57 protein-coding genes (2 of these 57 running past the window's edge) are annotated in these 55,355 nt (G+C 68.4%); 29 read left to right on the forward strand and 28 right to left on the reverse strand.

What is annotated here, in order from left to right; all coding sequences use genetic code 11:
- On the forward strand, positions 1-1,982 hold the 3' portion of the coding sequence (locus ACQ4LY_RS03290) for an APC family permease (protein WP_431075742.1). It extends 106 nt beyond the left edge of the window; only the last 1,982 of its 2,088 coding nucleotides appear in the window; the start codon falls outside the window, past its left edge; its stop codon occupies positions 1,980-1,982.
- A gap of 175 nt (positions 1,983-2,157) precedes the next feature.
- Positions 2,158-2,745 carry a GNAT family N-acetyltransferase gene (locus ACQ4LY_RS03295; protein ID WP_431074555.1) on the forward strand — a complete coding sequence of 196 codons (588 nt, stop codon included), beginning with the start codon at positions 2,158-2,160 and terminating at the stop codon, positions 2,743-2,745.
- Positions 2,746-2,764: 19 nt separating this feature from the next.
- Here ACQ4LY_RS03295 and ACQ4LY_RS03300 read toward each other — a convergent pair whose 3' ends face one another.
- From ACQ4LY_RS03300 to ACQ4LY_RS03315, 4 genes are all read right to left on the reverse strand, one after another.
- A complete protein-coding gene (locus ACQ4LY_RS03300; RefSeq protein ID WP_431074556.1) occupies positions 2,765-3,943 on the reverse strand; it encodes an SLC13 family permease in 1,179 nt (392 codons plus the stop codon).
- 32 nt (positions 3,944-3,975) lie between these two features.
- A complete protein-coding gene (locus ACQ4LY_RS03305; protein WP_431074557.1) occupies positions 3,976-4,332 on the reverse strand; it encodes a YciI family protein in 357 nt (118 codons plus the stop codon).
- The gene (locus ACQ4LY_RS03310; RefSeq protein WP_431074558.1) at positions 4,329-5,603 is read right to left on the reverse strand and encodes an RNA polymerase sigma factor; all 1,275 of its coding nucleotides are present in this window, start codon (positions 5,601-5,603) and stop codon (positions 4,329-4,331) included. The genes ACQ4LY_RS03305 and ACQ4LY_RS03310 overlap by 4 nt, the downstream gene beginning before the upstream one ends.
- Positions 5,604-5,698: 95 nt before the next feature.
- The gene (locus tag ACQ4LY_RS03315) at positions 5,699-5,890 is read right to left on the reverse strand and encodes a hypothetical protein (protein WP_431074559.1); all 192 of its coding nucleotides are present in this window, start codon (positions 5,888-5,890) and stop codon (positions 5,699-5,701) included.
- 286 nt (positions 5,891-6,176) lie between these two features.
- Between ACQ4LY_RS03315 and ACQ4LY_RS03320 the strand changes: the two genes are divergently transcribed.
- From ACQ4LY_RS03320 to ACQ4LY_RS03345, 6 genes are read left to right on the forward strand one after another with little or no spacing between them, the layout of a single operon-like run.
- The gene (locus ACQ4LY_RS03320) at positions 6,177-6,266 is read left to right on the forward strand and encodes a potassium-transporting ATPase subunit F (RefSeq protein WP_056276367.1); all 90 of its coding nucleotides are present in this window, start codon (positions 6,177-6,179) and stop codon (positions 6,264-6,266) included.
- Positions 6,266-7,951 (forward strand): potassium-transporting ATPase subunit KdpA, encoded by a 1,686-nt coding sequence (gene kdpA / locus ACQ4LY_RS03325; RefSeq protein WP_431074560.1) that lies wholly within the window; start codon positions 6,266-6,268, stop codon positions 7,949-7,951. Before ACQ4LY_RS03320 ends, kdpA begins: the two co-directional genes overlap by 1 nt.
- Position 7,952: 1 nt before the next feature.
- Positions 7,953-10,103, forward strand: coding sequence for a potassium-transporting ATPase subunit KdpB (gene kdpB, locus ACQ4LY_RS03330; RefSeq protein ID WP_431074561.1), 2,151 nt, complete (start codon positions 7,953-7,955; stop codon positions 10,101-10,103).
- 53 nt (positions 10,104-10,156) lie between these two features.
- A complete protein-coding gene (gene kdpC, locus ACQ4LY_RS03335) occupies positions 10,157-10,756 on the forward strand; it encodes a potassium-transporting ATPase subunit KdpC (protein WP_431074562.1) in 600 nt (199 codons plus the stop codon).
- A 14-nt stretch (positions 10,757-10,770) separates the two neighbouring features.
- On the forward strand, positions 10,771-13,290 hold the full coding sequence (locus ACQ4LY_RS03340; RefSeq protein WP_431075743.1) for an ATP-binding protein: 2,520 nt from the start codon (positions 10,771-10,773) through the stop codon (positions 13,288-13,290).
- Positions 13,287-13,958: a response regulator gene (locus ACQ4LY_RS03345; RefSeq protein ID WP_120494959.1), complete on the forward strand. Its 672-nt coding sequence runs from the start codon at positions 13,287-13,289 to the stop codon at positions 13,956-13,958. The genes ACQ4LY_RS03340 and ACQ4LY_RS03345 overlap by 4 nt, the downstream gene beginning before the upstream one ends.
- A 137-nt stretch (positions 13,959-14,095) precedes the next feature.
- Here ACQ4LY_RS03345 and ACQ4LY_RS03350 read toward each other — a convergent pair whose 3' ends face one another.
- Entirely contained in the window at positions 14,096-14,890 is a 795-nt protein-coding gene (locus ACQ4LY_RS03350) for a TspO/MBR family protein (RefSeq protein WP_431074563.1), read from the reverse strand.
- Positions 14,891-14,990: 100 nt separating this feature from the next.
- Positions 14,991-15,554 (reverse strand): TetR/AcrR family transcriptional regulator, encoded by a 564-nt coding sequence (locus ACQ4LY_RS03355; RefSeq protein WP_431074564.1) that lies wholly within the window; start codon positions 15,552-15,554, stop codon positions 14,991-14,993.
- A gap of 95 nt (positions 15,555-15,649) precedes the next feature.
- Here ACQ4LY_RS03355 and ACQ4LY_RS03360 point away from each other — a divergent pair, with 95 nt between their 5' ends.
- Complete coding sequence (locus ACQ4LY_RS03360) at positions 15,650-16,492, forward strand: alpha/beta fold hydrolase (protein WP_431074565.1); 843 nt, start codon at positions 15,650-15,652, stop codon at positions 16,490-16,492.
- Positions 16,493-16,810: 318 nt separating this feature from the next.
- Here the strand turns inward: ACQ4LY_RS03360 and ACQ4LY_RS03365 are convergent, their stop codons facing one another.
- From ACQ4LY_RS03365 to ACQ4LY_RS03395, 7 genes are all read right to left on the reverse strand, one after another.
- Positions 16,811-17,677 carry an alpha/beta fold hydrolase gene (locus ACQ4LY_RS03365; RefSeq protein WP_431074566.1) on the reverse strand — a complete coding sequence of 289 codons (867 nt, stop codon included), beginning with the start codon at positions 17,675-17,677 and terminating at the stop codon, positions 16,811-16,813.
- A 91-nt stretch (positions 17,678-17,768) separates the two neighbouring features.
- The gene (locus ACQ4LY_RS03370) at positions 17,769-18,458 is read right to left on the reverse strand and encodes a hypothetical protein (RefSeq protein WP_431074567.1); all 690 of its coding nucleotides are present in this window, start codon (positions 18,456-18,458) and stop codon (positions 17,769-17,771) included.
- A 69-nt stretch (positions 18,459-18,527) separates the two neighbouring features.
- Positions 18,528-19,484, reverse strand: a complete 957-nt coding sequence (locus ACQ4LY_RS03375; RefSeq protein ID WP_431074568.1) for a siderophore-interacting protein — start codon at positions 19,482-19,484, stop codon at positions 18,528-18,530.
- Positions 19,474-20,274, reverse strand: a complete 801-nt coding sequence (locus tag ACQ4LY_RS03380; RefSeq protein WP_431074569.1) for an ABC transporter ATP-binding protein — start codon at positions 20,272-20,274, stop codon at positions 19,474-19,476. Before ACQ4LY_RS03380 ends, ACQ4LY_RS03375 begins: the two co-directional genes overlap by 11 nt.
- Entirely contained in the window at positions 20,271-21,356 is a 1,086-nt protein-coding gene (locus ACQ4LY_RS03385; protein ID WP_431074570.1) for a FecCD family ABC transporter permease, read from the reverse strand. Before ACQ4LY_RS03385 ends, ACQ4LY_RS03380 begins: the two co-directional genes overlap by 4 nt.
- Positions 21,353-22,396 (reverse strand): FecCD family ABC transporter permease, encoded by a 1,044-nt coding sequence (locus ACQ4LY_RS03390; protein ID WP_431074571.1) that lies wholly within the window; start codon positions 22,394-22,396, stop codon positions 21,353-21,355. Before ACQ4LY_RS03390 ends, ACQ4LY_RS03385 begins: the two co-directional genes overlap by 4 nt.
- Positions 22,397-22,428: 32 nt before the next feature.
- A complete protein-coding gene (locus ACQ4LY_RS03395) occupies positions 22,429-23,463 on the reverse strand; it encodes an iron-siderophore ABC transporter substrate-binding protein (protein ID WP_431074572.1) in 1,035 nt (344 codons plus the stop codon).
- 309 nt (positions 23,464-23,772) lie between these two features.
- On the opposite strand from ACQ4LY_RS03395, the gene ACQ4LY_RS03400 reads away from it, so the two are divergent.
- From ACQ4LY_RS03400 to ACQ4LY_RS03415, 4 genes are all read left to right on the forward strand, one after another.
- Positions 23,773-24,006, forward strand: coding sequence for a hypothetical protein (locus ACQ4LY_RS03400; protein WP_431074573.1), 234 nt, complete (start codon positions 23,773-23,775; stop codon positions 24,004-24,006).
- Positions 24,003-24,380, forward strand: a complete 378-nt coding sequence (locus ACQ4LY_RS03405) for a hypothetical protein (protein ID WP_431074574.1) — start codon at positions 24,003-24,005, stop codon at positions 24,378-24,380. The genes ACQ4LY_RS03400 and ACQ4LY_RS03405 overlap by 4 nt, the downstream gene beginning before the upstream one ends.
- A gap of 73 nt (positions 24,381-24,453) precedes the next feature.
- Positions 24,454-25,149: a hypothetical protein gene (locus tag ACQ4LY_RS03410; protein WP_431074575.1), complete on the forward strand. Its 696-nt coding sequence runs from the start codon at positions 24,454-24,456 to the stop codon at positions 25,147-25,149.
- Between the two features lie 7 nt (positions 25,150-25,156).
- Positions 25,157-25,909, forward strand: coding sequence for a hypothetical protein (locus ACQ4LY_RS03415; protein ID WP_431074576.1), 753 nt, complete (start codon positions 25,157-25,159; stop codon positions 25,907-25,909).
- A gap of 445 nt (positions 25,910-26,354) precedes the next feature.
- Here ACQ4LY_RS03415 and ACQ4LY_RS03420 read toward each other — a convergent pair whose 3' ends face one another.
- The 4 genes from ACQ4LY_RS03420 to ACQ4LY_RS03435 form a co-directional block, all read right to left on the reverse strand.
- Complete coding sequence (locus ACQ4LY_RS03420) at positions 26,355-26,558, reverse strand: cold-shock protein (RefSeq protein WP_056310329.1); 204 nt, start codon at positions 26,556-26,558, stop codon at positions 26,355-26,357.
- A 77-nt stretch (positions 26,559-26,635) separates the two neighbouring features.
- The gene (locus ACQ4LY_RS03425) at positions 26,636-29,521 is read right to left on the reverse strand and encodes a helix-turn-helix transcriptional regulator (protein ID WP_431074577.1); all 2,886 of its coding nucleotides are present in this window, start codon (positions 29,519-29,521) and stop codon (positions 26,636-26,638) included.
- A 68-nt stretch (positions 29,522-29,589) separates the two neighbouring features.
- Positions 29,590-29,841 carry a hypothetical protein gene (locus ACQ4LY_RS03430; RefSeq protein WP_431074578.1) on the reverse strand — a complete coding sequence of 84 codons (252 nt, stop codon included), beginning with the start codon at positions 29,839-29,841 and terminating at the stop codon, positions 29,590-29,592.
- Positions 29,842-30,000: 159 nt separating this feature from the next.
- Complete coding sequence (locus ACQ4LY_RS03435; protein WP_431074579.1) at positions 30,001-30,456, reverse strand: SRPBCC family protein; 456 nt, start codon at positions 30,454-30,456, stop codon at positions 30,001-30,003.
- Between the two features lie 117 nt (positions 30,457-30,573).
- Here ACQ4LY_RS03435 and ACQ4LY_RS03440 point away from each other — a divergent pair, with 117 nt between their 5' ends.
- Positions 30,574-31,608 carry an FUSC family protein gene (locus ACQ4LY_RS03440; protein ID WP_431074580.1) on the forward strand — a complete coding sequence of 345 codons (1,035 nt, stop codon included), beginning with the start codon at positions 30,574-30,576 and terminating at the stop codon, positions 31,606-31,608.
- 16 nt (positions 31,609-31,624) lie between these two features.
- Here the strand turns inward: ACQ4LY_RS03440 and ACQ4LY_RS03445 are convergent, their stop codons facing one another.
- Positions 31,625-31,822 carry a hypothetical protein gene (locus ACQ4LY_RS03445; RefSeq protein WP_431074581.1) on the reverse strand — a complete coding sequence of 66 codons (198 nt, stop codon included), beginning with the start codon at positions 31,820-31,822 and terminating at the stop codon, positions 31,625-31,627.
- A gap of 100 nt (positions 31,823-31,922) precedes the next feature.
- On the opposite strand from ACQ4LY_RS03445, the gene ACQ4LY_RS03450 reads away from it, so the two are divergent.
- From ACQ4LY_RS03450 to ACQ4LY_RS03460, 3 genes are read left to right on the forward strand one after another with little or no spacing between them, the layout of a single operon-like run.
- Positions 31,923-32,591: a DNA alkylation repair protein gene (locus tag ACQ4LY_RS03450; RefSeq protein ID WP_431074582.1), complete on the forward strand. Its 669-nt coding sequence runs from the start codon at positions 31,923-31,925 to the stop codon at positions 32,589-32,591.
- 45 nt (positions 32,592-32,636) lie between these two features.
- Complete coding sequence (deoD, locus tag ACQ4LY_RS03455) at positions 32,637-33,350, forward strand: purine-nucleoside phosphorylase (RefSeq protein ID WP_431074583.1); 714 nt, start codon at positions 32,637-32,639, stop codon at positions 33,348-33,350.
- 55 nt (positions 33,351-33,405) lie between these two features.
- On the forward strand, positions 33,406-35,955 hold the full coding sequence (locus tag ACQ4LY_RS03460) for a DEAD/DEAH box helicase (protein WP_431074584.1): 2,550 nt from the start codon (positions 33,406-33,408) through the stop codon (positions 35,953-35,955).
- Between the two features lie 43 nt (positions 35,956-35,998).
- On the opposite strand, the gene ACQ4LY_RS03465 is transcribed toward ACQ4LY_RS03460, so the two are convergent.
- Genes ACQ4LY_RS03465 through ACQ4LY_RS03480 form a run of 4 tightly spaced genes read right to left on the reverse strand, consistent with a single transcriptional unit; the run spans position 35,999 to position 39,730 of the window.
- Entirely contained in the window at positions 35,999-37,039 is a 1,041-nt protein-coding gene (locus ACQ4LY_RS03465) for an acyltransferase family protein (RefSeq protein ID WP_431074585.1), read from the reverse strand.
- Entirely contained in the window at positions 37,036-37,992 is a 957-nt protein-coding gene (locus ACQ4LY_RS03470) for a D-alanine--D-alanine ligase family protein (protein WP_431074586.1), read from the reverse strand. The genes ACQ4LY_RS03465 and ACQ4LY_RS03470 overlap by 4 nt, the downstream gene beginning before the upstream one ends.
- Positions 37,989-39,125 carry an alanine racemase gene (gene alr, locus ACQ4LY_RS03475; protein ID WP_431074587.1) on the reverse strand — a complete coding sequence of 379 codons (1,137 nt, stop codon included), beginning with the start codon at positions 39,123-39,125 and terminating at the stop codon, positions 37,989-37,991. Before alr ends, ACQ4LY_RS03470 begins: the two co-directional genes overlap by 4 nt.
- Entirely contained in the window at positions 39,122-39,730 is a 609-nt protein-coding gene (locus ACQ4LY_RS03480; protein WP_431074588.1) for a M15 family metallopeptidase, read from the reverse strand. The genes alr and ACQ4LY_RS03480 overlap by 4 nt, the downstream gene beginning before the upstream one ends.
- Positions 39,731-39,832: 102 nt before the next feature.
- Between ACQ4LY_RS03480 and ACQ4LY_RS03485 the strand changes: the two genes are divergently transcribed.
- Positions 39,833-40,504, forward strand: a complete 672-nt coding sequence (locus ACQ4LY_RS03485) for a response regulator transcription factor (protein WP_431074589.1) — start codon at positions 39,833-39,835, stop codon at positions 40,502-40,504.
- Between the two features lie 28 nt (positions 40,505-40,532).
- Positions 40,533-41,609: a sensor histidine kinase gene (locus tag ACQ4LY_RS03490; protein ID WP_431075744.1), complete on the forward strand. Its 1,077-nt coding sequence runs from the start codon at positions 40,533-40,535 to the stop codon at positions 41,607-41,609.
- A gap of 165 nt (positions 41,610-41,774) precedes the next feature.
- Here the strand turns inward: ACQ4LY_RS03490 and ACQ4LY_RS03495 are convergent, their stop codons facing one another.
- Complete coding sequence (locus ACQ4LY_RS03495; RefSeq protein ID WP_431074590.1) at positions 41,775-42,431, reverse strand: FMN-dependent NADH-azoreductase; 657 nt, start codon at positions 42,429-42,431, stop codon at positions 41,775-41,777.
- Positions 42,432-42,509: 78 nt separating this feature from the next.
- Here ACQ4LY_RS03495 and ACQ4LY_RS03500 point away from each other — a divergent pair, with 78 nt between their 5' ends.
- Positions 42,510-42,848 (forward strand): winged helix-turn-helix transcriptional regulator, encoded by a 339-nt coding sequence (locus ACQ4LY_RS03500; RefSeq protein WP_056310357.1) that lies wholly within the window; start codon positions 42,510-42,512, stop codon positions 42,846-42,848.
- The gene (locus ACQ4LY_RS03505) at positions 42,845-43,342 is read left to right on the forward strand and encodes a hypothetical protein (protein ID WP_431074591.1); all 498 of its coding nucleotides are present in this window, start codon (positions 42,845-42,847) and stop codon (positions 43,340-43,342) included. The genes ACQ4LY_RS03500 and ACQ4LY_RS03505 overlap by 4 nt, the downstream gene beginning before the upstream one ends.
- A 112-nt stretch (positions 43,343-43,454) precedes the next feature.
- On the opposite strand, the gene ACQ4LY_RS03510 is transcribed toward ACQ4LY_RS03505, so the two are convergent.
- A complete protein-coding gene (locus ACQ4LY_RS03510; protein ID WP_056310362.1) occupies positions 43,455-44,972 on the reverse strand; it encodes an SDR family NAD(P)-dependent oxidoreductase in 1,518 nt (505 codons plus the stop codon).
- Between the two features lie 247 nt (positions 44,973-45,219).
- Between ACQ4LY_RS03510 and ACQ4LY_RS03515 the strand changes: the two genes are divergently transcribed.
- The 4 genes from ACQ4LY_RS03515 (at position 45,220) to ACQ4LY_RS03530 (ending at position 47,297) form a co-directional block, all read left to right on the forward strand.
- Positions 45,220-46,284 (forward strand): M4 family metallopeptidase, encoded by a 1,065-nt coding sequence (locus ACQ4LY_RS03515; protein WP_431074592.1) that lies wholly within the window; start codon positions 45,220-45,222, stop codon positions 46,282-46,284.
- Entirely contained in the window at positions 46,259-46,564 is a 306-nt protein-coding gene (locus ACQ4LY_RS03520; RefSeq protein ID WP_431074594.1) for a protealysin inhibitor emfourin, read from the forward strand. The genes ACQ4LY_RS03515 and ACQ4LY_RS03520 overlap by 26 nt, the downstream gene beginning before the upstream one ends.
- Positions 46,565-46,643: 79 nt before the next feature.
- On the forward strand, positions 46,644-46,982 hold the full coding sequence (locus tag ACQ4LY_RS03525; RefSeq protein ID WP_431074595.1) for a hypothetical protein: 339 nt from the start codon (positions 46,644-46,646) through the stop codon (positions 46,980-46,982).
- Positions 46,983-47,042: 60 nt separating this feature from the next.
- Complete coding sequence (locus ACQ4LY_RS03530; RefSeq protein ID WP_431074596.1) at positions 47,043-47,297, forward strand: hypothetical protein; 255 nt, start codon at positions 47,043-47,045, stop codon at positions 47,295-47,297.
- 29 nt (positions 47,298-47,326) lie between these two features.
- Here the strand turns inward: ACQ4LY_RS03530 and ACQ4LY_RS03535 are convergent, their stop codons facing one another.
- On the reverse strand, positions 47,327-48,370 hold the full coding sequence (locus ACQ4LY_RS03535) for a mechanosensitive ion channel family protein (protein WP_431074597.1): 1,044 nt from the start codon (positions 48,368-48,370) through the stop codon (positions 47,327-47,329).
- Between the two features lie 81 nt (positions 48,371-48,451).
- On the opposite strand from ACQ4LY_RS03535, the gene ACQ4LY_RS03540 reads away from it, so the two are divergent.
- Positions 48,452-49,189 (forward strand): ribonuclease H family protein, encoded by a 738-nt coding sequence (locus tag ACQ4LY_RS03540; protein ID WP_431074598.1) that lies wholly within the window; start codon positions 48,452-48,454, stop codon positions 49,187-49,189.
- Between the two features lie 34 nt (positions 49,190-49,223).
- The gene (locus ACQ4LY_RS03545; RefSeq protein ID WP_431074599.1) at positions 49,224-49,643 is read left to right on the forward strand and encodes a DoxX family protein; all 420 of its coding nucleotides are present in this window, start codon (positions 49,224-49,226) and stop codon (positions 49,641-49,643) included.
- Positions 49,644-49,801: 158 nt separating this feature from the next.
- Here ACQ4LY_RS03545 and ACQ4LY_RS03550 read toward each other — a convergent pair whose 3' ends face one another.
- Both ACQ4LY_RS03550 and ACQ4LY_RS03555 read right to left on the reverse strand, forming a co-directional pair.
- Positions 49,802-50,779: an SRPBCC family protein gene (locus tag ACQ4LY_RS03550; RefSeq protein WP_431074600.1), complete on the reverse strand. Its 978-nt coding sequence runs from the start codon at positions 50,777-50,779 to the stop codon at positions 49,802-49,804.
- A gap of 1 nt (position 50,780) precedes the next feature.
- The gene (locus tag ACQ4LY_RS03555) at positions 50,781-51,185 is read right to left on the reverse strand and encodes an ArsR/SmtB family transcription factor (RefSeq protein ID WP_431074601.1); all 405 of its coding nucleotides are present in this window, start codon (positions 51,183-51,185) and stop codon (positions 50,781-50,783) included.
- Between the two features lie 577 nt (positions 51,186-51,762).
- Here ACQ4LY_RS03555 and ACQ4LY_RS03560 point away from each other — a divergent pair.
- Positions 51,763-52,119 (forward strand): hypothetical protein, encoded by a 357-nt coding sequence (locus ACQ4LY_RS03560; RefSeq protein WP_431074602.1) that lies wholly within the window; start codon positions 51,763-51,765, stop codon positions 52,117-52,119.
- A 312-nt stretch (positions 52,120-52,431) separates the two neighbouring features.
- Here ACQ4LY_RS03560 and ACQ4LY_RS03565 read toward each other — a convergent pair whose 3' ends face one another.
- Positions 52,432-54,468, reverse strand: a complete 2,037-nt coding sequence (locus ACQ4LY_RS03565) for a hypothetical protein (RefSeq protein WP_431074603.1) — start codon at positions 54,466-54,468, stop codon at positions 52,432-52,434.
- A 765-nt stretch (positions 54,469-55,233) separates the two neighbouring features.
- On the opposite strand from ACQ4LY_RS03565, the gene ACQ4LY_RS03570 reads away from it, so the two are divergent.
- Positions 55,234-55,355 carry the start of a hypothetical protein gene (locus ACQ4LY_RS03570; protein ID WP_431074604.1) on the forward strand. 3,082 nt of this gene lie beyond the right edge of the window, so only the first 122 of its 3,204 coding nucleotides appear in the window; its start codon is at positions 55,234-55,236; the stop codon falls past the right edge of the window.

A 55,355-nucleotide genomic window follows, 5' to 3' on the forward strand; every position in this document is an offset into this window, starting at 1 on the left:
AGCTGCTCCCGAAGAAGATGGCGCTGCCGATCTTCGCGTCGGACGCGCTGAGCTCTGTCGCCTACGCACCGCAGGAACTCGTGATGATCCTGCTGATCGGCGGCCTGACGTTCCTGTCGTTCACGCCGCTGGTCGCGGTCGCGGTCGTCGTGCTGCTGATCGTGGTGGTGCTCAGCTACCGCCAGCTCATCAAGGCCTACCCGTCGGGCGGTGGCGATTACGAGGTCGCGTCGAAGAACCTCGGCGAGATCCCCGGCGTCATCGTGGCGGCCGCTCTGCTGGTCGACTACGTGCTCACGGTCGCCGTGTCGGTGGCATCCGGTGTCGACAACATCATCTCGGCCGTGCCGGGACTCGATCCGCTGCGGGTCGAGTTGGCGGTCGGCTTCGTGATCCTGATCATCCTCGTGAACCTGCGCGGTGTGCGCGAGGCATCGCTCGTGTTCGCGATCCCCACCTATGTCTTCATCGCCTCGGTCGTCTTCATGATCGTGACGGGACTCATCCGCACGTTCCTCGGCGATGCGCCGGTCGCCTCCAGCGCCGAGTTCGCGGTGAACGCCGAGAACCTCGGCCAGGCGGCGGTCATCCTCCTGATCCTCCGCGCCTTCTCGAGCGGATGCTCCGCCCTCACCGGCGTCGAGGCCGTGTCGAACGGCGTGCCCGCCTTCCGCACCCCGAAGGTGCGCAACGCGCAGTCGACGCTGGTGCTCATGGGCTCGATCGCGGCCTGCCTGTTCGCCGGTCTCACAGCCCTCGCCCTGATCACCGGCGTGCACTACGCCGAGAACCCGTGCGACCTGATCGGCTTCGACTGCTCCAACCCGCAGCCGAGCCTGATGGCGCAGATCGCATCGGCGACGTTCGGCGGCGGCAGCATCATGTTCTTCATCATCCAGGCCGCGACCGCGTGCGTGCTGCTGCTCGCGGCGAACACCGCATTCAACGGCTTCCCCCTGCTCGGCTCGGTGCTCGCCCGCGACGGCTACGCACCGAAGTCGCTGAACACCCGCGGCGACCGTCTCGTGTTCTCGAACGGCATGATCGTGCTCGGCATCGCCGCGATCGCCGTGCTCGTGATCTTCCAGGCGAAGCTCACGACGCTGATCCAGCTGTACATCATCGGTGTGTTCGTGTCGTTCTCGCTGGGGCAGATCGGCATGGTGCGGCACTGGAAGCGCGTGCTGCGGGGTCCCGTCGAGAAGACGCCGGGCTCGGGGATCGATGGTGCTTCGGCATCCGATCGCCGCTCGGCGAAGATGGGCCTGATCATCAACTCGCTCGGTGCCGCGATGACGGTCACGGTGCTGCTGATCGTGACGATCACCAAGTTCACCCACGGCGCCTACCTGGTGTTCTTCGCGATCCCCGTGCTCGCCTTCCTGATGATGGGCGTCAAGCGGTACTACCGCGATGTGGAGCATGAGATCGCGATCGACGACACGACCAAGTTCGGCGCCACCGGCGACCTCGCGATCGTGCTCGTCAACCGGCTGCAGAAGCCGGTCATCAAGGCGATCGACTATGCGATCGCCGCGAAGCACGGCAAGACGCTCGCGGTGCACGTCGCCGTCGCATCCGACGACGCCACCCAGCTGCAGAAGGACTGGGCCGACCATCTCGTGCCGATCCCGCTCGTGATCGTGGAGTCGCCGTACCGGTCGTTCGCCCAGCCGGTGTCGCAGTTCATCAAGCAGTACCGCGAGAAGCACGGCTCATCGGTCGTCACCGTATACCTGCCGCAGTACATCGTGGGGCACTGGTGGGAGACGTTCCTGCACAACCGCCGCTCGCGCCGCCTCGCCAACCAGCTCATGCTCGTGCACGGGGTGTCGATCACGCTCGTGCCGTGGCTGCTCGACTCGTCGGAGCTCATCTACGGTCGGCGCTCGCGGCCGCTGCCCGGGCAGGAGCGCGCAGGCCGCCCTGTCGTCGTGAACGGACGCCGTGCGCACCGACCTGAGGGACCGCCCGAGAGCTGACGCAGCTCCGGCTCCCACTCGCACCTTCCGGTCGCAGTTCGTGCCGCCCGGGCTCCCTATCGCACCTTCCGGTCGCAGTTCGTGCCGCCCCCGAGCGATCTCGGCGGCACAAAGTGCGACCGGAGCGGGCAGGAGGCGGATGCTGGCCGCGCAGCCGCCTCCGTAGGCTGGGTCGATGACCGATTCGCCACACGCCGATGTCTGGCCCGTCCGCACCGAGCGCCTGCAGATCCGGCCGATGACCGCACCCGACATCGATGCGATGTGGGCGTGGCGGCAGCTGCCCGACGTGAACCGCTGGCTGGGCCTCGCGCCCGACACGATCGAGGCGTTCCGCGAGCGGTACCTCGACCCCGAGCGGCTCGCCTCGATGCACATCGTCGAACTGGTCGCGGAGAACGGTGAGGCGACCCCGATCGGCGACCTCATGATCAGGATCGGCGACGGGTGGGGTCAGCTCGAGGTCGCCGACCAGGTGAAGTGCGTCGAGGCTGAGCTCGGCTGGGTGCTCGATCCCCGCTACACCGGGCGCGGCTATGCGACCGAGGCGATCCGCGCGGTGATCGGCGTCTGCTTCGGCGCGCTGGGGCTTCGCCGGGTGCACGCCGGATGCTTCGCCGACAACGAGCCGTCGTGGCGCCTGATGGAGCGGCTCGGCATGCGGCGCGAGGAGTTCAGCCGCAAGACCGCGCTGCATCGCTCGGGCGAGTGGCTCGACGGCATGAACTACGGCATCCTCGCGGAGGAGTGGGCGGTCAGCTGACGGTCGCGGCCGCAATCTGTCAGCCCGAGACCAGCGCGAGCACGAGCGTCGCCGCCAGCACCGTCGGCACGGCGACGATCGCACCCCAGAGCATGAGGCTGCCCCAGCGGATCTCGACGCCGAGCGACACCACCCGGTGATGCCACAGCAGGGTCGCGAGAGATGCCCAGGGCGTGATGAGCGGGCCGAGGTTCACGCCGATCAGCAGCGCCATGAGCGCGACCGGGTCGCCGGCTGCGGGTTCGAGGATCAGGTAGGCCGGCAGGTTGTTCACGCCGTTCGCGGCGAGCGCGCCGGCGGCCGAGAGACGCAGCAGCTCGGCGGGCGCGTGTCCGCTGGTCGCGAGGACCGACAGGAAGTCGAGGATGCCGTTCGCATGCGCCGTCTCGACCACGACGAACAGCGCCGCCGCGAGGCCGATCGCCTGCCACGGCACGAGCGACAGTCGCAGCACGTGTCGACGCCGGATGCCGAACAGCACGAGGAGCATCACCGCGGCGACGGTCGCGGGGATCCAGACGTCATGGGTCAGTGCGAGCAGCGGCATCAGCAGCAGAAGCACACCGGCGGCGCCCCAGAACAGCACGCGGTCAGACGGCTCTCCCCCGGACGGCACCCGGTACCCGCCGAAGAGGGTGCGCCGGTGGCGAAGAGTCAGCACCAGCACGGGCACGAGCACGCCCACCAGCGTCGGCGCCCAGCTCAGCGCGAGGAACGAGAGCGGGTCATCGCCGATCGCTCGTGCGGCCAGCAGATTGGTGAGATTCGAGACCGGCAGGGCGAGCGATGCGGTGTTCGCGAGCCACACGGTCACGAGCGCGAAGGGCAGCGGCGGGATGCCGACACTCTGCGCGAGCACGACGACGACAGGTGTCACGATCACCGCGGTGGTGTCGAGCGAGAGGAAGATGGTGCTGATCACTGCGAGCACCACGACCGACACCCACAGCAGGATGACCCGCCCGTGCCCCCAGCGCGCGAGGCGCTGGGCGACCACGTCGAACACGGCCGCATCGCGCGCCAGTTCGGCGACGATCGTGATCGCCACGACGAACCCGAGCACCGGCGCGATGCGGGCGCCGAGCGCCCCGGCATCCGCCCGCGGAAGGATGCCGGAGACGACGCAGACGACTGCGACGGCGATGAGCACCAGGACGATGATCGTCCCTGCACTCAGCCGCCGTCGCGTCGCACTCACTCGCTGAGTGTAGATCCGTCAACCTGTGACGTTCAGTCCTCGTCCCAGGGGAGCTTCACCACCGGCAGGATGTAGACCCGGCCCATGACGGCGGTCGGATGCTTCGCCATGAAGGTCGCTGCCTCGTCGATCGACTCTGCGGTGAGGAGGTCATAGCCCGCGAACCACTCCTTGAACTCGGGGAACGGGCCGTCGGTGACGAGCACCTTGCCGTCTCGCACGGCGACCGACTTCGCCTCCTCGGGCCCGGCGACGGGTGCGCCCTCGCCCAGGCTGCCGCCAGCCCTGCCCTCTTCGGCCCAGTCTTCGAGCAGGCGCTGATCCTCTCCCTGAGACATCGTGCCTCCGGTCGGATCGGTCATGTGGATCACGAGGTACTTGTTGCTCATCTGCTCTCTCCGTTCGATGCGGTCCCGGGCGTTCCGGGTGCGGGAGGCGTCGCCAGTTCGTCGCGGCGCCGGGTCAGGTGGATGATCTCGGCGGCGTTGTCGGCCAGCGCGATCGCACGTGCGTACGCGTCGCGGGCCTCTGCCTCGCGGCCCGCGGCTCGCAGCAGTTCGGCGCGCGTCACGTGGAACCCGTGGAAGTGGTCGAGCACGTCGTTCAGCTGCTCGACGAGCGGCAGCGCCTGCTCGGCCGAGTCCCGCTCTGCGAGCGCGACCGCCTTGCTGAGCTTCACGACCGGGCTGGGGTCGATCCGCTCGAGCTGTTCGTAGAGTTCGACGATGCGCGCCCAATCGGTGTCGGCGGCATCCTTCGCTCGCACGTGCACTGCGTTGATCTCGGCCAGCAGCCGATGACGACCGGGCGCCGCAGGCAGCGGCTCTTCGAGAAGCGCGAGCCCCTCCCCGATGAGCTCGTGGTTCCAGGTCGCGCGGTCCTGTTCGTCCAACCGCACCAGCTCGCCCTCGGTCGTGACTCTCGCCGTGGCGCGCGCCTCGCTAAGCAGCATCAGCGCCAGCAGACCCGCGACCTCCGCGTCGTCGGGCAGCAATTCGCGGAGCAGCCCGGTGAGCCTGATGGCCTCGCTAGTCAGCTCCCGACGCAGCGCGGGCACGCCGGCCCCGGACGCGAAATACCCCTCGTTGAAGACGAGGTAGAGCACGGCGAGCACTCCGTCGATCCGGACCGGAAGGTCGTCGGCCGCCGGCATCCGATACGGGATCCGCTCTGTCTTGATCTTCGCCTTGGCCCGGGTGATGCGCTGCCGCACCGTGGACTCCGGGATGAGGAACGCCCGCGCGATCTCCTCGACGGTGAGACCACCGACGATTCGCAGAGTCAGGGCGACACGCGCCTCGAGCGAGAGCGCCGGGTGGCAGCAGGTGAAGAGCAGTCGCAGGCGATCGTCGTCGATGACTCCTGTGGGCTCCGGTGGTTCGGGATCCTGCAGCATCAGAGCCTCCCGCTGCTTGGCATCGCGGAACGACTCCCGGCGGAGCCGATCGATGGCCTTGCGATAGGCCGTGGTGGTGATCCAGCCGGCAGGGTTGGGGGGAACGCCCTCCTCCGGCCAGAGCTCCGCGGCTGCGGCGAAGGCCTCTGCCGCCATCTCCTCTGCGAGGTCGAGATCACCGCATCGTCGGGTGAGACCACCGACGATGCGCGCCCACTCGTCGCGGTAGACCTGCGTGACGCGCGCCGCGACGTCGGCGTTCACCGAGAACCCTCGGTCCGACCTCGTCGCTGCATCACTCAGATTCTCTCCGTCCGCACGATCGAGCAGGCTCTGCGCCGAGCCTCCTCTCCCGTCGATCATCCCGGTTCCCCGCTTCCGCCGGAAGAGATGCGTTCCCAGAGGCCGCGAGCGCGCTCACGGAGGGAAGGACGCCGGATCAGGCTCGGATGCTCGAGCGCCGCCCGACGTCGCATGATCTGCTCCTCGGCTTCCTCCGCCTCGAGTCGGTAGACCAGGTTCGCCACCATCGGGTCGTTGTACACAGCCACCACCGCGTCTCTCGTGTCGTGGGGCGACCGCGTATCGGTCGCCTCCACCTTCACCACGAACGCCGATACCCGGATGCGACACCGAGGGGAGAGAAAAGTTCACACGAGCCCGAAATGTGAGCAACTCGCATGCATCGCGCAGACCCCCGTAGGCAAAACGTGAGGATCGTCATATTCCGGTCTGCACGGGAGTTGTATCGAGTCTCGTGCTCGACATCATCTACATCGCGCTGACTCTCGCGCTGTTCGCCCTCGTCTCCCTGATCGCTGCGGGGGTGGAACGACTGTGATCGTCTTCGAGATCATCGCCGCCGCCCTCGCCGTGGCCGCCGTCGTCTACCTCGTGGTGGCTCTCGTCGCCCCGGAGAAGTTCTGATGGGCGCCGGTGCCGACATCTGGTTCGGCATCCTGCAGGCCGCCGTCCTCATCATCGCCCTCGTGCTGCTGTACCGCCCGGTGGGCGACTACATGGCCCACGTCTTCAGCACCCCGCGCGACCTGAAAGCCGAGCGCGGCCTGTACCGACTGATCGGCGTCGACCCGGCATCCGAGCAGACCTGGCGGGCCTACGCCCGCAGCGTGCTCGCGTTCTCCGTCGTCGGCCTGCTGCTCGTCTACGGGCTGCAGCGTCTGCAGGGCTTCCTTCCCGAGTCGCTCGGACTCCCGGCCGTTCCCGAGGGGCTCGCGTTCAACACCGCCGCGTCGTTCGTCGCGAACACGAACTGGCAGTCGTACTCCCCCGAGCAGACCATGGGCTACACCGTGCAGCTCGCGGGCCTCACGGTGCAGAACTTCGTCTCGGCCGCCGTCGGGCTGGCCGTCGCGGTCGCGCTGATCCGCGGACTCTCCCGCCGCGGGTCGACCACGATCGGCAACTTCTGGGTCGACCTGATCCGCGGACTCGGTCGCATCCTGCTGCCGATCGCACTGATCGCCGCCATCGCCCTGATCGCGGGCGGCGTGGTGCAGAACTTCGCCGGCTTCACGGACGTGACCACCGTCTCCGGAGGCACGCAGACCATCCCCGGCGGACCGGTCGCCTCACAGGAGGCCATCAAGCTGCTCGGCACGAACGGCGGCGGATTCTTCAACGCGAACTCCGCCCATCCGTTCGAGAACCCGACCGGCTGGACCAACCTGCTGCAGATCCTGCTGATCCTCGTGATCCCGTTCGCACTCCCCCGCACGTTCGGTCGGATGATCGGCGACAACCGCCAGGGCTACGCGATCGCCGCCGTGATGGGCACGATCTTCCTGGTCTCGACCGTCGCGCTCTCTGCCCTCGAACTCGCCGGCCGCGGCAGCGCCCCCGAACTCGCGGGTGCCGCGATGGAGGGCAAAGAGGTGCGGTTCGGCATCCTCGGCTCGACCCTGTTCGGCAGCGCCAGCACGTTGACGTCGACCGGCGCCGTCAACTCGATGCACGACTCGTACACGGCGCTCGGCGGCATGATGCCGATGCTCAACATGATGCTCGGCGAGGTCGCCCCTGGAGGCGTCGGATCGGGTCTCTACGGCATGCTCGTGCTCGCGATCATCGCGGTGTTCGTCGGCGGACTGCTCGTCGGCCGCACCCCCGAGTACCTCGGCAAGCGCATCGGCCCGAAGGAGATCAAGCTCGCGAGCCTCTACATCCTCGTGACGCCGACCCTCGTGCTGGTGGGCACCGCGCTGAGCTTCGCGATCCCCGGCATCCGCGAGGACGTCGAGGCGACCAGCATCCTGAACCCCGGCGTGCACGGCATGAGCGAGGTGCTCTACGCCTTCACCTCGGCGTCGAACAACAACGGCTCCGCCTTCGCCGGCCTCACCGCCAACACCCCGTGGTTCAACACCGCACTGGGCATCGCGATGCTGCTCGGCCGGTTCCTGCCGATCGTGCTCGTGCTGGCGCTGGCAGGGTCGTTCGCCGCACAGCAGCGCGTGCCGGAGAACACCGGAACCCTGCCCACGCACCGACCGCAGTTCGTCGGCCTCCTCGCCGCCGTCACGGTCATCATCACGGCACTCACCTACTTCCCCGTGCTCGCACTGGGACCCCTCGCTGAAGGACTCGTCTGACATGACCATGACCACCACACCCTCCGAGACACCGTCGGAACAGCAGGATGCTCCGGCATCCGCCCGGACCGCACCGCCCCGATCGTTCGGCTGGGCGCAGCTGACCCAGGCCCTGCCCGGCGCGCTGCGCAAGCTGAACCCCGCATCTCTCGTGCGCAACCCCGTGATGCTGCTCGTCTGGGTCGGCGCCGCGTTCACCACCGTGCTCGCGATCGCCGAGCCGTTCCTCGGCGGCCCCGCCGACTCGGGCGGAACCCCGGTGCCCGCACCGTTCACCTGGGGCATCGCGATCTGGCTGTGGCTGACCGTGCTGTTCGCCAATGTCGCCGAGTCGGTGGCCGAAGGCCGCGGAAAAGCGCAGGCCGCGAGCCTGCGCAAGACCCGCACGAGCACTATGGCCCGGCGCGTGGTGCGCTACGACGCCGGAGCGGATGCCACGGCCGAGCACACCGAGACGCTCGACGTCTCGTCCGCCGAACTGCAGCGCGACGACATCGTCATCGTCACGGCGGGCGAGCTGATTCCGGGCGACGGCGACATCGTCGCGGGCATCGCGACCGTCGACGAATCGGCGATCACGGGTGAGAGCGCCCCGGTCATCCGCGAATCCGGCGGCGACCGCAGTGCCGTCACGGGCGGCACGCGCGTGCTGTCGGATCGCATCGTCGTGCGCATCACCTCGAAGCCCGGCGAGACGTTCGTCGACCGCATGATCGCTCTCGTCGAGGGCGCGAGCCGCCAGCGCACGCCGAACGAGATCGCGCTGAACATCCTGCTCGCGAGCCTGTCGATCGTGTTCGTCGTCGTGGTGCTCGCACTCAACCCGATCGCCTCGTACGCGGCCTCGCCCGTCAGCATCCCGGTGCTGATCGCCCTGCTCGTGTGCCTGATCCCGACCACGATCGGCGCCCTGCTCTCGGCCATCGGCATCGCCGGCATGGACCGCCTCGTGCAGCGCAACGTGCTCGCCATGTCGGGTCGCGCGGTCGAGGCCGCAGGAGATGTCACGACCCTGCTGCTCGACAAGACCGGCACCATCACCTACGGCAACCGCCGCGCCCACGAGGTGCTGCGGCTCGGAGGCGTCGACCCCGACGAGCTGCTGCGCGTCGCCGCCCTGTCGTCGCTCGCCGACCCGACCCCTGAAGGCGCCTCGATCGTCGAGCTGGCGCTGAGCCGCGGCATCCGGATCGACGAGCCGGCGGATGCCGTGGTCGTGCCGTTCACCGCGCAGACCCGCATGTCGGGCCTCGACCTGGCCGACGGCACGCAGATCCGCAAGGGCGCAGGCTCGGCGATCAGCGCCTGGCTCGGACTCAGGTCGGATGCCGAACTCACCGGCCTCGTCGACGGCGTCGCCTCGAGCGGTGGCACACCGCTGGTGGTCGCCGTGAAGCGTGCGGCAGGAACCGGCGAGGTGCTCGGCGTCGTGCACCTCAAGGACATCGTGAAAGACGGTCTGCGCGAGCGGTTCGAGGAGCTCCGCAGCATGGGCATCCGCACGGTCATGATCACCGGCGACAACCCGCTGACCGCCGCCGCGATCGCGAAGGAGGCGGGAGTCGACGACTTCCTCGCCGAGGCGACCCCCGAGCAGAAGCTCGAGCTGATCAAGCGCGAGCAGGAGGGCGGGCGGCTCGTCGCGATGACCGGAGACGGCACGAACGACGCTCCCGCTCTCGCCCAAGCCGACGTCGGCGTCGCGATGAACACCGGCACGTCGGCGGCGAAGGAAGCCGGCAACATGGTCGACCTCGACTCGGATCCGACTAAGCTCATCGACATCGTGCGCATCGGCAAACAGCTGCTCATCACACGAGGCGCGCTCACGACGTTCTCGCTCGCGAACGACATCGCCAAGTACTTCGCGATCATCCCGGCGATGTTCATGGGTGTCTTCCCGGGGCTCGCGGCGCTCAACATCATGCAGCTGCACTCTCCGGCATCCGCCGTCACCAGCGCGATCATCTTCAACGCGATCGTGATCGTCTTCCTCATCCCGCTCGCACTCCGAGGGGTGAAGTACCGGCCGGCGAGCGCCTCGCAGATCCTGCAGCGCAACCTGCTCGTCTACGGCCTGGGCGGGGTGATCGCGCCGTTCATCGGCATCAAGCTGATCGACCTCGTCATCACCCTCATCCCCGGTTTCTGAGCGCGTGTCGACTCGCTCCGCTCGCTCAACGACCGACTTCTGAAAGGCCTCACATGTCCTCCTCCCGCACCCTGGCCCGCACCACCGGCGTCGCGATCCGCGCGATGCTCGTGCTCACCCTCGTGCTCGGCGTCGGCTACACGCTGGTCGTCACCGGCATCGGCCAGCTGCTGCTGCCGTTCCAGGCGAACGGCTCTCCGCTGGCCGACGACAAGGGCAGCTCGCTGATCGGGCAGTCCTTCACCGATGCCGACGGCGAGGCGCTTCCCGAGTACTTCCAGTCGCGTCCCTCTGCAGCCGGCGACGGCTACGACGGCGCGGGCTCGAGCGGCAGCAACCTCGGGCCCGAGAACCCCGACCTCGTCGCGGCCATCGGCGAGCGCCAGGCGGCCATCGCCGAGCGCGAGGGCGTGAGCGTCGATGCCGTGCCGGCGGACGCCGTGACCGCATCGGGCTCGGGTCTCGACCCGCACATCAGCGTCGCGTATGCCCTGCTGCAGGTGCCGCGGGTGGCGGCCGAGCGCGGCCTGCCCGAGCAGCAGGTGCGCGACCTCGTGGAGTCTAGGATTCAAGGGCGGGATCTGGGATTCCTCGGCGAGGAGCGCATCAACGTCGCCGAACTCAATCTCGCGCTCGATGAGCAGGAGGGCTGATGACGCCAGAGCGGATGCCGCGGCGCGGCCGACTCCGCGTGCTGCTCGGTGCGGCCCCCGGTGTCGGCAAGACCTTCGAGATGCTCGTCGAGGGGCGCCGACTGCTCGACGAGGGCCGCGATGTGGTGATCGCGATCGTCGAGACGCATGAGCGCGCGGCGACCGCGGCGCAGACCATCGGCATCCCCGAGGTCCCGCGGCGCACCGACCTGCACCGGGGCGTGCCGCTGAGCGAGATGGATCTGGATGCCGTGCTCGCACGCCGCCCCGAGATCGCCCTGGTCGACGAGCTCGCTCACACGAACACCCCCGGGTCGCAGAACCAGAAGCGCTGGCAGGACGTCAGGATGCTGCTGGACGCCGGCATCGACGTCGTCACGACCGTCAACGTGCAGCACATCGAATCGTTGAACGCGGTGGTCGAGAAGATCACCGGCATCGCGCAGCAGGAGACGATCCCGGATGCCGTGGTGCGGGCGGCCGACGAGATCGAGGTCGTCGACCTCGCCCCGCAGACGCTGCGCGACCGTCTCTCGGCCGGACTCGTCTACCCCGCCGAGCGGATCGACGCGGCGCTGTCCAACTACTTCCGCCTCGGCAACCTCACCGCGCTCCGCGAGCTCGCACTGCTGTGGCTCGCCGACGAGGTCGACAGCGCACTGCGCAGCTATCGCGCCGACCACGGCATCGAGGGCACCTGGCAGGCGCGCGAGCGCGTGGTCGTCGCCCTCACCGGAGGCCCCGAGGGCGAGACGCTGCTGCGCCGAGGGGCGCGCATCGCGGCGCGGTCGGCCGGAGGCGAGCTGCTCGCGGTGCATGTCGCCGCGCAAGACGGACTGCGCGACGAGACCCCCGGTGCTCTCGCAGCGCAGCGCTCTCTGGTCGAGTCGCTCGGCGGCAGCTTTCACCAGATCATCGGCGACGACATCCCCGAGACCCTCGTCGAGTTCGCGCAGGGCGCGGATGCCACGCAGCTCGTGATCGGCGTCAGCCGCCGCGGCCGACTCGCGGCGGCGCTGACCGGACCGGGCATCGGATCCGAGGTCATCCGCCGCTCGGGTGACATCGACGTGCACATCGTGACCCATGCCGCCGCGGGCGGACGCGTCGCACTCCCCCGCATCACTGGCGGGGCGCTCGGGTGGCGACGACAGGTGCTCGGGTTCGCGGTGGCACTCGTCTTCGGACCGCTGCTGTCGTGGGCGATGTTCGCGTTCCGCAGCCCCGAGTCGATCACCGTCGAGGTACTGGCCTTCCAGCTGCTCGTCGTGATCGTGGCCCTGGTCGGCGGAGTGCGCCCCGCCGTCTTCGCGGCGGTGCTGTCGGGAATCACCCTCGACTTCCTGTTCGTCGCCCCGCTCTTCACCATCACGATCGCGCATCCGCTGCACGTGCTCGCCCTCGCGCTGTACGTGACGATCGCCATTCTCGTCAGCATCATCGTCGACCAGGCGGCCCGGCGAGCCCGCACCGCGCAACGTGCCGCCGCCGAAGCCGAACTGCTCGCGGCTGTCGCGGGGAACGTGCTGCGCGGAGACAATGCCGTGCTCGCCCTGGTCAGCCGCACCCGCGAGGCTTTCGGCCTCACCGGCGTGAGACTGCTCAGCGCCGACGGCGAGGTGCTGGCGAGCGACGGCGAACCCGTTCCCGACGGACGCGCGACGACGATCACGGTCGGCTCGGGCCCCGCTCCCGCCGTGCTCGAACTGCATGGCGAACCCCTCGACACTCCCGCCCGACGCCTGCTCGATGCGATCGTCGCGCAGCTCGCCGCAGCGATCGAGCACACCGACCTGCGGGCGACCGCTCGCGAGGTCGCGGCCCTCGCCGAGACCGACCAGGTGCGAAGCGCACTGCTCTCGGCGGTCAGCCACGACCTGCGTCGACCGCTCGCCTCGGCCGTCGCCGCGATCGGCGGGCTGCGCGGGGCGCACTCGCTGTCGGCATCCGACCGCGAAGAGCTGCTCGCCACCGCCGATGAGAGCCTCGCGACCCTGTCGTCGCTCGTGACCGACCTGCTCGACGTCAGTCGGGTGCAGGCCGGAGTGCTGGCCGTCTCGACCATGCGACTCGATGTCGCTGGCCCCGTGCTCGCCGCCGTCGACGAGCTGGGTCTCGGTCCGTCTGATGTCGAGCTGGCGCTGGACGCCGACCTGCCAGCCGTCTCGGCCGACCCGGTGCTGCTGCAGCGTGTTCTCGTGAACGTGGTCGCCAACGCGTACCGCCACTCGCCCGCCGAGAGCCGGGTCATCGTCTCGACGAGCACGATCGGCGACCACGCCGAGATCCGCGTCATCGACCGCGGCGCCGGGGTTCCCGTCGAGAAGCGCGACGAGATCTTCCAGCCGTTCCAGCGACTCGGCGACACCGACAACACGACCGGCCTCGGCCTCGGCCTCGCTCTGTCGCGCGGATTCGCCGAGGGCATGGGCGGTACCCTGACACCCGAGGACACCCCCGGCGGTGGACTCACCATGGTCATCTCGCTGCCCCTGGCGGCAGAGCCCGATTCCCTGCAGGAGGAGACGGAGTGAAGCTCCTCATCGCCGACGACGACCCCCAGATGGTGCGCGCATTGCGCATCACGCTCGCCGCCCACGGATACGAGGTGGTCGTCGCCCCTGATGGCGCCGCCGCCGTGGCCGCCGCCGCGCAGACGCATCCCGACCTCATCATGCTCGACCTCGGCATGCCGCGGCTCGACGGCATCGAGGTGATCCAGGCGCTCCGCGGATGGACGAACGTGCCCATCATCGTCGTGTCGGGCCGCACAGGGTCGGCTGACAAGGTCGAGGCGCTGGATGCCGGAGCCGACGACTTCGTCACCAAGCCGTTCCAGGTCGACGAGCTGCTCGCGCGGCTGCGTGCACTGTCTCGGCGATCGGTGCCGGTGGGCGGGGAGTCGACCGTCGGGTTCGGCGACGTCGTGGTCGACCTCGCGACCAAGACCGTCACCCGCGCCGGCGCGCGCGTGCACCTGACGCCGACCGAATGGCGCATGCTCGAGCACCTCGCCCGGCATCCAGGCGCCCTGGTCACTCGGCAGGATCTGCTCAAGGAGATCTGGGGCAGCGAGCAGGTCTCCGACTCGGGGTACCTGCGGCTCTACATGTCGCAGCTGCGCAAGAAGCTCGAGGCCGAGCCCAGCACGCCGGTGCACCTGCTCACCGAGTCGGGCATGGGCTACCGGCTCGTGCTCTGAGCCCGGGTCTCGGTCACTCCCCGTTCACGACTCAGCATGAGCGCCGGCCGGAGGCCGGGATCCGCCTGTTTCAGGCGTCTGCCTCGTATCCATGCTGAATTGTGAACGCCACCGGCGGCTGACCTAGGTGTCCTGACCTAGGCCGCGACATCGGCACGTGTTCGGCGCAGCACGCCGAATGCGCCGGCCGCGACGAGGGCGATCGCGACGATGATCGCGGCGATGCCGGTGACGGTGCTCTCGGGCTCTCCGGTGAAGCGACCGACCGCGAGCCAGCCGAGACCCCACGCCGTGGCGAGGGCGGGGGCGATGCGCTTGGTGACGAGGGCAGAGGCGACACCGATCACGAGCACGACGGCGAGCACGGCGACCGCCCACATCTCGGCCTGGTCGGCCCAACCCTCGGGAGCGATCTGCGTGAGCCAGGCCGTGGCGTTGGCGACGGTCGCGATCGTGACCCAGCCGAAGTGCAATCCGTTCGCGCCGTCAACCACGATGCGCTCAGGCCAGGTGCGCGCACGGCTGCGTCCGAGGATCACGATGACACGGGCAAGGGTCGCGAGCAGCACGGCGATCACGAGCACCGTAAGCGGCAGCGACAGGAACTGCGCCGTCACGAGCCACAGTCCGTTGAGGATCATGGATGCGGCGATCCATCCGCCGACCGCGCGCTGGCGTTCGTCCGCACGCTGCGCCGGCAGCGCCTGCCACACCGTGTACGCGATCAGGCCGATGTAGATCAGCGACCAGATCGAGAAGGCGGGGCCTGCCGGGGCGAGGTAGGAGCCCTGCGCCGACAGCGCTCCATCCTGCAGTTCGCTGACCGAGGTGCCGCCGAAGGCGCCGGATCCGACGGCCGCAGCGATCAGCATGAAGGTGGCCGAGGCGATGATGAACGACTGGCGGGCGATGTCCTGCGTCCGGGATTCCATACTCGCAACCTACGCGCGAGCGCGTGGGTGCGCAGGTGCCTTGACACCGGCATCCGAAAACGCTAGCCAAGCTAGCTAAATCGCTCTCTCCGCTGGGAACTCAGGCGGCGACGGCCGCGTCGATCAGCACTTCGGCGGCATTGCGCGCCTGCACGGCGACCTGCGGATCTGCGGCGATGGCGGCGGTGCTCTGCGCACCCTCCGCGAGGATCGACAGCTGCGCGGCGAGGGATGCCGGGGCCCCGGCATCCACCACGAGTCCCGCCATGTAGGCCTGGAACGAGGCCTTGTGGTCGCGCACGATCTGCGCGACCTCGGGGTTCGTGCCGCCGAGTTCACCGAACGCGTTGATGAAGGCGCAGCCGCGGAAGTCATCGGCGCAGAACCAGTCCTCGAGATACCCGTACACGGCGAGCAGCCGGTCGCGCGGGTCGGCACCGGCGTCCGCCACCGCCCCCGTCAGCCCCGACTCCCACTCCGCATGCTTGCGCGCGAGCACAGCGGTGACGATGTCGGTCTTCGAGGGGAAGAGGGCATAGAGCTTGCGCAGTGAGACTCCGGCCGCGGCCCGCAGCTCATCCATGCCGACAGCCGCGTACCCCTTGCGGTAATACAGCTCATCGGCTGCCGCAAGGATCTGTTCACGCACTGTTCCGTCCGTCATGCTCCCAGTGTACTTGACATGAGAACGACCGTTCTCTACAGTGGAGGACATCAGGCGAGAACGATCGTTCTCGCCGAACCGAAAGGATCAGGATCATGGGTTACATCACCGTCGGAAACGAGAACAGCGCCCCGATCGAGCTCTACTACGAAGACCAGGGATCGGGTCAGCCCGTCGTCCTGATCCACGGTTACCCGCTCGACGGCCACAGCTGGGAGCGCCAGACCCGCGAACTCCTCGCCCAGGGCTACCGCGTCATCACCTACGACCGCCGCGGCTTCGGCCAGTCGTCGAAGGTCAACGCCGGCTACGACTACGACACCTTCGCCGCCGACCTCAACACGGTGCTCGAGACCCTCGACCTGCGCGACGTCGTGCTCGTCGGATTCTCGATGGGCACGGGTGAGCTCGCCCGCTACGTCGCCAAGTACGGCCACGATCGCGTCGCCAAGCTCGCCTTCCTCGCCTCCCTCGAGCCCTTCCTCGTGCAGCGCGACGACAACCCCGAGGGCGTGCCGCAGGATGTCTTCGACGGCATCGAGGCCGCAGCCAAGGGCGACCGCTTCGCGTGGTTCACCGACTTCTACAAGAACTTCTACAACCTCGACGAGAACCTCGGCTCGCGCATCAGCGAGCAGGCCGTCACCGGCAGCTGGAACGTCGCCATCACCAGCGCCCCCGTCGCCGCCTACGCCGTGGTCTCGTCGTGGATCGAGGACTTCCGCACAGACGTCGACGCGGTGCGCGACGCCGGCAAGCCCACGTTGATCCTGCACGGCACGAAGGACAACATCCTGCCGATCGACGCGACCGCCCGCCGGTTCCACCAGGCAGTGCCCGCCGCGACCTACGTCGAGGTCGAGGGTGCCCCGCACGGTCTGCTCTGGACCCACGCCGACGAGGTCAACGCCGCGCTGAAGGACTTCCTCAGCAAGTAATCGGCGTGACCTGCCGCGGCATCCGGGCCCGAACCGGATGCCGCGCCATCCGTCTTTGTGCGCCAGCCCGCCCTGTTCCGGTCACGGTTCGTGCCGCCTGCCACCCCTGTTCCCGTCGCAGTTCGTGCCGCCTGACCCTGTTCCCGTCGCAGTTCGTGCCGCCCGACCCTGTTTGAAGCGGCGCAAACTGTGACCGGAACAGTCCTCGCACACCGCAAGCGCCACAAACTGCGACCGGAACAGTCGGGGCACGTGTAACGGTCGATCGGCTGCGAGTGACGACAGGAAGCTGGACGAGGCCCTCTTTCGCCGCTGTCCCTAAGACCGGTCGAGCACCTCGCGGAGCTTGGCGGCGAAGGCCTCGGGCTGCCCGGCGTACCCGAACTCGCCGCCCATGAAGCCGCCGTGGTGGCTGGGGAAGACCGTCGCCTGCTGGCCGAGCTGCTCGGCCAGGGCGATCGCGGTGCGGCCGGTGTAGACCTTGAGCGACTCTTCGCCGACTGCGATGACGATCCGCGTGGGCGCGGCCTTCAGCGCCTCGAGGTCCGGAAGGTAGAGCGGCACCGCCCACGAAAGCTCCGACAGCAGCGGGTCATCCCGTCGGCCGTCATCGTCGGTCGGCATTCCGAATGCCGCGGGATCGGGCGCGGGCTGGGAGAGGAACTCGTCGGTGACTTCGCCCTCCCACGACGTCATCGCGACGAAGGCCGCCATCCCGGCTCCCCATCCCTTGTCCTGATACGCCTGGGTGTAGGCCACCCGGGCTCGATGCACCGCGGCGGCATCGGGCAGCACGCTGTCGATCGGCGGCTCGTGCGCGACCAGGGTCTCGATGTCGTGCGGGTGGGCGGTGACGAGAGCGAGCGCGGTCACCGCTCCGCCGCTGCTCGCGAGCATGTCGACGGGGCCCGCCCCGAGCGCCTCAATGATCGCGTGGACGTCTTCCGCCTGGACCTCGGGTTCATTCGTGACGCCGCCGTCCTTGCGCGTGCTGCGGCCGAGCCCCCGAGGGTCGTAAGTCACGACCGTGCGGTCACCGAAGAGCTCCACCTGCGCCTGGAATCCGCTCGCGTCCATCGGCTGGCCGATCATCATCAGCGGAGGACGACCATCTGCCGTCGGCAGCGGCCCGTGCACGTCGTAGACGAGGTCGACCTCGGGGAGCTCGAGTGTGTGCTGCGTCATCGGGGGCCTCCTCGCCGGCGGAACGATTCCACTGGGATGCTACGGCGCGGCCTCCGCGGGCGCCACCGGTTCGCGGTCGGCGAGCGCGAACTCAGTCGTACGCACCCAGTGCGAGGTCGATCAGAGGCAAGCTGTCTCGGGGAACGACGGCGGTGCAGACCACGTTCTCATCGACGCGGAATCCGACCGCGTAGACGAACGGGTCGGTGTCGATCTGTACGGCGGGCCGATCCTGACCGTCGACCGCAAAGGACGCATCCCTCACCGCCGATGTCTTCGCCTCCCACCCGCCGTCATCCTCGCTCGGGCCGTCGCGCAGTCCCAGTTCCTCTCGGAATCTGTTGCGCAGTATGTGATTGGTGTGGTCGACGAGCTGCTGTGCGAGCGAATGCCGTTCAGGATCCGGCGACGCCTGCCAGCTGGTGCGCACCGCCTCCCAGAGCATCGGGTACTTCAGCATCCGAGCCTGCTCGATCAGCCATGCGGGGCGACCCCAGGGAGGCTCCTCCTCGAGGGCACGACGGGTCGCGGGGTCCAGCTCGATCTCGTTGCGAGGGTCGGAGTGGTCGTCGGGATGCCTCCACAGCGTGTAGTTGAACGACACTGAAGATTCAGCCACCACCGCCGATTGGGTCGCCTCCATGAACCCCGCGCCGGGGATGCGGGAGAGCGACCGCTGCGGTCGCAGCTCGAAGACCGGGTAGGTCAGCGCGCGCACGCGCGCTTCGGACTCGATCCTCGGGTCAGGGGCGTCCATCGGCACCACTCCGGCATACTCCATGCGCCCAGTCTGACGCCTGCCGCAACGGATCTCCAGGACTCGGAGCGCGAGCCCGCGCCCCTCGGCGACTCAGCCGCGCATGGCGACGCCGCGTCGCCAATAGCCCATGAAGGCGACCTGCGAGCGGTCGATGCCGAGGTCCTTGACCAGGTGTCGACGCAGAGTCGTGACGACCCCGCTCTCGCCGGCGATCCAGAAGTAGCGCTCGGCAGGAGCATGCGCCACCGCGATGTCCTCACCGAGGCCCGAGTAGTCGGGGGTCTCCCAGAGCAGGTCTTCGGACTCGATGTCCTTCACGTCGATCTCGTCGGCCGCGTCCGCATCGCCGAGGTAGCCGAGCACGGCAGGCATCAGGCGCACGCCGTGCGGCTCTCCGATGTCGCGGGGCAGCCAGTGCACCTCGACCCCCGATGGAGCGTCGATGCGCAGGATGTCTGACGGAGACGGCACCTCGATGAACGCGCAGCCCCGCAGGTCGCTCGGCGCATCCTCGAGAATGCGCGCGATGGCCGGGGCCGCGGTCTCGTCACCGGCGAGAACGACCGACGTCGCCGTGCCCGGTTCGTACTCGGCGCCGCCGTGAGCCGCCGCAGCCACCCCTCGACGCGGTCCGACGATGAAAAGCTCCTGCCCGACGGTGGCGGCATCCGCCCACCGCGAGGCGGGTCCGGTGAGTCCAGGCGCCAAGTGCAGCACGAAGTCGACGTCGAGCTCGGTGCCCGCATCGGTCACGCGCAGTTCGCGCACCGAGTAGGTGCGCATGGATCCGCGCTCGTCCTCGGGCACGGCGAGGAACGACCCCCACCAGTCGTCGGTCTCACGATCGAGATCGGGGAGGATGCCGGATGCCGGCGGGAAGACGATCTTGATGCGTGAGTCGAACACGTCGCCCGGCGTGCCGAACTCGAACAGATCGTCGCCGCCGAACGTGACGCGCACGAAGTTCGGCGACACCCGTTCGACCCCGCGCACCTCGGCGCGGGCGAGCACGTAGGTGGGGCGTTCGGTCGTCGTCTCAGCGGACATGATGCCTTCCGATCGGGGTGACCATCGGCTTTCCCGAAACCGGGTCGATGGTGATCTGATTCGCGAGGTCGAAGACCTCCTCGACGAGCTGGGCCGTCACGACCTCCTGCGGAGTGCCGGTGGCGTGCACCTTGCCCTCTTTCATCGCGACGAGCTCGTCGGAATAGCGCGCGGCCAGGTTGAGGTCGTGCAGCACCATGACGATCGTGGTGCCGCGCGAGACGCTCAGGTCGGTGAGCAGGTCGAGCACCTCGACCTGATGCGCGACGTCGAGGAACGTGGTCGGCTCATCCAGCAGCAGGATGTCGGTCTCCTGCGCGAGCGCCATCGCGATCCACACGCGCTGGCGCTGACCGCCCGACAGCTCGTCGACACTGCGGTCGGCGAGATCCGTGGTGCCGGTCGCGGCGAGAGCATCCGCCACCACCTCGTAGTCGTGGGTGCTCCAGCGCGCCAGCATCTTCTGATGCGGATGCCGTCCGCGACCGACCAGGTCGGCGACCGCGATGCCCTCCGGCGCCACGGGCGACTGCGGCAGCAGACCGAGAATGCGCGCGACCTCCTTGGTCGGGCGCGAATGCACCGACTTGCCGTCGAGCACGACCTCCCCCGCAGTGGGCGAGAGCAGACGGGCGAGTGAGCGCAGCAGCGTCGACTTGCCGCATCCGTTCGCCCCGACGATCGTCGTGATCTTGCCGGGGGCGATCGCGAGATCGAGACCGTCGATGATCGTGCGATCGCCGTAGGCGAGGGTGACGGACTCGGCCGCCAGAGTGTGCGCCTCGGTCACAGGGAGCCTCCCGAGCGGTTGGTGCGGATGAGCAGATAGATCAGATACGGAGCGCCGAGCACACCGGTGATGACGCCGACCGGGTAGCGCTCGCCGAACGCGAACTGTCCGATGAGGTCGCCGCCCAGAACCAGCACGGCACCGATGAACGCGCTCGGCACGAGCAGGTTCGCGCCTGGGCCGGTGATGCGGGCGGCGATGGGGCCGGCCATGAAGGCGACGAATGCGATGGGTCCGGTGGCGGCGGTGGCGAAGGCGAGCAGTGCGACGGCGCCGAGGATGAAGAGCAGGCGCGTGGTGTTGACCCGCACTCCGAGACCGGATGCCGAGTCGTCGCCGAGCTGCATCACACCCAGCGCCCTGCCCTGCAGGAGCAGGAGCGGGACGATGATGACCGCGGCGATCGCGAGCGGCATCACGCGTTCCCACGAGGCGTTGTTCAGACTGCCGGTGAGCCACTGCATGGCGGTCTGGATGTCCCAGTTCGCGGCTCGCGACAGCATGTACGAGATGAGGCTCTGCAGCATCGCCGCGACGCCGATGCCGATCAGGATCAGCCGCGTTCCCGCGAAGCCGTTCTTCATCGACAGCAGGTAGATGACCCCTGCGGTGACGATCGCGCCGCCGAGTGCCATCAGCGAGACGACCGGGCCGTTGACCGACAGCACGATGATGCCGAACACCGCAGCGGCGCCGGCACCGTTCGAGATGCCGATGATGTCGGGCGAGGCGAGCGGGTTGCGCAGCAGCGTCTGGAACGAGACACCGGCGATGCCGAACGCGAAGCCCGCGAGAATGGCGAGCACCGCTCGGGGCAGGCGCAGCTCGCCGACGGTGAACGAGGCCCCCGGCACGGTCTGGCCGAGCATGACGCGGACGACCTCGTCGAGCGGATAGAACGTGTTGCCGATCATCAGGGCGATCGCGAACAGCACGAGCAGCAGTGCACCGAGCACGATCGTGGCGACCGCATGGCGGCGGTGTCGCGAACGGCGGCCGGCGATGATCGCGGCGACATGATCGCTCGCGCGGTCGGATGCCGATGGGATCCGGGATGCGGAGGTCTGGCTCGTGGTGCTCACAGTTCACGCACCTTCTGACGGCGGACGATCCAGATGAAGAACGGGGCTCCGATGATCGCGGTGATGATGCCGACCTGGATCTCCTCCGAGGTCGGGGCGATCACGCGGCCGACGATGTCGCTCGCAAGCAGCAGCGCGGCACCCGCCATGGCCGAGAACGGCAGCAGCCAGCGGTGGTCGGTGCCGACCAGCATCCGGCAGATGTGCGGGATGACGAGCCCGACGAAGCCGATGGGCCCGGCGATCGCCGTGGCAGCACCGGCGAGGATCACGGCACCGAGGGCCGACATCAGGCGCGTGCGGAACACGTGCTCGCCGAGGCCCTTCGCCATGTCGTCACCGAGAGCGAGGGAGTTCATGCCACGCGCGCTGGCGAAGCAGATCAGCGCGCCGAGCGCGAGCACGGGAGCGGTGATCGCGATGCGCGGCCATTCGGCGCCGCCGACTCCGCCGATCTGCCACGACTGGAACGCCTGCAGCAGGTCGACGCGCGGCAGCATGACCGCGCTGATGAGCGAGGCGAAGGCCGCCGAGGTGGCGGCTCCCGCGAGAGCGAGCTTGAGGGGCGTGGCACCGCCGCGTCCGAGCGAGCCGACCGTGTAGACGAAGGCCGCGGCGAGGGCTGCGCCGATGATCGCGAGGGCCATCTGGCTGTACGCATCGGTGAGTCCGAGGAACGCGAGGCCGAACACGACGGCGAGCGATGCGCCGTTCGAGACGCCGAGGATGCCGGGGTCGGCGATGGGGTTACGGGTGACCGCCTGCATCGTCGCGCCCGAGAGCGCGAGGGCCGCGCCCACGAGGATCGCGAGCACCGTACGCGGGAGGCGCTTGATGATCGCGGCCTGGGCCAGCGTGTCATCCTGCCCGTTGAGGGCGCCGAAGATGTCGTCGATGCTGACGGACCGCACACCGAAGCAGATCGACAGGATGCAGAGCACGAGCAGCACTCCGAGACCGACGAGCAGCCAGAGCGAGCGCGCCCATGCCGGGCGCCGCAGATCTGCGGCGCCCGGCAGGGGAACGGTGACAGCGGTCACGGGGATTCAGTGCGAGAAGGTGACGCCGAACGTCACTTCGCGGCGAGCGGTGCCGCCAGCAGGCCGAGGTAGTCGGACAGGCCCCACTGGATCGACAGCGGCGACGGGTTCGCGGACGCGGCGATCGGAGTCGAGTCGGGCAGGATCACGATGTTGCCCTCGGCGATCGCGGGGATCTTCGACAGCAGCGGGTCGGCCTGCATCGTGGCGATGAGCGAGTCGTCGCCGTAGGTCACGAAGACGTCGACATCATCGAACGCGTCAGCCTGCTCCGAGCTCACCGAGAGGTAGAACTCCTTGCTGTCGGCGTTCTCCTCGACGATCGACGGCAGCGGAAGTCCCAGGTCGTCGTGCAGGTATCCGGGGCGCGTGTCGATCGCGGTGTAGTAGCCGACCTGGCTGAGGTCGCTCGGGTCGATGTAGGCGAAGAGGACCTTCTTGTCCTTGAGTGCGCTGGTCGCTTCGAGCGCGGCCTCGGCGTCTGCGTGCAGCTCCTCGATCAGGGCGTCGCCCTCTTCCTCGAGGCCGAGGGCCTTCGAGTTCATCTCGATCATGTCGTCGACCGGGGTGCCCCAGGCGACCTCGGGGTATGCGACGACCGGAGCGATCTTCGAGAGGGTGTCGTACTCCTCCTGCGTGAGACCCGAGTAGGACGCGAGGATCACGTCGGGCTCGGTGTCGGCGACGGCCTCGTAGTCGATGCCGTCGGACTCGTCGAACAGCACGGGCTCTTCGCCGCCGAGCTCGTCGAGCTTCTCCTCGACCCAGGGCAGGATGCCGTTGTCGTCGTCGTCGCCCCACGTGGCCTTGCTCATGCCGACCGGAACGATGCCGAGAGCGAGGGGAACCTCGTGATTCGCCCAGGCGATCGTCGCGACGCGCTCGGGCTTCGTCTCGATGGTGGTCTCGCCGTACACGTGCTCGATCGTGACGGGGAAGGCGCTGTCATCGGCGGGGTTGCCGCCGGCGGAGTCGGAATCGGAGCCGGTCGACGGCGTCGCGCAGGCAGTGAGGCCGACGGCGAGAGCCGCGGCGACACCGGCGGCGATGAGACGAGAGGTGCGCACAGGCGTTCCCTTCGGGTTGGGATGAGGGGGTGCGGCGCAGAGGGGCGCCAGGCTTTGGTAAGCCTGGCCTAATCTAACAGAAAGTTAGGCAAGCCTCATCTCGGGGCATCCCTGGGAGCGGCATATCGCGCCGCCCCCGCGGTGACGATCAGCGGGGCAATAGCCTCGATCTGACCCTGAGGGGGAACTCATGGAATACGTGGTCTCGCGAGAGATACCACCGGTGGTCTACGTGCCGATCAGTGGCGTCGAAGAAGGCCGGGCCGGCATAGATGTGCGACGACTTCGAGCGCGCATTTGGATGGTGTCGTGGCTCTTGTCAGGAAGGCATTGAGCGCGCTCCCCGAACCTGTCGACGGCGGCGAAGGTTCGGAGCCCATCGCGACCGTGATCGGCCGCGTCACATCATTGCTGGACCCCTTGGGTTCGAGCTACCTGATGATCGGCGAGATCCTTCGAGACATCACCTCAGAGACCATCACGAATGAAGAGACGACCGCGGCTGAATTGCGCAAGATCGCAGACGGAGTCGGACTCGAATGAGCGACAGCTTCATCGTCGAGGTCGGCGGCGATCCGGCGGCGATCCGTTCAGCTGCTGGTTGGCTCCGTCATCGCGCCGAGACAGCCTCGATAGAGGCGGACCGGCAGAGCGGTGACGACATGATCAACGCAGGGTCCTACTGGCAGGGCGAGTCGGCTTCCGCCTTCGCGGACATCTCCCTCGATCTGACGACAGCCGCCAGAGAGATCAGCCACATCGCGGGGCCGTTCGCGGAGATCATGCACGTCTTCGCCGGCAAAGTGGAACGAACACGCGAATTCTTGTCCGACGGCTACATCGTCGTCGGCGACATGGGCGAGTCCATCGGCGACTGGTTCTACGACCTATCCGAGAGTGTCAGTCATAGTGGTTGACGCTATCCGCCGCCAGACGACGATCGAGCGGTTCGTATACTCGGTCCCCGCCGCGCAACCGAGCGCTCTACTCATGCTCCCCACGCTCACCCTGCTGATCTTCCTCGCCCGCGCAGCCTTTCTACTTTCGAACAACCCGTACGTGTGGGCGACCGGCGCCTGTGCCGTCGGACTCCTGTTTCTCCAGGCACGTACGCAGCGATACCCGTCGAAGCCGGGAGGCGTCGACGTCGTAACGCGGCCCGGAGGACTCACCAGCCGCTCGGATCGATCGGCTGCATTTTACGCCGCCGCCCTGCTCATCGTCGGGGCAACGATCGCGCTCACTGCCGTTCTAGCTCTGATGCAGACGGGACTGCGGGAGGTTGTCGAGGCACGATTCATCCTCATCATCCCGGCGATCGCGGTCGGACAGGCAATCTGGTCGCTGATAGCGGTGGCACGGTCAGTCGATGTGAATATGGGCCGTGCCGGAATGGAGATCAGAGCTCCGTTTCGCCGACCCCGTTTCTACGGTTGGGATCAACTGGTCCTCTTTCAGCGCAACCGACGACGCCTCGTCCTCTTCGTATCAACCTCCAAGAGGCCGGTGACTCTCATCATTCGCCACCAGCAGTCCGACCACACCGTATTGCGCGCGCTGATCGATCGATGCGCCGAGTTTCCCGCGGCTCGCGAGCGCATCGGCGACATGATCCTCGGCGATCTCCTCGTCGATGCGGCACCCGACGGCTCACTCCCCAGCGGGCCACCGACGGCTCGAAAGTGAGATGACCATGAGCATCCTCCGCCAGACCACGATCGAGCGACTGGCCTATCCCCTCCCTCCTTTCGCCTCGACGAGGGCTTTCCGGTTTCCGCTCTACGGTTTCGGCGCCGTCGCCCTCCTCGCCGTAAGCTTCGAGAACGTGGGTCTTATCAAGGCCCTGCTCGGGGGGTGCTTCGTGATCATGGCGTTGCTCTGGGCACAAGCGGCCGGCGAACCGTCGGTTCCCGGTGGGGTCCACGTGCACACGTCGCTCGGAGCGATCTCGGCCCGGTCGAAAAGGACAGCCGGTCTCTATGCCGCCGCGCTTCTGGCTGTCAGCGCCGTCCTCCTCACGCTGTACGCGTGGGTTGCAGCCACAGAGGGACTCAGTCGACGCCTGTCCTACAACCTGGGCGCTGCGCTCGCGCTGGTCGGCGTCGGGTATGCGATCTGGCGCCTGATCGCCGCGCTGCGCTCGGTCGACCTCCTCTTCGATGCACGCGCGCTGACCGCCACGGCACCGCTTTTCCGCAGCCGCACACTGGACTGGGACACGATCGACCATGCGGTCGGCGATCGAAAGCGCCTCTCCCTGACGCTCTCATCGGGGGAGGTGCTCGTGCTCGGCGCCCGGCTCCAGCGCACGGATCACACCGTTCTCGTCGAACTGATCGACCGGTGCGCACAGCATCCCGTCGCCCGCGAGCGGATCGGCGATGTGATCCTCGGCGATCTGCTGCTCGATGCGGCGGCCGACGGCACCGAACCCGCTCAGCACTGACCCATCCCCCTCCGCACGCTGGTGCGCCCGGTTGCACCCGGATGGGGCGCCCGGCGCTCCCGGATGGGGCGCGCACCGGTCGCACGTCGAGCGGGGCCAATTGCGCACCGCACAGCCAGGCGGGGCCAGTTGCGCACCGCGAACCGGCGACCCGGATGCAGAAGTGACCCCGCACAGCGGGCCAGGCGGGGCCAGTTGCGCACCGCACGGCCAGACGGGGCCAGTTGCGCCCCGCAAATGGGCGATCCGGATGCGAAAGTGACCCCGCATAGAGTTCGGATGCGAAAGTGACCCCGCATAGAGTTCGGATGCGGAACTGGCCCCGCACACGGTCCGGGTGCGGAAACGACCCCGCCGCACCGGCAACCGCGCCACGACCCCCGGGCATACAGAAAGCCGGCCGGATCCGTGAGGATCCGGCCGGCTTCAGGAAGTCAGCGCGCGCTCAGAGAGCGCGGATGTTCGCCGCCTGCATGCCCTTGGGGCCACGCTCAGCGTCGAATTCGACCTTCTGGTTCTCGCGGAGCTCCTTGAAACCGGAGCCGGCGATTGCCGAGTAGTGGGCGAAAAGGTCGTCCGTGCCGTCATCGGGAGCGATGAAGCCGAAGCCCTTTTCCGCGTTGAACCATTTCACAGTGCCAGTGGCCATGTGTTTTCTACTTTCTGTTTTCAAACGGCCGCTTGCGCGGCCCGCGCCGTGACGGAACGTCCGACATACGCGCGTCCTCAACGTACCACGGCAGGCTGACCGCTGGCTCCGAACTCCGACTTCTGCTGCAGGACGGCCGCTTCGGTGCGTGTGCTGACGCCGAGCTTTCGCAGCACCGCCGACACATGGACGCTCACGGTCTTCGCGCTGATGAAGAGCCGTTCACCGATCTGCCGGTTGCTGAGCCCTTCGACGATCAACGCGAGAACCTGTCTCTCCCGCGCGGTGAGCGGGTCGGATTCCGTGACGCCACGGGAGGAGTCTGATGCCGTGGCCAGGCCCGCTGCATCCGCGAAAGCGCCGACGGCCCGCACGAGTGGAACATGCCCCAGCCGTTCGGCCTCACCGAGCGCGTGCGCGAGCACGGCGGCGGCTTCGGTGCGCTCGCCGGCGTCGACGAGCAGGCGAGCGAGCTCGAGCCTCGTCGTCACCCGGAACGTCACGGGCACGTCATCGTCGTCCGCGAAGTCGACAGCCGCCCGCATCCCAGGGACCGACGGTGAGAGCAGTGCGTCGAGGATGCTCCCCCATCGGTCGCCCTGCAGTGGCGCCGGCTGCGCGCGCCATGCTCCCCGCACATCGCCGACGGCCTCCGCGACGTCGACCCCCGATGCCCGGAGCTCGGCGATCATCCACCCCGCCTCGAGCAGCAGACGGCGCTGGTGGAGGAAGACGGGCCCGGCATCAGCCAGCATCTCTCTCACCTCGGCGAGCGCTCGCGCGTGATCGCCCCGCCCTTCGGCGACGGCGACACGCATCATCACCTCGTCGTACCAGATCTGCCGTTCGACCCGTCCGGTCTCCTCGAACGACGGATGCCACTCGCGCAGGATCTCCTCCGCCTGCTTGTGCCGGCCCCGCCACGACAGCACGCGCACGCGCGTCATCGTGGAGTACATGTGCGAGATGCGCAGTGTCCGCTGCGAGAGCTCGCGCGCCAGCATCCCCTCGACGCGGTCGATCTCACCCATCTCGAGAAGGGGCACAGCCATGTTCTGCGTCATCAGGGCACCGGTCGTGCGCTCGACACCGAATGCCCGTGCCGGGGCGAGGCCGTCTTCTGCGACCTGCACCGCGTCTCGGTAACGCCCGAGCAGCCCCAGCAGATCGGAGTAGTTCACCCGGTATCGCATCTCGGCGTTCGTGCCCTTCGCCAGCCGCAGGGCGAGTGCGTACTCGCGATGCCCGGCGTCGAGATCGCCGAGGTGCGCACGGGCGCCGCCCCGGACGTTCGCTGCGATCGACGCTTCGTCATCGGACCCGGCCCGAACCGCTCGCTCTCCGGCCTCGATCGCCAGCGTGATCGCCTCTTCGAGTCGCCCCGCGATCATGTACCTGCTCGCCAGCTGATTGAGGATCGATGCACGGAGCCGATCGTCGTCGACCCTGCCGTCGAGCACCTCGAGCGACCTATGAAGCAACGCGATCGAGCCTTCGCGCCCGAGATTCATCAGGTAGTACGCCTTGTCGCGCAGGAGCCTCGCATGCGTGCGCGGATCGACCGTCGCGAGATCGACCTCATCGAGGGCGACGTTGACCACGGCCAGCGCCCTCTCACCGTCTCCGGCGTTGCGCAGCACCGAGCCGAGGGTGCGCAGCAGCTCGAAGCGCTCGATGTCGACGACGTTCTCGGCGTCTGGCACCTGGATCCACAGATCGAGGGCGAGCTCGCCGAAACGGGCGGCGCTGGCGAACGCGAAACGCGACTTGGCGTCGAGCATGGCGGTGACGGCTGCGGCGAGCGCGCGACGGTCGTCTTGCGCGAGCTGCCAGTGATAGGCGAGTGCGGCGGGGTCTCCGCCGTCGGTGCCGGTGCAGTTCTCTTCGAGGGTCTCGGCGTATGCCCTGTGCAGTCGCGCCCGCTCGCCGGGGAGCAGGTCGTCGTGCACGGCTTCGCGCAGCAGCGCGTGCCGGAATCGGTAGTCGTCGTCGACCACGACGAGGATGCCGCTGAGCGTCGCCTCGCGGATCCCCTCGTCGAGGCGCGCCTCGGGCAGACCGGCGAGCCGGGTGACCAGCGGATGCGTGAGCGGGCGCTCAGCACCCGACACGACCTGCACGACGCGCCTCGCGTCGTCGCCGAGTCGATCGAATCGGGCGAGCAGCAGGTCGCGCAGGCTGCCGGGAAGAGGACCTGCCGAGCATCCGGCGATCTCCTCGACGAAGAACGGCACACCCTCTGCCCGCTCCTGGATGCGCTCGAGCGCGGAGTCACTGAGAGGCGTTCCCGTGATCGACTCGGCGAGCCGTCGGACGGATGCCGTCTCGAGCCTCTCGACCGTGACCCGCTCGAGCAGGCGCGCACGGGTGGACTCGCCGATGAACCGGCTCACCGCGTCGCCGCGGCGGACGTCGTCGGTGCGGCAGGTGAGGATGAGCAGGATGCGCCCTCGAGCCAGTGTGCGCAGCAGGAAGGAGAGGAGCGCGAGGGTCGATTCGTCGGCCCAGTGCAGGTCTTCGACGACCAGCACCTGGGGAGCGAGCTCTGCGGCGGCCTCGATGAGCGACGCGATCGCGTCGCGCACCCGGTCGGGGCTGGTCTGCGAGCGGTCGGTCGGATTGAGCTCTGGCAGCAGCATGCCCAGTGCCTCGACTCCGACGCCGAGCTGGTCACGCACACGGTCGGCGCCCATGAGCGCGACGATCGAGCGGAGAATGCCGGTCAGCGGCCCGAACGGCGTGCGCGATGCCCCGAGGTCGAGGCACCAGCCGACATGGACGTCGGCGCGGTTCGCCACCTCGGCTCCGAACTCGCGCAGCAGGCGCGACTTGCCGATGCCTGCCTCGCCCTCGACCAGAACGGCGACGGGGACTCCCTCGACCGCCTGGTCGAAAAACCCGCGCACGATCGCGAGCTCGGCTTCACGGCCGACCATCGTGGCGCTGGGAGCGGACGGGGGCATGAATTCATCGTCCCACCCACGTCCGACATTCAGGGCGTTCCGCGCGTCTGCCGTCGGCAGAGCAGAGCTCACCGGGCAGCGACCGGTTCGCACCCGGCGGCGGCCCGGCGGTCGGCGGGTGCGGAGGCATCCGTCGTGGCGGTGCGTGCACCGGTGATGGCGCGCAGCATCCGCTGTCCTGCTCGTCGGATCGGGCCGGCCGCCCGCGGGACGATCTGATCGGCGTGCTCCGCGATGAAGCGACGGCGCTCGGCCGCCTGCTGTATCCGCTCCTGCTCGTACTCGGTCACCTGGTGGGCGAGGTAGGGGTGCTCGTACATGACATCTCCTCGGTTGGGATGTCCCCACACTCCGCTCTGAGGTGCCCCGCCGACATCGGGAGGATGCCCTATCTTTGCGTTCCGACCGCCCCGGCGCAGAGGACGAGGCCCGAACGACAGCGCGGACCACCGCCGTTCGGGCCTCTCATCCGGGGTGTGTCAGGCGTCTACGTCGCCGCGCCACGAGCCGGTCTCGGCGCCGCGCTTCTCCATGAACTCCTTGAAGTTCTTCAGGTCCTTCTTGACCGCGTGCGAGCCTGCGCCCACGAGCGAGCCGACCTTCTCGAGGAACCCTTCGGGCTCCCAGTCGATCTGCACGGTCACACGGGTCGTCAACTCCTCGATCTTGTGGAACGTCACGACACCGGCGTGCTCCGTGTCGCCGCCGACGCTCTTCCACGCCACGCGCTCGTCGGGATGCTGTTCGGTGATCTCGGCGTCGAACTCGCGGGTCGCGCCACCGACATTCACGGTCCAGCGGTTGTGGGTGTCGTCGAGCTGGACGATCGACTCGACCTCGTCGAGGAACTGGGGGAAGCTCTCGAACTGGGTCCACTGGTTGTAGGCGACGTCGATCGGAACGTGGACGTCGATGGTCTCGATGATCTGCACCATGTGATGCTCCTCACTGTTCGTCTTGTGATCAGTCCCATTCAGCGCGAGTCCCGGAGTGTTGGCGACGGGGTTGACAGACCGCCGGAGAAGGGGCGCTTCCCGAGTAGCGTTGTGCGCATGCGCATCCATGCCGCGATCCGCGCCTCGAAGCGCTCGCCCCTGCTGCAGGTGGTGAAGTCCGCCGCGGCGACGATCGCCGCATGGCTGCTCGCGGGATGGGTCGTTCCCGGGCAGCTGCCCGTGTTCGCCGCGATCGCCGCGCTGCTCGTCGTGCAGCCGAGCGTCAACCAGTCGCTGTCGAAGGCACTGGAGCGCAGCATCGGCGTCATCGCGGGCGTGATCATCGCCGTCTCACTGGGCCTGCTGCTCGGATCGCCGAGCTGGATCGTGCTGCTCGCGATCGTCGTGGCCATGCTCGTCGCGTGGGCGTTCAGGGCCACCCCCGGCACCGGCAACCAGGTCGCGATCTCGGCGATGCTCGTGCTCGCCCTCGGTTCGACGCCCGACTACGCCCTCGCCCGCATCGTCGAGACCCTGATCGGCGTCGCGATCGGCATCGTCGTCAACGCGCTGATCGTGCCTCCGGTGCTCGTCGCACCCGCGCGACGCGACCTCGGCCTGCTCGGCGCGGAGCTCGCCGCGAGCCTCGACCGCCTCGCCGACGCCCTTCCTGAGCCGCAGACGCCGGCGAAGCTGCAGGAGATCATGCTCGAGGCTCGGCTGCTGCGCCCGATGAGGGATGCCGCGGAGGTGTCGATCGAAGCCGGGGAGGAATCGCTCACCCTCAACCCGCGCCGCTCGACGCATCGTGACGAGCTCGTCGAGATGCGCGCGCTCCTCGAACGCCTCACGCCCATCGTCACGCAGACGATCGGCATGACGCGCGCCTACTTCGACCACTACGACGACTCGATCGGACAGGAGCCCGCAGTCACGGCGATCGCCGAGCAGCTGCGCCGAGCAGGCCACGACGTGCGCCTCGCGGTGCAGATCGCCGACGTGTCACCCGAGCCCGAGACCCTGACCTCGGCGATCCCCGCACTCACGGCGCCCCTCGTGATCCGCCCGCCCTCGTCGACGCACTGGATCCTGATCGGCTCGCTGATGGAGGACCTTCGGCGAATCCGCGGGGAGCTCGTCGAAGAGGACTGAGCGCGATGCCGCCGTGTCAGTCCTCGTCGGGGTCGTCGGCGAGCACGTCACCGTCGTCGGTCTCGTCGCCCGAGTCCGAACCCGAGGGCACGACCGTCGGCGGCACGCCCTTGTTGTCCTCGGCGCCGAGGTTGTCGTTCTCCTCGGGGCCGGGCGACGGCTCGGTGCTGATGTCATTGCGGTCGGTGCTGATGTCGTCGCTGTCGCGAGTCATGGCATTTCCCTTCGTCGGAGTTCGCTCTCCTGCGAGAGTATGGCCGCAGTCCCGCAGAAGGCCCGGGCCTTGACAAGCACTCCGGGCCTACCCTGGTGACATGTCCGACATGACCGTTCCCGACGCCCTCGCCGAGCTGGCCGCGATCGAGGATCCGAAGATGCGAGCCGCGAACGAGAAGCGCGGCGACGACCACGGCATGAACCTCAGCCGACTCCGCGGCGTGGCCAAGCGCATCAAGACCGATCAGCCGCTCGCGAAGGAGCTGTGGGCGACGGGCGACACCGGTGCGCGGCTGCTCGCTCTGCTCATCTGCACACCGCGCGAGTTCACGGCCGACGAGCTCGATGCGATGCTGCGACAGACAGAGGCCCCCAAGGTCAACGACTGGTTCGTGAACTACGTGGCCAAGAAGACCCCACTCGCCGAAGAGCTGCGTCTGCGCTGGTTCGACGATCCCGACCCGACGGTCGCCGCCGCGGCCTGGTCGCTCACGACGGTGCGCGTGGCGAAGGACGCCGACGGCCTCGATCTCGAGCACCTGCTCGACCTGATCGAGCGCGATCTGCGGGATGCCCCGAAGCGCCTGCAGTGGTCGATGAACGAGACGCTCGCGAACATCGGCATCTTCCACCCGGGGCTGCGCACCAGGGCCCTGGAGATCGGTGAGCGTCTGCAGGTACTCGCCGACTACCCCACCGCGCCCGGGTGCACCTCGCCGTTCGCTCCGGCGTGGATCGGCGAGATCGTGCGGCGGCGCGAGGGCTGAGCATCCTCATCGGTTCCCCATCGGTGGCGTCAGTACGCTGAGTGCATGAGCACGCACATCGCCGCCGAGCCCGGTCAGATCGCCCCCGTCGTCCTGTTCCCCGGCGACCCGCTGCGCGCGAAATGGATCGCCGAGACCTTCCTCGACGATGCCGAGCTGTATTCCGAGACCCGCGGGATGCTGGGCTACACCGGCACCTGGGAGGGGCACCGCATCTCGGTGCAGGGCTCGGGCATGGGCCAGCCGTCGATGGCGATCTACGCGAACGAGCTGTTCGAGGAGTACGACGTGCAGACCATCGTGCGGGTCGGCTCGTGCGGTGCGCTGACCGAGAAGATCCGGGTGCGCGACATCATCATCGCGAACGGCGCCTGCACCGATTCGGGCATCAACCGGGTGCGCTTCCACGGCCTCGACTACGCCCCCGTCGCCGACTTCGGTCTGCTGCGTGCCGCGGTCGAGGCGAGCGAGGAGGAACCGCTGGACTCGGCGGTGCACGTGGGGCTGCTCTTCTCGAGCGACCAGTTCTACAGCACCCGCCCCGAACTGACCGAGCCGTTCGTGCAGCACGGCGCCCTCGGTGTCGAGATGGAGGCAGCAGGCCTCTACACGCTCGCCGCCTACTACGGGCGTCGCGCCCTGGCCATCTGCACGGTCTCGGACCACATCGTCACGGGCGAGCAGACCACCGCTCAGGAGCGCGAGCAGACCTTCGGCGACATGATCCGCATCGCCCTGCGCGCCGCGACGTCGGTCTGAGTCTCGCGCTCGCTCGCAGGAGGCGCCGCGCCGAAGGTGGGATGATCGACAGACCATGCCTGCGATCCTCGACCCGACCACACTGACCGACGGATCCGACGCGGATGCCGTCTACACGGCGTTCGTCGAATGGGCCGAGTCGACCGGCATCAGCCTGTATCCCGCGCAGGACGAAGCGGTCATCGAGATCGTCTCGGGCAACAACCTGATCCTGTCGACGCCCACCGGCACCGGAAAGTCGCTCGTCGCGGTCGGCGCGCACTTCGCCGCGCTCGTCGAAGGCCGCCGCTCGTTCTACACGGCCCCGATCAAGGCCCTGGTGAGCGAGAAGTTCTTCGCGCTCGTCGACGTGTTCGGCGCCTCGAACGTCGGCATGATCACGGGCGACTCGTCGGTGAACCCGGATGCTCCGATCATCTGCTGCACGGCAGAGATCCTCGCGAACCTCGCACTGCGCCAGGGCACCGATGCCGCGGTGCACCAGGTCGTGATGGACGAGTTCCATTTCTACGCCGACCCCGACCGCGGGTGGGCATGGCAGGTTCCGCTGCTCGAGCTTCCGCAGGCGCAGTTCATCCTCATGTCGGCGACCCTCGGCGATGTGTCGCAGCTGTCGAGCGACCTGACCCGCAGGACCGGCCGCGACACGGCATCCGTCACGGGCGTCGAACGCCCGGTGCCGCTGCACTATTTCTACGAGACGACGCCGATCCACGAGACGATCGACGACCTGCTCGGCACCGGCCAGTCGCCCATCTACATCGTGCATTTCTCGCAGGCGGCCGCGATGGAACGGGCCCAGGCACTGTCGAGCACCAAGGTCGCCACGCGGGAGCAGCGCGACGAGATCGCGGCGCTGATCGGCGGATTCCGCTTCACCACTGCGTTCGGCAAGACCCTCTCACGGTTCCTCCGGGCGGGCATCGGCGTGCACCATGCGGGGATGCTGCCGAAGTACCGACGCCTCGTCGAGCAGCTCGCCCAGCGCGGCCTGTTGCGCGTGATCTGCGGCACCGACACCCTCGGCGTCGGCATCAACGTGCCGATCCGCACGGTGCTGCTGACCGCCCTGACCAAGTTCGACGGCACGAGGATGCGGCAGCTCAGCGCCCGCGAGTTCCACCAGATCGCGGGACGGGCGGGCCGTGCCGGCTTCGACACTGCAGGCACGGTCGTCGCGCAGGCGCCGGAGCACGAGAGCGAGAACGTCGCCGCGATCAAGAAAGCCGGCGACGATCCGAAGAAGAAGCGCAAGATCGTCCGCAAGAAGGCGCCTGACGGCTTCGTGTCGTGGGGCGAGCCGTCGTTCCGCAAGCTGATCGACGCCGAACCCGAGACGCTGACCTCTCACATGCAGATCACGAGCGCCATGATGCTCAACGTGATCGGTCGCGGCGGCGACGTCTTCGGCAACATGCGCGCGCTGGTCTACGACAACCACGAGCCCCGCAAGAGACAGCGCGAGCTCGCTCTGCGCGCCATCGGCATCTACCGGACGCTGCTCGAGTCGGGTGTCGTCGAGCAGGTCCCGGTCGTGGAGCGAGGGAGCGGAGCCACCGAGACGACACGCCAGGAGATCCGCCTCACAGTCGACCTGCAGCCGAACTTCGCCCTGAACCAGCCCCTGTCGCCGTTCGCACTGGCGGCGTTCGACCTGCTCGACCCCGATCCTTCGGTCGGCACGGGCACCGGGTCGTACGCCCTCGACATGATCTCGATCGTCGAGTCCACGCTCGACGATCCCCGCGCCATCCTCGGCCAGCAGGAGTTCCAGGCGCGCGGCGAAGCCGTCGCCGTCATGAAGCGCGAAGGCATCGAGTACGACGAGCGCATGGAGCTGCTCGAGGAGATCACCTATCCGAAGCCGCTCGACGAGCTGCTGACCGCGGCGTTCGAGACGTTCAGTGCCGCTCAGCCGTGGATCCGCGACTTCGAGCTGCATCCGAAGTCAGTCGTCCGCGACATGTACGAGCGCGCCATGTCGTTCGGAGAATATGTCGCGTTCTACAAGATCGCGCGCTCTGAGGGCGTGGTGCTGCGCTACCTCTCGGACGCATATCGGGCGGCTTCGCAGACGATCCCCGAGGAGGCGAAGGACGAGGATCTGCGCGACCTCATCGAGTGGCTCGGTGAACTCGTGCGCCAGGTCGACTCGAGCCTGCTCGACGAGTGGGAGGAACTCGTGAACGGGGTCCTGCAGGACCCAGACGAGGAGCCGATCGTCCCGCCCGCGCCCAAGCGCCTCACCTCGAACACTCGTGCCTTCCGCACTCTGGTGCGCAACGAGCTGTTCCGTCGCGTGCAGCTCGCGGCCCGCGAGGACGTCGCAGCCCTCGCCGAGCTCGATCCGTCGTTCGGCGCGGATGCGTGGTCTGACGCGCTCGACGGATACTTCGCCGATCACGACGAGATCCTCACCGGCGCGAACGCCCGCAGCTCGCAGCTGCTCCTCCTCACCGAGGGTGCCACCGAATGGACCGTCCGTCAGATCCTCGACGACCCGGCGGGCGACCACGACTGGGGCATCTCGGCCACGGTCGACCTCGCGGCCTCCGATGAAGAGGGCGCCGCTGTCGTCACGGTGACGGGCGTCGACCGGCTCTGACTCGATCTTCGTCCGTCGAACGGGCGGAGCGAGACGAAACGGGTCACCTCGTGCGCACGAGCGGCCGCGCGGTCGGATCGAACAGTACCCCGAGCCCCACCCGCACGAGACCGGCGTGCACCGCGAGGCAGATCGCGATGACCGACGCGGTGAGCACGATCGGCCAGACCACCTCTACAGCCGGGGTCGCGACCCAGCCCAGGCCGCGGAGGGCACCGTCGATCAGTGCCAGCGGGATCATGTGGATCACGTAGATCGGCAGCGTCCGCTGACCGATCCAGCGCAGCGGGCGGGCGATCACCCCTGCATGCCGGTCGAGCAGCGCACAGGCGGCGACGCCGAATGCGACCGCGACGATCGCCAGCAGCGGCCAGACGCCCGGCCACTGACGCATGCCCAGCACCCCGACCGCGGCGACGGCCGCGACATATGCCCCTCCGAGCATGAGAGTGCGAACGGGGCTGGAGGCCGCCGCGAACCGCTCGATGACGGACCGTAGCCGGAGCCCTGCGAGGAAGAAGAAGAGATTCTGCACGAGCTGCCACAGGTTGCCGAGGTCTGGAATGAGCCCCGCCGCCGCGACAGCCGCGATCACGAACGCGACAGGCAGAACTACGGCAGTCGGCACGTGCCGCACGAGTCGCGCGATCAGCAGATACACCGCGAGCGCCAGCAGGTACCAGAGGTTCGTCGGGCTGATCGTGAGCTGCGCGAGCAGCTGCCATCCGTTCTCCGCCCTGGCCGTGTCGAAGTCGGGCGTCCACGCGAGCACGAACGTCTGGATCACGACCCAGACGACGTAGACGCCGGCCAGCCGCCCTGCGCGGCGACGCCACGAGACTCCGGCCGGCGCATTCACGGCACTCCCGGCGAACATCCCCGAGATCAGGAAGAACAGGGGCATCCGCAGCGGCAGCAGCTGCGCGTTGAGCGTCGCCCAGGAGTCGGTGATCGGCCCCGCCCCCTCGACCTCGACCGCGTGCTTGGTGACCACGTGCCACAGCACCACCAGGATGATGCAGACGCCCTTCGCGACATCGGGCCAGCCGACGCGTGTCGGTCCATGCGCGTCGCGCGCGGTCACCGCCCCGGCACCTCGGCGGCGCGCACGAGACGCGACACCAGGTCGACGTACGACACGTCGGCCGCCGCGAACATCCGTGGCACCTGCGACGCCGCGGTCAGCCCCGGCATCGTGTTGACCTCGTTCAGCACCGGTCCTTCGGACGTGAGGAAGAAGTCCATCCGGGCGACGCCGGCGCAGCCGAGCGCATCGAACATGGTCAGTGCGGCCCGGGTGAGCGCGGTCGCGTCAGCATCCGAGAGCTGCGCCGGCACCGTGAAACGCGCGCTGCCGTCGTACTTCATGGCGGTGTCGAAGAGCCCGGCCGAGTGGATCTCCAGCGGTGGAGCCGCCCACCGCACCCCGCCGGCCTCGCGGATCACCGCGACGTCGATCTCGCGTCCCTGCACGACCTCCTCGACGAGGATGCGGCGGTCGAACCGCGCCGCCTCCTGCAGCGCAGCCCCGAGCTCGCCCTCTTCTCGCACGAGTGAGACGCCGTAGCTCGAGCCCGCCGACACCGGCTTGACGACGACGGGGCCGTCGAACTCGGCATCCCCGCAGTCCGCCGCATCGATCAGGCGCCCGCGGGCCGTGCGCAGTCCCGCCGCCTCAGCGACGAGCTTCGTCGCCCACTTGTCCATGCCGATGGCCCCGGCCCGAGGCCCTGATCCGACCACTCGCGCGCCCGCCAGAGCGCACAGTGCCGCGAGCACGCCGTCTTCCCCGAGCGCTCCATGCACCGCGGGGAATACGACGTCGGCCTCAGCGATCAGCGGCATCGCGAGAGCGAGGGAATCGGCGGCGGTGGCACCCTCCGAGACGCCCGCCACCTCCCAGATCCCCGCGCGCGAGATCGTCACCGTGCTGACCTCGTATCCCCCGACACCCAACGCCTCGGCGACCGCCGCGGCAGAGGCGAGCGAGACGTCGTGCTCGGCGTTCTGCCCTCCTCCGATGACCAGCACCCTCACGCGATCGCCCTCTCGACCCGAGCGCCGATGCCTGTGACGATCGTGTGGGGGATGCTCTCCGCCCACCGCGCCCACTCCTGCACGCTCGGCACCGCCCCACCCTCCGGTCCGAACACGATGGCGGTCGCGCCCCGCGGCACGCTCAAATCCTCCGTGTCGACGACGATCTGATCCATCGACACCCGCCCGACGATCGGACAGCGGATGCCGTCGATCGCGACGCTCGCACCCGCCAGAAGCTCGCGAGGGATGCCGTCGGCATAACCCACGCCGATCACGCTCAGACGGCTGGTGCGCTCTGTCACGAACGCGCCGCCGTAACCCACGGGAGTGCCCGCGGGCACGATGCTGCTGTGCACGACGGATGCCGTCAAGCGCGCCGCCCCGCGCAACGGCACGGTCTCAGACGGGTCGATGCCCACGAGACCCGCGCCGACCCGTACGAGGTCGAAGTGCGTCGCCGGGTCGGTCAGCGTGCCCGACGTCGCGGCGAGGTGCACGAGCAGCGGACCGAACCCGGCGCGCAGCACGGCATCCCGAGCTTGACGCATCCGCAGCACGGCGGGGGCATTGAGAGCGGGGTCGGCGGCGTCGGCGCACGGCAGGTGCCCCATGACCCCGACGACCTCGATGCGTCCCCGGCCCGAGCGCGCCAGCCGAAGCAGCTCCGCCCAGTCCTCCAGCGGCACTCCACCCCGCGACATCCCTGTGTCCATGTGCAGGTGCACGCGCACTTGTCCCGCAGCGAGCGGTGCAGCGTCGGCGATGAGCTGCCGCAGCTCCTCGACCGATCCGACGGCGATGTCGACGCGATCGGCGATCGCCCGTGCGGCATCGACCCCCGAGGGGTTGAGCCACGCGAGGATCGGCACCTCGATGCCCGCACGGCGCAGCTCTGCGGCGTCCTCCGCATCCGTCACGCCCAGCCATTCGGCGTCCGCCGCGATCGCCGCGCGAGCGACTGCGACGGCTCCGAGGCCGTAGCCGTCGGCCTTCACGACCGCCATGATGCGGGCGTCGGTGGAGGACCGCATCCGCTCGACGTTCGCCGCGACGGCCGAGGGGAGCGTGTGCAGAGTCGGCGCATGCATGCGCGAGAGAGTGAGGGGCGGAGTCGTCAGGGTCGTGCTCATCGCTGGGTCCTCGGATCGGCAGTCGGGTCGTCGTACATGAGGGGGCAGCCGTTGGCGACCGCAGCCGGGCGCAGCTCGAAGTGCCAGCGCTCGTTCGCGTAGATCTGGCAGAGTCCGAATTCGGCGCCGTTGCGCGAGAGCCAGTCCTGCGCGGCGACCGGCCCGAGGTCGACTGCGTCTCCCGACACGTGCTCGGAGTTCTCAGGTGTCGCGACCCAGCGGGCCGCCTCCTCCTCGGAGCCGTACTCGATCACGGCATCCTGCCGCAGCACCTGCTGATACGCAGCCGACCGCCAGCCGCTGTTCACGTGCACCCGCACCCCGTCGAGTTCGGCCGCGGTGGCCGCGGAGCGCACCGCCGAGAGCAGGTCGGGGTCGAGGTTCGTCACGGCCGCCACCTCGTCGAACACCGACACCGCGCCCTCCTCGCGGATGACGCCGTCGGACTCGGTGAGGGAGGCGGCCGAGAGCTGGGGAGCGACGGAGGCCGACGCCAGCGACTGCTGGCCGATCAGCATGACCGATCCGGTGATGGCGGCGGCGAGCAGCGCGACGCCGATGATCGCGGTGAGGCGTCGCCGATTGGGGGCAGTGCGTGTGTTCATGTCCTCAGTCAATTCAGGCGGCTGTTGCCACGGCGTATGCGCTTTTGCATACGCTCCCGATATGCCCGGGTGCGTAAGCTCTGAGCACATGAGAGCTGTGCCGTGCGTGTGCTGATCGTCGAGGACGAGCCGTACCTCGCCGAGGCCGTGCGCGACGGATTGCGGCTCGAGGCGATCGCCGCCGACATCGCCGGAGACGGCGACATGGCACTCGAACTCCTGAGCGTGAACTCCTACGATCTGGCCGTCCTCGACCGCGACATCCCCGGCCCCTCCGGTGACGACGTCGCGCGCTCGATCGTGGCCTCGGGCAGCGGCATCCCGATCCTCATGCTCACTGCGGCCGACCGCCTCGACGACAAGGAGACGGGTTTCGAGATCGGCGCCGACGACTATCTGACGAAGCCCTTCGAACTGCGAGAGCTCGTGCTGCGGCTGCGCGCCCTCGATCGCCGCCGTCAGCGCGTGCGTCCGCCCGTGCTCGAGATCGACGGGTTGCGGCTCGATCCGTTCCGCCGCGAGGTCTACCGCGACGGCAGATACGTCGCCCTCACCCGCAAGCAGTTCGCGGTGCTCGAGGTGCTGATCGACGCGGGCGGCGGAGTCGTGAGCGCCGAGCAGCTGCTCGAGCGCGCGTGGGATGAGAACGCCGACCCGTTCACGAACGCCGTGCGCATCACCGTCTCGTCGCTGCGCAAGCGGCTCGGCGAACCCTGGCTGATCCTCACCGTGCCCGGAGTCGGCTACCGCATCGGGACGGATGCCGATGACTGACCAGGTTCGCAAGTCCAGGCGCCGCGGCATGAGCGCCCGCTGGAAGCTCACGCTGAGCTATGCGGGCGTGGTCGTCGTGTCGGGCATCGGGCTGCTCGCCGCCGTCGCCTTCTACCTGCTGCGGTATGTGCCCGATGCGGCGATCATCGCCGACCGCTTCGTGCCGAACCGCTCGGACCTCATCCGCGCATTCGTCCCGGTCGCGATCGTGATGATGCTGGTGCTGCTCGCGATCGGACTCGGCGGCGGATGGCTCATCGCAGGGCGCATGCTGGCGCCCCTCGACCGCATCGGGCGCGCGGCCCAGCTCGCAGCCCAAGGGTCGCTGTCGCACCGCGTCGCGCTCGAAGGACCTCGGGATGAGTTCCGCGACCTGGCCGACGTGTTCGACTCGATGCTGGAGCAGCTCGAGGCGCACATCTCCGAGCAGCAGCGGTTCGCGGCCAACGCCTCGCACGAGCTGCGCACCCCGCTCGCGATTTCGCAGACCATGCTCGAGGTGGCCCGCAACGACCCCGCCCGCGACATCGACGCCCTGATCGACCGACTGCACGAGGTCAATGCACGCGCCATCGAGCTGACCGAGGCGCTGCTGATGCTCAGCCGCGCCGAGCGGCGCACCTTCACCCGGGAGCCCCTCGACCTGTCACTGCTGGCCGAGGAGTCCGCCGAGACACTGCTCCCCCTCGCCGAGCGCCGCGGCGTGACCCTCGATGTGGGCGGCGACACCGCGAACGTCCTCGGCTCCCCGGCGTTGCTGCAGCAGCTGATCACCAACCTCGTGCACAACGCGATCGTGCACAATCTGCCCGCGGACGGCATCGTGACGGTCCGCACGCATGTGCTCCCCGAAGCCGTCGCGCTGGTGGTCGAGAACACCGGCGAGGTGCTCCCCGCGGATCGGGTCGCGACGCTGGTCGAGCCCTTCCAACGAGGCGCCGACCGCACGCGAGACGACGACCACGCGGGCGTCGGACTCGGGCTCGCCATCGTGCAGCGCATCGCCCAGACGCACGACGGATCTCTCGTGCTCACGGCCCGCAGAGGCGGCGGGTTGAACGTGACGGTGTGGCTGCCGCATCCGTTCCCCCAGCCCCTCGCCTGAGGCCGGCGTCCGAGGCCGGCCTGAGGCCGGTCGAGGCCGGCGTCCGAGGCCGGTCGAGGTCGGCTCGTCCGCACACCTGCATGCTCAGATCACGGATGCAGGCCCGGGAAACCCGTTCTCGGCCTGCATCCGTGATCTGCCCCTGCATATGGGCCGGAGGGCGGGTCAGGCGACCTGGTCGCCCCGGAGTGCGGCGAGCTCGCGACCGTAGGTGCGCGCATCCGTCTCGGCGTTCTCCTTGAGCTCGCGGGCGGTGTCGGCGAAGGCATCCAGCGCCGGGTTCACTCCCACGAGGGTGAACGGACGCTCGACGATGCGCAGGTCGAGGCCCCAGACGTCCTCGAGCACGCGGCGCAGCCATCCGGTGGAGTGGTCCCAGCCCTCCTTGGGGGTGCCGGGGGCGTAGTTGCCGCCGAGCACGGTGACGAGGGTCGCCGGCTTGCCGCGGAGGGCCGTGCCCTGCGGGTCGATGCGAGGGTCGGTGTAGGCCAGGTCGAACCAGGTCTTGAAGTGCTGCGAGACCCCGTAGTTGTAGAGCGGCACGGCGAAGAGCAACGCGTCTGCGCCGATCAGCTCGTCGGCGAACGTGGTGCCGAGCGCGCGCGCTGCACGCTGGGCGTCGGTGCGCTGCGCCTCGTCGACGAAGCCGCCGGTCACGGCATCCGCCCAGGCCGTCGCGGGCACGGGGTCGGCGGCCAGGTCGCGACGCGTGACCGTGGAGTCCGGGTGCGATGCGGTCCACTCGGCTTCGACGAGGTCGGCGAGCGAGCGGCTGGCGGACGACGCGGGAAGGATGCTGGCATCCAGGCGGAACAGCGACATGAAGTGTGCCTTTCGTTTGCGTAGTCGCTCTGTTTTTCTTAGCGACTTGCGTTAACGTAGCACAGGTATGATGGGCGCATGGCCGAGATCGACGAAGAGCGTCATGTGTGCGACGCCGCCGTCACACTGGCCTTCAGCGTGCTCGGCAAGCGGTGGAACGGCATGATCGTCTCCTCGCTCGGCGGGGGCCCCTCGACCTTCGTGTCACTGCGCCGCGCGGTCGCCGGCATCAGCGACACCGTGCTCTCCGACCGCCTCGCCGAACTCGCCGACGCCGGCCTCGTCTCCCGCGCCGTCGACCCCGGGCCTCCCGTCGCGGTCTCCTACGCCCTCACCGACAGCGGCCGCGGGCTGCTGCCGATCCTCGATCAGCTCGGCACGTGGGCATCCGAGAACCTCGAGATCCGAGCCCGATGACGACGCCTCAGGCCCGACGACCCCGCCGCGCCTGGTGGATCCTGCTGCTGCTCGGCGCGCTCGTGCTGGTCGGCGCCGCCGCACTCGCGTTCAGCCCCGGCTTCCGTCTCGCGCCGCCCGTCGCCTTCGGCGAGGAACTCTCCGTCGATCTCGCCGAAGGTGATCACGCGGTCTATGTGACCCCGTCGGATCAGTGGAGCGAGATCGAGTGCACCGGTACATTCCCCGGCGGCGGCGTGCTGCAGCTGAGACCCGACATGCTGCAGCAGGCGATCGTCATCCCCGAGCGGTGGGACGCTCAGGGGAGCTTCTCGCTGGGCGTCGCCTCCCCCGGCACGATCACGTGCGACGGGCCGGTCGCCGATGGGCGGTTCACGGTCGGACCGGTGATGACCTTCTTCACCGTCGTCGGCGCCGTGCTCCTCGCCATCCCCGGCATCCTGCTCGTGATCGCCGGCGTGATCGTCGGCGCCGTGCAGGCTCGGCGCCCGTAGTCAGGTAGGGCCGGAGCTCCATGCCGGGGTTTCGAATCGCGCACTTTGCGGTTTTCCGACCGCGAACCCTGCAAAGTGCGCGATTCGAAACCCAAAGGGGCGGCAGCCGGACTCACCAGGGGCTGGGCTCGTAGTCCTTCAGGAAGACGCCGTGGATGTCATCGCCCGCCTCGCCGCGCACGATCGGGTCGTACACGCGGGCTGCGCCGTCGACGAGATCGAGAGGGGCGTGGAAGCCCTCCTCGGCGAGGCGCACCTTCGTGTAGTGCGGACGCTCGTCGGTGATCCAGCCGGTGTCGACGGCGGTCATCAGGATGCCGTCGGTCTCGAGCATCTCGCCGGCGCTCGTGCGCGTCAGCATGTTCAGCGCGGCCTTCGCCATGTTGGTGTGCGGGTGACCGGGGCCCTTGTAACGGCGGGAGAACTGACCCTCCATGGCCGAGACGTTCACCACGTACTTGCGATGCGATGACGACGCGGCCATCGACGCACGGAGGCGACTGATGAGCAGGAACGGCGCAGTGGTGTTCGCGAGCTGCACCTCGAGCATCTCGAGCGGATCGACCTGATCGATCGACTGCACCCAGCTGTTCGTGCGGTTCACGTCAGGCACGAGCCCGCCGGCATCGATCGCGGTGCCGTCGGCGTGCTTCTCGAGCGACGACGACCCGGGGGCCATCGCGAGCCGCGCGAGGTCTTCGGCGGTCAGCGCCTGGCCGCCCTGCTCGGCGACGGTGCCGCCGAGGGCTGCGACCGACAGCAGCGGATGCGCATCGACCGATGCCTGCAGCGCCTGCGGATGCGGATCGGCGGTGTGCCCGAACGTCTCCATCTCGGGGAGTGGCCCGTCAGGGAGCGGCTGCAGTTCGGCATCCGCCAGCAGCGAGTACGAACCGGGCGAACGGCGCACGGTCTGCGCGGCGTTGTTGATCAGGATGTCGAGGGGCCCCTGAGCTGCGACCGAATCGGCGAGCCCGATGACCTGGGCAGGGTCACGGAGGTCGATGCCGACGACGCGCAGGCGGTGCAGCCAGTCCGCCGAGTCGGGGAGAGCCGAGAACCGACGCACGGCGTCGCGCGGGAAGCGGGTGGTGATCGTCGTGTGGGCGCCGTCGCGTAGCAGCCGCAGCGCGATGTGCATGCCGATCTTGGCGCGGCCTCCGGTGAGCAGCGCGCGCTTGCCGGTGAGGTCGGTGCGGGCGTTGCGCTTGCCGTGGCTGAAGCGCGCGCAGTCGGGGCAGAGCTGGTGGTAGAACGCGTCGACCACCGTGTACGGCTGCTTGCAGATGTAGCAGTTGCGGGGCTTGAGCAGCTCGCCCGCGATCGGGGCGTCGACGACGCTGGTCGCCAGGTCGTGGCCACGGGTCTCGTCATCGATGCGGTCGGGGGCACCGGTGGCGGTGCGGGCGACGACGGCCTTGTCGGCCTCGGCGATCGCGTCGCGGATCTCCTTGCGGCGCACGCGCTTGACGGCCTTGAACATCGCCGCGGTCGCATGACGGACGGCGACGAAGTCGGGATGCTCGTTGTCGATCGCGTGAAGTTCCGAGAGGACCCGCAGCGTCGTGGCGAGGTCTTCGGGGTCGATGCCGGCACCCAGGTCGGAGGTGGCGTCGGGTGCGTCGGTCATTGTGCCGATTTTACGCGAGATCCCGGGGTGCGTTCCTGGGAGCCTCGGGGGTGGCCGAACCCGCGGAATCCGGACTCCCGAGCGCGGCGCGCATGCAGGTGCGAAGTCAGATTGCGCGTGCGCAGTCCGGATGCCGGGGATTCGGACTTCTGTGGCGCATTTCGGCTCATGTCGCGTACATGCTCCGAGCGCGACGACATACGCCGAGCCTTGCCGCAACGTCCGACCCCCGGCGTAGGGTCTGAACATGAGCAGCCACACCGAAACCCCTGGAGTCGTCCCGTCCTACCTGCTCGCGCGCCTGGCCGAGTCGGGCCGCTACCCCCGCGCCGCCGCCGCCGCGAGGCAGACGCTGACGGCGGGCAGACCGCCGTTCCGTGCGCGCATCGACCTGTCGATCGACGAGAACGGCGACCTCGTGGCCGAGCTCTCCGACGCCCCCAACCGCACGATCAGCGACGCGGGCAACACCCAGACGCTTCCCGGCGCGGTCGTCCGCAGCGAAGACGACGAGCCGGTCGCCGACGCCTCCGTCAACGAGGCGTTCGACGGACTCGGGGCCACGTTCGAGATGCTGCTCTCGGCCTTCGGTCGCAACTCGCTGAACGACGCAGGGGCTCCGCTCGACGCCACGGTGCACTACGGGGTCGACTACGACAATGCCTTCTGGGACGGCGAGCGCATGGTCTTCGGCGACGGAGACGGCGAGGTGTTCGTCGGCTTCACCTCGTCGACCACGGTCATCGGGCACGAGCTCGCGCACGGTGTCGTGCAGTACACCGCGAACCTCGAATACCAGGGCCAGCCGGGCGCACTCAACGAGTCGATCGCCGACGTCTTCGGCGCGCTCACCGAGCAGTACCTCCTCGAGCAGAGCGCGGCCGATGCGACGTGGCTCATCGGTGCCGAGATCTTCACCGATGCGGTGCAGGGCAAGGCGCTGCGGTCGATGATCGAGCCCGGCACCGCCTATGACGACGACGAGCTCGGCAAAGACCCGCAGCCCGCCCATATGAGCGGGTTCGTGCGCACCACCGAGGACAACGGCGGGGTGCACATCAACTCCGGCATACCGAATCGCGCGTTCGCCCTGTTCGCGATCGACCTCGGCGGCAACGCCTGGGAGGCCGCGGGCACGGTCTGGTACCAGGCGCTCACCGGCGGGCTGTCGAGCACCGCGAACTTCACCGAGTTCGCCGACGCGACGGTCGCCGCCGCATCCGCGATCGACGAGGCCATGGGCGCCGCCGCTCGACGTGCGTGGACGACCGTGGGAGTCTATGGAGATGAGCGAGTCCCCTCCACCGACTGACGCGCAGGTCGTCATCGCGGTGGTGCGCACGGGCGGCATCGCAGGTATACGTCGTCAATGGCGCGTCGAACCGGACCCGGCCGAGTCCCACGACTGGATCGCCATGATCGAGAGCTGCCCGTGGGATGCCGACGCGGATGACACCACCGGAGCCGATCGGTTCGTCTGGCTGATCCGCGTGCGCACCCCCTCGGAGAAGCGCGAACGGGAGCTGCCCGACTCGGCGCTCGACGGCCCCTGGCGGCAGCTCGTCGACGCCGTGCGCGCGGCATCCGGCTGAGAGCCGACGCCCGGGGCGAGGCAACCACGGCGAACCGCCGCCATCGAGCATGATGGGACGACGACACGAGGGGGACACCATGCCGACGAGCGAAGAGGCCACACGCCTGCTGCAGCTGTCACGCGATGCGTACGACCGAGGCGATTCGGTGCTGCACCTGCAGGCCGAGGTCAGCCGCCTCACCGGGCAGCCATCGTCATGGGGCTCGTCAGAGAACGACTTCGTGAGCGACGACCACGTCGGGTACTTCCTGAGCGACATCGAGCGCATCGGCTGGCGCCTCGAGCACACCGGCTACACCTTCGTGGAGTCCGGTGCGACGACCTCCGCCCGCATGCTGAGCACCGGGACCGGCGTCGTCAACCACGGCCACGTCGCGGGGTACTTCACGTTCCGTCGCATCACCCCGTCTGCCTGAACCGATCAATCCGGTGTGAAACCGGCGCCTCCGCCGACGGGCGGGATCAGAATGGGAACCATGGGACTTTTCCAGCAGCGCTCCGACGAAGAAGAGAACCAGTGGACTCTGCCCTCGGAGCCCCTCGAACGCTCGGAATCCGAGGTGCTCGACGAGGCTCCCTCCGTCGACCCGCTGTCGCTCGGTCTGGGTCTGGGCGCCGGCGCCTCCGTGAGCTCGGTCGCCTTCCCCGTGGCACCGCCCGCGCCAGAGGCGTTCTCGATCGAGAACCGCGAACCGGATGACGACTCGGAAGCTGCCCCGCACGCGGACTGAGCCCCCACCGGAGCGCGACCCGGTCTGCCCTACGCCGAACCGAGGTCGACGCGAGTTCGCGGCAGGGCGTCGGGGTGCTCGCGCTGCAACCAGCCGATGATCCGCTCACGCACCTCGCACCGCAGCGTCCACTGGTCTGCCGAGTCCTTCGCCGACATCACGAGCCGCACGGTCACGAACCCGCCCTGAGCGTCGGTGACGGTCGCGTCCAGCGACCGGCCGTCCCAGGCGGGCGACGCCTCGACGATGCGCTGGAACTCGGCCCGCAGTTCGTCCATCGGAACCCGCCAGTCGAGATCGAGGTAGACCGTGCCGAGGATCTTGTCGGACCGCCGAGTCCAGGTCTCGATGGGGGTGGTCGTGAAGTAGTTGCACGGCACGACGAGGCGCCGTTCGTCCCAGATGTAGACCACCACGTACGAGAGGTTGATCTCGCCGATCCGCCCCCACTCCCCCTGGATGACCACCACGTCACCGACCTTGATCGCATCGGTGAACGCCACCTGCACGCCGGCGATCAGGTTTCCCAGGATCGACTGCGCGGCGAGGCCGGCGATGATGCTCACGATGCCGGCCGAGGCGAGAAGGCTCGTGCCGACCGCCCTCATCTCGGGGAAGGTGAACAGCACCGCGCCGAGTGAGAGCACGGCGATCGTGACCAGCACGAGCCGGTGGATGACGAGCAGCTGGGTGCGTCGGCGGCGGGCTTCGGGTCCGATGAGAATGGTCTCCTCGCGGGCGATCAGCCGTTCGAAGCCGAACGAGACCGAAGCGGCGAGCAGCCAGGAGCCGGTGAGGATCGTGGCGATGAGGAACAGCCGCGAGACCGCCGGCCACCAGTCCTGCGCCGACGGCTCGGAGATCGCCCCCGCGATCCAGATCGAGACGACCGCCGTCGTCGCGATCATCGCGGAGCGCACCCGTCTGGCGAGGTCTCGCACCCACGGCACTCGACGGCTGACGAGAGCGGCGACGAGCGCGAGGAGTGCGAGAGCGATGGCGGCGATGACGATCACCGCGGCGATCGTCGCAGCGGTGCCGACCCAGGATTCCCAAGTGACGTCGGAAGGCATCGACCCACACTATGTCGGGAGCCGAGGCGATGCGAAACGACGCCGGCGGGTGGTGTCGCCCGTCGCGGCTACGGTTGAGGGATGACGATCACCGCCGCCGCAGACGGCTCCGCCCTGGGCAATCCCGGCCCCAACGGCTGGGCCTGGTACATCGACGACGACAACTGGGCAGCCGGCGGTTCCCCGCACGGCACCAACAATCAGGGTGAGCTGCGGGCCGTGCTCGAGCTGCTGCTGGCGACGGCGGGCATCTCCGAGAAGCTCATGATCGAGTGCGACAGCCGCTATGTGATCGATTCGGTGACCAAGTGGATGCCGGGGTGGAAGCGCAAGGGCTGGCGAAAGTCCGACGGCGGGCCAGTGCTGAACCGCGACCTGCTCGAGGGCATCGACGAGGCGATCCGCGGGCGTGACGTCGAGTTCTCGTGGGTCAAGGGCCACGCCGGCCACCCTCTCAACGAGGCAGCCGACGAGCGCGCGAATGCCGCGGCCAAGGCCTACCAGGCGAAGCAGGAGCCGCGCCGAGGGCCCGGGTTCACGCTGGCGACGGATGCCGGCGCGGCCGTGGCAGCATCCGCCCCGATCGCCGCCGCGGCTACGCGCGCGGAGGATGCTCCCGTTGCATCTCCGACCGTCACGACGGCGACCGCCGAGCCGCTGTGGGCCGAACCGTCCGATCTGCTCGACAGTCTCTACGCCCCGATCGACGACCCGATCGAGGTGCGGCTGGCACTCTCGAGCGACGAGCATGCCCGACTGCGAGACCGTGCTGAGGCCCAGGGCGTCACGCTCGAAGAAGCGCTCCGCCGCCTGATCTGACCGGGCCCCGCAAGGGCCCGCGTACACTCGCACCATGTCGAAGAAGAATGTCGCACGCACCGTCGGTCGGATCTTCCTCGGTTCCTTCCTCGTCTTTGCCGGCGTCTCGCACCTGACGTTCGCGCGCGAGGAGTTCCAGGCGCAAGTCCCGGACTGGGTGCCGCTGGATCCCGATGTGACCGTGCTCGCTTCCGGAGTCGTCGAGGTCGGGCTGGGCGCCGCACTCCTCGTCGCCCGCAAGCGTCGAGGACTGGTCGGTGTGCTCGCGGCGCTGTTCTTCGTCGCCGTCTTCCCCGGCAACATCGCGCAGTGGCTCGAGCACCGCGACGCCTTCGGGCTCGACACCGACACCAAGCGCTTCGTGCGGCTGTTCTTCCAGCCGGTGCTCATCGCCCTGGCGCTCTGGTCGACACGGACTCCGCGTCGCGCATCCGCCGGCTCCTCCGACTCGTAGCAGCGGACGCGGTGCAGAGCCGACCCCCTCACGCCTGAGCCGCTCGTGCGTGGCCACTTTCGCACCGGAAACCGTCGGATGCCGTGCACTATTGACCCCGCAACGGTGCCGGGATGCGTTTTTGACCCCGCATCCCGGCACCGCAACGGTCGTGAACGTCAGACCGCGAGCAGCTCCTGCTCGAGACGTGCGTACGACGTCTCCATGCCGTCGGCCATGCCGGTGGCGAGGATCATGTCGCGCGTCTCCTTGTCGGGGTACTCGATGTAGAGCGTGATCAGCGTCGCGCCGTCCTCTTCGTAGAGGTTCAGGTCGTTCAGCGTCTCGACCGGCATCCCGATCATCCGCTCGGTCTGCACCGACCGGCGAGGTGCGTCGATCAGCAGCGCCTCCCCCTCGAAGCCGAAGGGCTGCCCCTCGGTGTCGCCGACCGGCGCCCACGAGTTGCGGTAGGTCTGGCCGACCTCGGTGGCGACGACGCACTCGGTCATCTCCCACCCGTCGGGTCCGAGCAGCCACTGCTTCATGAGCTCGGGCTCGTTGTGGGCACGCCAGACCAGCTCGCGCGGGCCTTCGACCAGGCGCGTGATGCGCACGTGCACGTCGTCGAGCAGCTCGACCTGCGTGCCCTTGCCCTGCGCGTAGTCACGGAGATCCTGAAGGACGGCGTCGAGCTGGCTCATCGCGAGCTTCAGACCCTCGATCTGGCCCATCTCGACGACCTGCTCGATCGCCTCCACAGAGTCGAAGTGACTCGTGGTGACCATGCGGGTGCCGTCGGCCGTGGACTCGAAGGCGAACGACATGCGCTGCGCCGGGAAGCCGTCGAGCGGGTTGCCCTGGTCGTCGACGAACGAGTCGAGCACCTCGAAGCTGCGCGGCGCATCGATCGAGAGGAACTCCCACGAACCCGACGACCTCTCGCCGCGGGGGCCGTTCATCGAATACTGCGCGCGACCGCCGACGGTGTGGTCCCAGGCGGTGAAGGTCGCCGGCCATCCGGGAGGACCCCAGAAGCGCTCGAGCTGGCGCGGGTCGCTGTAGGCGGCCCAGACCCGCTCGATCGGCGCCGCGAAATCTGCGACGACGGTCATGGTGAGGTTGTCGGCATCGGTGGTGACATCCGTGACGGGCATGTCAGTCTCCTTCTTCGGTTCGTGAATCATCGGTGGTGTCGGTGCTGGTGGTGGTGTCGGATGCGGGGGCCGGCGTCTCGGCCAGCAGGTCGTCGAGTCGGGCGATGCGCGAACGCCACAGCTCTTCGTATCGGGCGAGGAGCGCCCTGGCGCGGGCGATCATCTCGGGGTTCGCGCGGACGAGCCGCTCGCGTCCCTCGGCGCGCTTGACGATGAGATTCGCCGCTTCGAGCACGGCGACGTGCTTCTGCACTGCCGCGAACGACATCTCGTATTCGGAGGCGAGGGTCGAGACGGACTGCTCCCGCTCGATCGTCCGGCGCAGGATGTCGCGCCGGGTCGACGTCGCCAATGCGTGGAACACACGGTCGACCTCCGCTTCGCTCAGTTCTCTTTGTGCAACCATTTGGTTGTACGTTATGCCCGAGCGCGGCGGATGTCAAGAGGAACTATGTCGGAACCGCGTTGGGGTGACACAAACACGCTTTGCGTGACACTCGGCGAGTTGAGGTGACACTCTGTGTCACGAAACGCCGACGATCTACAGCCGCCACGGCCATCCCAGGAGGACGATCAGCAGCCCCGGGCCGCTGCCGCAAGACCTCGATTTCTTCGAGCGCCGTCGCGCCGTCGCAGGCTTTCGCGGCCACGCAACAATCGAGTGGCGCCGACGAGGGATGATCAGCTTCGACAACGGCGTCATGCGCAGTCTGCGGGTAGGTCGTGAATTTCGCGAGCGGTCCCGGCGCCGTCAGCGGGACCGGGACGCCGCGCTTGATCGTCGTGGAGCCGCGACAGCACAGGGTCCGGCCGTTCCTTCGATCGTGGACCGCCATGCCTGATATGGCCGAGCCCCCCGAGTTTGAGAAGATCCTCAAGCGAGTAGCGCGGGGCTGGCCAGAGCTATTGGAGGTTGAGTCCGGCTGCTATCCCCTTCTCGCCCAACTTGATTCGAAGCTATCCGCCAGCGTGAGGAAGGACCAATGCAGCTGTATCTCGTGAGGAACCCCCGATCTCGGCCGGTCTGGGTGGCACTGCAGAGCGATTCGGGGCGCCTATTCACCTACGTGCAGAACACCAGGAAGTTCCACCTCAACCCGGCTCTCTTTGCGGACTTCCATTTCGATCACACGATGGAGTTCGACCCGATCAACGCGGAGGAAGCGGCAGCGGCAATTCTGAGCGGCCTCGGTTTCCTTGACGAACGCACCTTCTCACATATCCTCAAGCGCTACCGGCGAGACCTTGACGTCATCTCCCCACAAGCGGTGTTCGGCGGTTCCCTGCAGGAAAGCGCTCCGGATAGAGACCTGAACGCCCCTCTGCCATCGGACCTGTAGCGGGCACACACCCGCGCGATGCGGACTATCCCGAGTGGATGCCCGCTTGACCGCGCCAGGCTCAACTCACATGACTACTCGACGGCACTCGGCGTCAGAAAGTTGCCCTGCCGGGTGGCACCTAGTCTCATCTCACCGCGATTCGAACAACTCCCCCGTCTCCTTTGCACGTGTGCTGCCCCGCCCTATGGCTGCCGGTCGGGTCGCGGCCGAGGCCCGTGCAACGACCGCGAAGTGACTGCGCGATAATTCGAATCCCCTCGCGCGCAGCAGGTCCACGGCCGTGGAAGCATCCCGACGCCCCCACCGCCGTCACCTAGAGGGGGTGGAGGGCGACGAGGTAGTGACTCGCGCGCAGCCGACGAACGCTGTCACTACGCCAAGCCCGACGAGTGCTGGCATGCCCACGCCGGGCATCCCTGCATACAGCCAAAGGTCACCGGCACGCGCCAGGTCTCCGATGGCGTTGATCGTCATGAGGGCCGCGAAGGCGAGCAGCAGTCGTACGCCGCGGATGCCGGCGACTCCCAGCCAGATCGCGCACACCGTCAGCGTTGCCGCTGCCATCAGCGCGCCGCTGCTCTGGCGGAGGCCGATAGTCACCGGGGAGAGGAGCGCGCCCAAGGCGGTGATTTCCACGTCGCGTGCGTAGATGAGAGCCCCGAGCGATCCCAAGATGGCGGCCGTCGCACTAATCCCACACAGAATGAGCGCCCATGGGCGTCGATCGTGCCAACGCGTCGTCCGGTAGGCACGTGCGTTGTTCGCCGCGGACAGAAACCGGGACATGCGTCGGGACGCGCCGAGGAACCACCATGCGGCCGTGATGAGCGCGATCGCGAGGGCTACGATCGCGCCGCCCACGACGAAGGAAGTCGACGCGGCGAAGAGAGATCGACCGAGAACCGCCACAGGGATCAGCACGAACAGTCCGGTGCATGCCGCTTGTACGGCCAGACGGAGACGGTAGGACCGCGCGGAGAGCGCGGTCAAGTCGACCGTCAGCGCGTCCACCTGTGCGAACCGCGACGCGGCACTGCTGCCGCGGGTGACCCATCGTGCGAGTTCGAGTCGGAAGGTCGACCGCCGTGACAAGTAGGACGCCATGAGGTGATCGCCCACCGGCTGGCGAAGGCTGGGGATCGTGCGACGAAGCGCAACCGGTGGAAGCTCTGGGACCGACATGCTCCCCACGATGTCACTCGGGGAGGTGAGCTCCTCCCAGATCATGCGTGAGGGTATCGGGGGGATAGACGTCATCCGCCGTCCTGCTCGTCTCCCGGCGATCACCCCGACCGCGAACAACCCGATCCCGATGACAAGCCCCGGGATCATGAACCACTGTGTCGGCCAGGTGTTCTTCCAGATCGCCTCGGCCAGCTCCTCGTTCCCGATGAGTTGCGGCTGCACCATCCCCACGAGCAGCATCTGCGTGAACAGTTGCGTGCCGGAGGTATTCACCACACCGCCGGGCTCGAAACCCCACATCATCGCACTCATCATGACCGCGACGCCGGTGAGCATAACCCATCCGGTCCACGCCCACCGGTCAGCCCGCACCATCGAGATCAACCGAATCGGTCTCACACCGGAGGCGAGGCCGGTGAACTTCTTCACGGTGGGCCAGCGCCCCCGCCCCTTTTCAGACAGCACGCGGTGGGCGAGATACCCGCCCTGTGAATGCCCGATCACCCACACGTCGTCGCACTGAGCCGCAACGACGTCAATGTCTCGGCAGAGGCGGTTCTCGATGAGGGTGCGGACGTCGGAGGCGAGGCTTGCCACCCGGACATGTTCGGTGACATCCCACCGCCACCGCACCAGCAACCACAGGACAACGAGCGCACCGACGGCGACGGCTGCGATGCCCCACCACGGCAGGGCGGCGAGACCCACCCCCACCAGCAATACGATCCCAATCAGGGCGATGCTTCGCCACAGGGTCGGCGCCGTGGCACGCATCAGGGTCAGGAACGATGTGAACGCGGCACGCCACGTCTTCGGGGTGCTCAAGAGGACTTTCTCGAGTGCTGGCTCGTGTGCACGCGGATAGATCACCGCCGCGAGAAGGAAGGGCAGTACGGAGATCAGCAACCACAAACGGGCGAACGCATCTCGGGCACGCCGTCCACGGTTGTCGCGAATAATGGACGCCCAATGGCTCTCCGCGACCACGACGGGTCGGGAGCCCGCCACCGCGACGGTGTGCCTGCACGGCAGGTCTTCCGCCACAGGCAGTGGATGCTGTGTGGCGACGATGCCCATATCAGCGAGTGCGGTCACAATCCGTTGAGCGGTGGCGCGTGCGGTCGCGCCCTCTTTCTGATGGCCCACACCGTGCACGATCACGATCCCTGCTCGAAAGGGACGCTCGGGTGCACGCTCGCCGGGTGCTTTTTTCGCCCGCTTGTGCCCCCGACCCATCAACTACCCCCTCACGTACTGGTGCTGCCGCGCACCGCCGCGTCCTCGACCACCGTACTGTCTGTCTGTCGCGCACGTCTGTCACCCAAATGGGGGACGCCCGCACATCGCCGAGCCCGGTACCTTAGTCCGCCGAGACCGCCACCGCTTCGGCACATCTGCAGCCTTCGGAAACGCCGGGTTCATCGTCCCGGCCTGCCCGGCGCAAGTCTTCGGGCAAGAGTTCAACCGGACCAGTGTCCGATCTCCCAAATGCCGCAACAGGAAACTCCCTGGCAACCCTCAACTCCGCGCAAGCGTCCCCCAACAGGGCTGCCGCCTACCTGGTCGATCGCTTCCTCAAAGTTGCGCAAGGTCCAACTTCCAGCACGCGCTCCGGCAGGACGACTGGCGGTTCCTTGTCACTGCCGCCGCCCAGGCGCGCGATTCCCGGCTTCGGAGTAGCCGACTTTGGGCCCGGCCGCAGCCTTCGCAAGACGCCAGGCCTCTGTTCCCGTAGGGTGCAGAGCAGGAGCGGAAGGGAACCGAGTGGTGAACGATAGAGACCTGTTGGTGCGCCTAAATGCAGGGCCACGGTTCCTGCTGCTTGGCCAAGGGCTCCTGCGAACGCCCCTGGCGGACATTTCCCCCGACGAGTCCGAGCACTTCCCGGAAGAGCTAACTCCGGATTCCGCGAGTCGCGTCCCGACTGTGCGCACGGCCGATCTCGAGGCGTTCGACCGAGCGACGGACGGACGCCCACGCCCCGACGCCTTCGACGTTGTCGCCTCGATCCCCTGGAACACGGTGCTGACAACCCGCATCGACAGTGC

Source organism: Microbacterium phyllosphaerae (genome assembly GCF_050628115.1).
Classification (GTDB): domain Bacteria; phylum Actinomycetota; class Actinomycetes; order Actinomycetales; family Microbacteriaceae; genus Microbacterium; species Microbacterium phyllosphaerae_A.

What these genes read in the sequence shown, in the direction of transcription:
- ACQ4LY_RS03295 (WP_431074555.1), top strand. Translation starts at nt 2,158, where the DNA reads ATGACCGATTCGCCACACGCCGATGTCTGGCCCGTCCGCACCGAGCGC.
- ACQ4LY_RS03305 (WP_431074557.1), bottom strand. Translation starts at nt 4,332, where the DNA reads ATGAGCAACAAGTACCTCGTGATCCACATGACCGATCCGACCGGAGGC.
- kdpA (WP_431074560.1), top strand. Translation starts at nt 6,266, where the DNA reads ATGGGCGCCGGTGCCGACATCTGGTTCGGCATCCTGCAGGCCGCCGTC.
- kdpB (WP_431074561.1), top strand. Translation starts at nt 7,953, where the DNA reads ATGACCATGACCACCACACCCTCCGAGACACCGTCGGAACAGCAGGAT.
- kdpC (WP_431074562.1), top strand. Translation starts at nt 10,157, where the DNA reads ATGTCCTCCTCCCGCACCCTGGCCCGCACCACCGGCGTCGCGATCCGC.
- ACQ4LY_RS03340 (WP_431075743.1), top strand. Translation starts at nt 10,771, where the DNA reads ATGCCGCGGCGCGGCCGACTCCGCGTGCTGCTCGGTGCGGCCCCCGGT.
- ACQ4LY_RS03350 (WP_431074563.1), bottom strand. Translation starts at nt 14,890, where the DNA reads ATGGAATCCCGGACGCAGGACATCGCCCGCCAGTCGTTCATCATCGCC.
- ACQ4LY_RS03355 (WP_431074564.1), bottom strand. Translation starts at nt 15,554, where the DNA reads ATGACGGACGGAACAGTGCGTGAACAGATCCTTGCGGCAGCCGATGAG.
- ACQ4LY_RS03360 (WP_431074565.1), top strand. Translation starts at nt 15,650, where the DNA reads ATGGGTTACATCACCGTCGGAAACGAGAACAGCGCCCCGATCGAGCTC.
- ACQ4LY_RS03365 (WP_431074566.1), bottom strand. Translation starts at nt 17,677, where the DNA reads ATGACGCAGCACACACTCGAGCTCCCCGAGGTCGACCTCGTCTACGAC.
- ACQ4LY_RS03370 (WP_431074567.1), bottom strand. Translation starts at nt 18,458, where the DNA reads ATGGAGTATGCCGGAGTGGTGCCGATGGACGCCCCTGACCCGAGGATC.
- ACQ4LY_RS03375 (WP_431074568.1), bottom strand. Translation starts at nt 19,484, where the DNA reads ATGTCCGCTGAGACGACGACCGAACGCCCCACCTACGTGCTCGCCCGC.
- ACQ4LY_RS03405 (WP_431074574.1), top strand. Translation starts at nt 24,003, where the DNA reads ATGAGCGACAGCTTCATCGTCGAGGTCGGCGGCGATCCGGCGGCGATC.
- ACQ4LY_RS03410 (WP_431074575.1), top strand. Translation starts at nt 24,454, where the DNA reads ATGCTCCCCACGCTCACCCTGCTGATCTTCCTCGCCCGCGCAGCCTTT.
- ACQ4LY_RS03415 (WP_431074576.1), top strand. Translation starts at nt 25,157, where the DNA reads ATGAGCATCCTCCGCCAGACCACGATCGAGCGACTGGCCTATCCCCTC.
- ACQ4LY_RS03420 (WP_056310329.1), bottom strand. Translation starts at nt 26,558, where the DNA reads ATGGCCACTGGCACTGTGAAATGGTTCAACGCGGAAAAGGGCTTCGGC.
- ACQ4LY_RS03425 (WP_431074577.1), bottom strand. Translation starts at nt 29,521, where the DNA reads ATGCCCCCGTCCGCTCCCAGCGCCACGATGGTCGGCCGTGAAGCCGAG.
- ACQ4LY_RS03430 (WP_431074578.1), bottom strand. Translation starts at nt 29,841, where the DNA reads ATGTACGAGCACCCCTACCTCGCCCACCAGGTGACCGAGTACGAGCAG.
- ACQ4LY_RS03435 (WP_431074579.1), bottom strand. Translation starts at nt 30,456, where the DNA reads ATGGTGCAGATCATCGAGACCATCGACGTCCACGTTCCGATCGACGTC.
- ACQ4LY_RS03440 (WP_431074580.1), top strand. Translation starts at nt 30,574, where the DNA reads ATGCGCATCCATGCCGCGATCCGCGCCTCGAAGCGCTCGCCCCTGCTG.
- ACQ4LY_RS03445 (WP_431074581.1), bottom strand. Translation starts at nt 31,822, where the DNA reads ATGACTCGCGACAGCGACGACATCAGCACCGACCGCAATGACATCAGC.
- ACQ4LY_RS03450 (WP_431074582.1), top strand. Translation starts at nt 31,923, where the DNA reads ATGTCCGACATGACCGTTCCCGACGCCCTCGCCGAGCTGGCCGCGATC.
- deoD (WP_431074583.1), top strand. Translation starts at nt 32,637, where the DNA reads ATGAGCACGCACATCGCCGCCGAGCCCGGTCAGATCGCCCCCGTCGTC.
- ACQ4LY_RS03460 (WP_431074584.1), top strand. Translation starts at nt 33,406, where the DNA reads ATGCCTGCGATCCTCGACCCGACCACACTGACCGACGGATCCGACGCG.
- alr (WP_431074587.1), bottom strand. Translation starts at nt 39,125, where the DNA reads ATGAGCACGACCCTGACGACTCCGCCCCTCACTCTCTCGCGCATGCAT.
- ACQ4LY_RS03480 (WP_431074588.1), bottom strand. Translation starts at nt 39,730, where the DNA reads ATGAACACACGCACTGCCCCCAATCGGCGACGCCTCACCGCGATCATC.
- ACQ4LY_RS03490 (WP_431075744.1), top strand. Translation starts at nt 40,533, where the DNA reads ATGAGCGCCCGCTGGAAGCTCACGCTGAGCTATGCGGGCGTGGTCGTC.
- ACQ4LY_RS03495 (WP_431074590.1), bottom strand. Translation starts at nt 42,431, where the DNA reads ATGTCGCTGTTCCGCCTGGATGCCAGCATCCTTCCCGCGTCGTCCGCC.
- ACQ4LY_RS03500 (WP_056310357.1), top strand. Translation starts at nt 42,510, where the DNA reads ATGGCCGAGATCGACGAAGAGCGTCATGTGTGCGACGCCGCCGTCACA.
- ACQ4LY_RS03505 (WP_431074591.1), top strand. Translation starts at nt 42,845, where the DNA reads ATGACGACGCCTCAGGCCCGACGACCCCGCCGCGCCTGGTGGATCCTG.
- ACQ4LY_RS03510 (WP_056310362.1), bottom strand. Translation starts at nt 44,972, where the DNA reads ATGACCGACGCACCCGACGCCACCTCCGACCTGGGTGCCGGCATCGAC.
- ACQ4LY_RS03515 (WP_431074592.1), top strand. Translation starts at nt 45,220, where the DNA reads ATGAGCAGCCACACCGAAACCCCTGGAGTCGTCCCGTCCTACCTGCTC.
- ACQ4LY_RS03520 (WP_431074594.1), top strand. Translation starts at nt 46,259, where the DNA reads ATGAGCGAGTCCCCTCCACCGACTGACGCGCAGGTCGTCATCGCGGTG.
- ACQ4LY_RS03525 (WP_431074595.1), top strand. Translation starts at nt 46,644, where the DNA reads ATGCCGACGAGCGAAGAGGCCACACGCCTGCTGCAGCTGTCACGCGAT.
- ACQ4LY_RS03530 (WP_431074596.1), top strand. Translation starts at nt 47,043, where the DNA reads ATGGGACTTTTCCAGCAGCGCTCCGACGAAGAAGAGAACCAGTGGACT.
- ACQ4LY_RS03535 (WP_431074597.1), bottom strand. Translation starts at nt 48,370, where the DNA reads ATGCCTTCCGACGTCACTTGGGAATCCTGGGTCGGCACCGCTGCGACG.
- ACQ4LY_RS03540 (WP_431074598.1), top strand. Translation starts at nt 48,452, where the DNA reads ATGACGATCACCGCCGCCGCAGACGGCTCCGCCCTGGGCAATCCCGGC.
- ACQ4LY_RS03545 (WP_431074599.1), top strand. Translation starts at nt 49,224, where the DNA reads ATGTCGAAGAAGAATGTCGCACGCACCGTCGGTCGGATCTTCCTCGGT.
- ACQ4LY_RS03550 (WP_431074600.1), bottom strand. Translation starts at nt 50,779, where the DNA reads ATGCCCGTCACGGATGTCACCACCGATGCCGACAACCTCACCATGACC.
- ACQ4LY_RS03555 (WP_431074601.1), bottom strand. Translation starts at nt 51,185, where the DNA reads ATGGTTGCACAAAGAGAACTGAGCGAAGCGGAGGTCGACCGTGTGTTC.
- ACQ4LY_RS03560 (WP_431074602.1), top strand. Translation starts at nt 51,763, where the DNA reads ATGCAGCTGTATCTCGTGAGGAACCCCCGATCTCGGCCGGTCTGGGTG.